This window comes from Cupriavidus sp. IDO, from assembly GCF_000812465.1.
In the GTDB taxonomy this organism is placed as follows: Bacteria; Pseudomonadota; Gammaproteobacteria; order Burkholderiales; family Burkholderiaceae; genus Cupriavidus.
Genome location: NZ_JWMA01000029.1, coordinates 1 through 56,614 on the forward strand (window position 1 = coordinate 1; position 56,614 = coordinate 56,614).

The 56,614-nt window shown below is 66.6% G+C and carries 50 protein-coding genes (1 of these 50 cut by a window edge); 21 read left to right on the forward strand and 29 right to left on the reverse strand.

Features of this window, described 5'->3' with window-relative positions; translation table 11 throughout:
- Positions 1–365: 365 nt before the first annotated feature.
- Positions 366–1,064, forward strand: coding sequence for a hypothetical protein (locus RM96_RS09500; RefSeq protein ID WP_238587203.1), 699 nt, complete (start codon positions 366–368; stop codon positions 1,062–1,064).
- Between the two features lie 55 nt (positions 1,065–1,119).
- Here the strand turns inward: RM96_RS09500 and RM96_RS09505 are convergent, their stop codons facing one another.
- Positions 1,120–1,812, reverse strand: coding sequence for a glutathione binding-like protein (locus RM96_RS09505; RefSeq protein ID WP_039010100.1), 693 nt, complete (start codon positions 1,810–1,812; stop codon positions 1,120–1,122).
- 151 nt (positions 1,813–1,963) lie between these two features.
- Positions 1,964–3,226 carry an acyl-CoA dehydrogenase family protein gene (locus tag RM96_RS09510; protein ID WP_039010102.1) on the reverse strand — a complete coding sequence of 421 codons (1,263 nt, stop codon included), beginning with the start codon at positions 3,224–3,226 and terminating at the stop codon, positions 1,964–1,966.
- A gap of 167 nt (positions 3,227–3,393) precedes the next feature.
- On the opposite strand from RM96_RS09510, the gene RM96_RS09515 reads away from it, so the two are divergent.
- The 3 genes from RM96_RS09515 (at position 3,394) to ggt (ending at position 7,871) form a co-directional block, all read left to right on the forward strand.
- A complete protein-coding gene (locus RM96_RS09515; protein ID WP_039010250.1) occupies positions 3,394–4,332 on the forward strand; it encodes a LysR family transcriptional regulator in 939 nt (312 codons plus the stop codon).
- Positions 4,333–4,607: 275 nt separating this feature from the next.
- Positions 4,608–5,786 (forward strand): CAP domain-containing protein, encoded by a 1,179-nt coding sequence (locus RM96_RS09520; RefSeq protein ID WP_039010104.1) that lies wholly within the window; start codon positions 4,608–4,610, stop codon positions 5,784–5,786.
- 174 nt (positions 5,787–5,960) lie between these two features.
- Positions 5,961–7,871 carry a gamma-glutamyltransferase gene (gene ggt / locus RM96_RS09525; protein ID WP_039010106.1) on the forward strand — a complete coding sequence of 637 codons (1,911 nt, stop codon included), beginning with the start codon at positions 5,961–5,963 and terminating at the stop codon, positions 7,869–7,871.
- 96 nt (positions 7,872–7,967) lie between these two features.
- On the opposite strand, the gene RM96_RS09530 is transcribed toward ggt, so the two are convergent.
- From RM96_RS09530 to RM96_RS09550, 5 genes are all read right to left on the reverse strand, one after another.
- Positions 7,968–9,554 (reverse strand): alpha/beta hydrolase family protein, encoded by a 1,587-nt coding sequence (locus RM96_RS09530; RefSeq protein ID WP_039010108.1) that lies wholly within the window; start codon positions 9,552–9,554, stop codon positions 7,968–7,970.
- Between the two features lie 248 nt (positions 9,555–9,802).
- The gene (locus tag RM96_RS09535; protein WP_039010110.1) at positions 9,803–10,879 is read right to left on the reverse strand and encodes a phosphotransferase; all 1,077 of its coding nucleotides are present in this window, start codon (positions 10,877–10,879) and stop codon (positions 9,803–9,805) included.
- Positions 10,880–10,938: 59 nt separating this feature from the next.
- Positions 10,939–11,664: a histidine phosphatase family protein gene (locus RM96_RS09540; RefSeq protein WP_039010112.1), complete on the reverse strand. Its 726-nt coding sequence runs from the start codon at positions 11,662–11,664 to the stop codon at positions 10,939–10,941.
- Positions 11,665–11,739: 75 nt separating this feature from the next.
- Positions 11,740–12,519 carry an oxepin-CoA hydrolase, alternative type gene (locus RM96_RS09545; RefSeq protein WP_039010114.1) on the reverse strand — a complete coding sequence of 260 codons (780 nt, stop codon included), beginning with the start codon at positions 12,517–12,519 and terminating at the stop codon, positions 11,740–11,742.
- Positions 12,520–12,542: 23 nt separating this feature from the next.
- A complete protein-coding gene (locus RM96_RS09550; RefSeq protein WP_039010116.1) occupies positions 12,543–14,066 on the reverse strand; it encodes a 3-hydroxyacyl-CoA dehydrogenase in 1,524 nt (507 codons plus the stop codon).
- Between the two features lie 186 nt (positions 14,067–14,252).
- Between RM96_RS09550 and RM96_RS09555 the strand changes: the two genes are divergently transcribed.
- A complete protein-coding gene (locus RM96_RS09555; RefSeq protein ID WP_039010118.1) occupies positions 14,253–14,894 on the forward strand; it encodes a glutathione S-transferase in 642 nt (213 codons plus the stop codon).
- Between the two features lie 75 nt (positions 14,895–14,969).
- Here RM96_RS09555 and RM96_RS09560 read toward each other — a convergent pair whose 3' ends face one another.
- Both RM96_RS09560 and RM96_RS09565 read right to left on the reverse strand, forming a co-directional pair.
- Positions 14,970–16,142 (reverse strand): pyridoxal phosphate-dependent aminotransferase, encoded by a 1,173-nt coding sequence (locus RM96_RS09560; protein ID WP_039010251.1) that lies wholly within the window; start codon positions 16,140–16,142, stop codon positions 14,970–14,972.
- A 64-nt stretch (positions 16,143–16,206) separates the two neighbouring features.
- On the reverse strand, positions 16,207–16,752 hold the full coding sequence (locus RM96_RS09565) for a putative toxin-antitoxin system toxin component, PIN family (protein ID WP_039010120.1): 546 nt from the start codon (positions 16,750–16,752) through the stop codon (positions 16,207–16,209).
- A gap of 40 nt (positions 16,753–16,792) precedes the next feature.
- Here RM96_RS09565 and yaaA point away from each other — a divergent pair, with 40 nt between their 5' ends.
- Both yaaA and RM96_RS09575 read left to right on the forward strand, forming a co-directional pair.
- A complete protein-coding gene (gene yaaA / locus RM96_RS09570; protein WP_039010252.1) occupies positions 16,793–17,578 on the forward strand; it encodes a peroxide stress protein YaaA in 786 nt (261 codons plus the stop codon).
- A gap of 28 nt (positions 17,579–17,606) precedes the next feature.
- Positions 17,607–18,749, forward strand: a complete 1,143-nt coding sequence (locus tag RM96_RS09575) for a M14 family metallopeptidase (protein ID WP_039010121.1) — start codon at positions 17,607–17,609, stop codon at positions 18,747–18,749.
- A gap of 56 nt (positions 18,750–18,805) precedes the next feature.
- Here RM96_RS09575 and RM96_RS09580 read toward each other — a convergent pair whose 3' ends face one another.
- The 3 genes from RM96_RS09580 to RM96_RS09590 all read right to left on the reverse strand — a co-directional run bounded on the left by RM96_RS09580 (position 18,806) and on the right by RM96_RS09590 (position 21,743).
- Complete coding sequence (locus RM96_RS09580; RefSeq protein ID WP_443112250.1) at positions 18,806–19,603, reverse strand: BspC domain-containing protein; 798 nt, start codon at positions 19,601–19,603, stop codon at positions 18,806–18,808.
- Positions 19,604–19,853: 250 nt separating this feature from the next.
- A complete protein-coding gene (locus tag RM96_RS09585; protein WP_039010254.1) occupies positions 19,854–20,744 on the reverse strand; it encodes an N-formylglutamate amidohydrolase in 891 nt (296 codons plus the stop codon).
- 12 nt (positions 20,745–20,756) lie between these two features.
- Entirely contained in the window at positions 20,757–21,743 is a 987-nt protein-coding gene (locus RM96_RS09590; protein WP_039010124.1) for a tripartite tricarboxylate transporter substrate binding protein BugE, read from the reverse strand.
- A 123-nt stretch (positions 21,744–21,866) separates the two neighbouring features.
- Here RM96_RS09590 and RM96_RS09595 point away from each other — a divergent pair, with 123 nt between their 5' ends.
- Positions 21,867–22,784 (forward strand): LysR substrate-binding domain-containing protein, encoded by a 918-nt coding sequence (locus tag RM96_RS09595; RefSeq protein ID WP_039010126.1) that lies wholly within the window; start codon positions 21,867–21,869, stop codon positions 22,782–22,784.
- Positions 22,785–22,847: 63 nt separating this feature from the next.
- Here RM96_RS09595 and RM96_RS09600 read toward each other — a convergent pair whose 3' ends face one another.
- The 3 genes from RM96_RS09600 to RM96_RS09610 are packed head-to-tail and all read right to left on the reverse strand — an operon-like array spanning position 22,848 to position 25,555.
- On the reverse strand, positions 22,848–24,023 hold the full coding sequence (locus tag RM96_RS09600) for a vWA domain-containing protein (RefSeq protein WP_039010127.1): 1,176 nt from the start codon (positions 24,021–24,023) through the stop codon (positions 22,848–22,850).
- Between the two features lie 28 nt (positions 24,024–24,051).
- Positions 24,052–24,648, reverse strand: coding sequence for a GNAT family N-acetyltransferase (locus tag RM96_RS09605; RefSeq protein ID WP_039010129.1), 597 nt, complete (start codon positions 24,646–24,648; stop codon positions 24,052–24,054).
- A gap of 16 nt (positions 24,649–24,664) precedes the next feature.
- The gene (locus tag RM96_RS09610) at positions 24,665–25,555 is read right to left on the reverse strand and encodes an AAA family ATPase (protein ID WP_039010131.1); all 891 of its coding nucleotides are present in this window, start codon (positions 25,553–25,555) and stop codon (positions 24,665–24,667) included.
- A gap of 532 nt (positions 25,556–26,087) precedes the next feature.
- Between RM96_RS09610 and RM96_RS09615 the strand changes: the two genes are divergently transcribed.
- Both RM96_RS09615 and RM96_RS09620 read left to right on the forward strand, forming a co-directional pair.
- Complete coding sequence (locus RM96_RS09615) at positions 26,088–26,435, forward strand: c-type cytochrome (RefSeq protein WP_039010132.1); 348 nt, start codon at positions 26,088–26,090, stop codon at positions 26,433–26,435.
- 13 nt (positions 26,436–26,448) lie between these two features.
- The gene (locus RM96_RS09620; RefSeq protein ID WP_039010134.1) at positions 26,449–26,847 is read left to right on the forward strand and encodes a c-type cytochrome; all 399 of its coding nucleotides are present in this window, start codon (positions 26,449–26,451) and stop codon (positions 26,845–26,847) included.
- An 88-nt stretch (positions 26,848–26,935) separates the two neighbouring features.
- Here the strand turns inward: RM96_RS09620 and aroG are convergent, their stop codons facing one another.
- Positions 26,936–28,015: a 3-deoxy-7-phosphoheptulonate synthase AroG gene (aroG, locus tag RM96_RS09625; RefSeq protein WP_039010136.1), complete on the reverse strand. Its 1,080-nt coding sequence runs from the start codon at positions 28,013–28,015 to the stop codon at positions 26,936–26,938.
- Positions 28,016–28,498: 483 nt separating this feature from the next.
- On the opposite strand from aroG, the gene RM96_RS09630 reads away from it, so the two are divergent.
- A complete protein-coding gene (locus tag RM96_RS09630) occupies positions 28,499–29,554 on the forward strand; it encodes a class I SAM-dependent methyltransferase (RefSeq protein WP_039010138.1) in 1,056 nt (351 codons plus the stop codon).
- A gap of 75 nt (positions 29,555–29,629) precedes the next feature.
- Here the strand turns inward: RM96_RS09630 and tldD are convergent, their stop codons facing one another.
- From tldD to RM96_RS09645, 3 genes are all read right to left on the reverse strand, one after another.
- Positions 29,630–31,090 carry a metalloprotease TldD gene (tldD, locus tag RM96_RS09635; RefSeq protein ID WP_039010139.1) on the reverse strand — a complete coding sequence of 487 codons (1,461 nt, stop codon included), beginning with the start codon at positions 31,088–31,090 and terminating at the stop codon, positions 29,630–29,632.
- A 98-nt stretch (positions 31,091–31,188) separates the two neighbouring features.
- Positions 31,189–32,010, reverse strand: a complete 822-nt coding sequence (locus tag RM96_RS09640) for a carbon-nitrogen hydrolase family protein (protein ID WP_039010141.1) — start codon at positions 32,008–32,010, stop codon at positions 31,189–31,191.
- Between the two features lie 64 nt (positions 32,011–32,074).
- Positions 32,075–36,322 carry a YhdP family protein gene (locus RM96_RS09645; protein WP_082016497.1) on the reverse strand — a complete coding sequence of 1,416 codons (4,248 nt, stop codon included), beginning with the start codon at positions 36,320–36,322 and terminating at the stop codon, positions 32,075–32,077.
- Between the two features lie 121 nt (positions 36,323–36,443).
- Here RM96_RS09645 and glnE point away from each other — a divergent pair, with 121 nt between their 5' ends.
- Together glnE and rrtA are read left to right on the forward strand one after the other, a co-directional pair.
- A complete protein-coding gene (glnE, locus tag RM96_RS09650) occupies positions 36,444–39,443 on the forward strand; it encodes a bifunctional [glutamate--ammonia ligase]-adenylyl-L-tyrosine phosphorylase/[glutamate--ammonia-ligase] adenylyltransferase (protein ID WP_039010143.1) in 3,000 nt (999 codons plus the stop codon).
- Complete coding sequence (gene rrtA, locus RM96_RS09655) at positions 39,433–40,068, forward strand: rhombosortase (protein WP_039010145.1); 636 nt, start codon at positions 39,433–39,435, stop codon at positions 40,066–40,068. Before glnE ends, rrtA begins: the two co-directional genes overlap by 11 nt.
- Before the next feature lie 45 nt (positions 40,069–40,113).
- Here rrtA and mprA read toward each other — a convergent pair whose 3' ends face one another.
- From mprA to RM96_RS09675, 4 genes are all read right to left on the reverse strand, one after another.
- Positions 40,114–41,781: an MprA protease, GlyGly-CTERM protein-sorting domain-containing form gene (gene mprA, locus RM96_RS09660; protein ID WP_039010147.1), complete on the reverse strand. Its 1,668-nt coding sequence runs from the start codon at positions 41,779–41,781 to the stop codon at positions 40,114–40,116.
- A 187-nt stretch (positions 41,782–41,968) separates the two neighbouring features.
- Positions 41,969–42,415, reverse strand: a complete 447-nt coding sequence (locus RM96_RS09665; protein ID WP_039010148.1) for a hypothetical protein — start codon at positions 42,413–42,415, stop codon at positions 41,969–41,971.
- Positions 42,416–42,473: 58 nt separating this feature from the next.
- A complete protein-coding gene (gene recN, locus RM96_RS09670; RefSeq protein WP_039010150.1) occupies positions 42,474–44,201 on the reverse strand; it encodes a DNA repair protein RecN in 1,728 nt (575 codons plus the stop codon).
- A gap of 38 nt (positions 44,202–44,239) precedes the next feature.
- Entirely contained in the window at positions 44,240–45,157 is a 918-nt protein-coding gene (locus tag RM96_RS09675; RefSeq protein WP_039010152.1) for an NAD kinase, read from the reverse strand.
- 113 nt (positions 45,158–45,270) lie between these two features.
- Between RM96_RS09675 and hrcA the strand changes: the two genes are divergently transcribed.
- From hrcA to RM96_RS09690, 3 genes are all read left to right on the forward strand, one after another.
- Complete coding sequence (gene hrcA / locus RM96_RS09680; protein ID WP_039010154.1) at positions 45,271–46,305, forward strand: heat-inducible transcriptional repressor HrcA; 1,035 nt, start codon at positions 45,271–45,273, stop codon at positions 46,303–46,305.
- 115 nt (positions 46,306–46,420) lie between these two features.
- Entirely contained in the window at positions 46,421–47,536 is a 1,116-nt protein-coding gene (gene hemH / locus RM96_RS09685) for a ferrochelatase (RefSeq protein WP_039010156.1), read from the forward strand.
- Positions 47,533–47,928, forward strand: coding sequence for an RNA-binding S4 domain-containing protein (locus RM96_RS09690; RefSeq protein ID WP_039010158.1), 396 nt, complete (start codon positions 47,533–47,535; stop codon positions 47,926–47,928). Before hemH ends, RM96_RS09690 begins: the two co-directional genes overlap by 4 nt.
- A 60-nt stretch (positions 47,929–47,988) precedes the next feature.
- Here RM96_RS09690 and RM96_RS39305 read toward each other — a convergent pair whose 3' ends face one another.
- A complete protein-coding gene (locus RM96_RS39305) occupies positions 47,989–48,147 on the reverse strand; it encodes a hypothetical protein (protein WP_039010159.1) in 159 nt (52 codons plus the stop codon).
- Between the two features lie 274 nt (positions 48,148–48,421).
- Here RM96_RS39305 and grpE point away from each other — a divergent pair, with 274 nt between their 5' ends.
- A complete protein-coding gene (grpE, locus tag RM96_RS09700) occupies positions 48,422–48,976 on the forward strand; it encodes a nucleotide exchange factor GrpE (RefSeq protein WP_039010160.1) in 555 nt (184 codons plus the stop codon).
- 92 nt (positions 48,977–49,068) lie between these two features.
- Complete coding sequence (locus RM96_RS09705; protein WP_039010161.1) at positions 49,069–49,500, forward strand: thioredoxin family protein; 432 nt, start codon at positions 49,069–49,071, stop codon at positions 49,498–49,500.
- Between the two features lie 18 nt (positions 49,501–49,518).
- Here RM96_RS09705 and RM96_RS09710 read toward each other — a convergent pair whose 3' ends face one another.
- Together RM96_RS09710 and RM96_RS09715 are read right to left on the reverse strand one after the other, a co-directional pair.
- Positions 49,519–50,826 (reverse strand): phospholipase A, encoded by a 1,308-nt coding sequence (locus RM96_RS09710; protein ID WP_039010162.1) that lies wholly within the window; start codon positions 50,824–50,826, stop codon positions 49,519–49,521.
- Between the two features lie 140 nt (positions 50,827–50,966).
- Positions 50,967–51,398 carry a DUF1841 family protein gene (locus RM96_RS09715; RefSeq protein ID WP_039010256.1) on the reverse strand — a complete coding sequence of 144 codons (432 nt, stop codon included), beginning with the start codon at positions 51,396–51,398 and terminating at the stop codon, positions 50,967–50,969.
- Positions 51,399–51,502: 104 nt separating this feature from the next.
- Between RM96_RS09715 and RM96_RS09720 the strand changes: the two genes are divergently transcribed.
- Together RM96_RS09720 and RM96_RS09725 are read left to right on the forward strand one after the other, a co-directional pair.
- Positions 51,503–52,429, forward strand: coding sequence for a DMT family transporter (locus RM96_RS09720; RefSeq protein WP_039010163.1), 927 nt, complete (start codon positions 51,503–51,505; stop codon positions 52,427–52,429).
- A gap of 87 nt (positions 52,430–52,516) precedes the next feature.
- On the forward strand, positions 52,517–53,104 hold the full coding sequence (locus RM96_RS09725; RefSeq protein ID WP_039010164.1) for a malonic semialdehyde reductase: 588 nt from the start codon (positions 52,517–52,519) through the stop codon (positions 53,102–53,104).
- A gap of 275 nt (positions 53,105–53,379) precedes the next feature.
- Here RM96_RS09725 and nth read toward each other — a convergent pair whose 3' ends face one another.
- A complete protein-coding gene (gene nth, locus RM96_RS09730; protein ID WP_039010165.1) occupies positions 53,380–54,024 on the reverse strand; it encodes an endonuclease III in 645 nt (214 codons plus the stop codon).
- Complete coding sequence (gene rsxB, locus RM96_RS09735; protein ID WP_039010166.1) at positions 54,021–54,833, reverse strand: electron transport complex subunit RsxB; 813 nt, start codon at positions 54,831–54,833, stop codon at positions 54,021–54,023. Before rsxB ends, nth begins: the two co-directional genes overlap by 4 nt.
- A gap of 259 nt (positions 54,834–55,092) precedes the next feature.
- Between rsxB and RM96_RS09740 the strand changes: the two genes are divergently transcribed.
- Positions 55,093–55,728, forward strand: a complete 636-nt coding sequence (locus tag RM96_RS09740; protein WP_039010167.1) for a TetR family transcriptional regulator — start codon at positions 55,093–55,095, stop codon at positions 55,726–55,728.
- Positions 55,729–55,805: 77 nt separating this feature from the next.
- Here the strand turns inward: RM96_RS09740 and RM96_RS09745 are convergent, their stop codons facing one another.
- Positions 55,806–56,614, reverse strand: the 3' portion of a protein-coding gene (locus RM96_RS09745) for a polyhydroxyalkanoate depolymerase (protein WP_039010168.1). The gene runs 433 nt beyond the window's last position; 809 of the gene's 1,242 nt are visible here — the last part of the coding sequence; its start codon lies off the right edge, out of view — the gene reads right to left on this strand; it ends in the stop codon at positions 55,806–55,808.

A 56,614-nucleotide genomic window follows, 5' to 3' on the forward strand; every position in this document is an offset into this window, starting at 1 on the left:
TCCAGGGGCTTCCTCCGCGGCCCTTCATAGTATCTCAGTGAAGCAGAACGTCAGCTTTGTTCCCGTTTGAGCAGGAATGAGCAAGTCTGACGGAACGGTTTGACCTTGCGGCAACGACAACTTATATTGCCACGCACTATTGGTGTCTGATCCGCGTGTTGGAGGGATGCGCCAGCCACAAGGCGCGGCACCATGGCATGAACCGGGCGGCCTGCCGGCCGTACCGAAACGGGGCAACCGCGCATCGACGGCGTGCGCGTGCGAAATGCACGCGCACGCCGTCGATGCGCTTTCCGGGACCATCGCGTCCCTATCGCTCCGTCAGGGGGATTGCCATGCAGATCTTTACGCTGTTCGACGCGCAGATGCGCGACTTCGGCACCGGCCGCCGGCCGCGTTCGGATTTCCACATCGGTTTCCGGTCGCGTGTCCTGGCGGCCAGTGCCGGTCTTGGTCACACATGCGATTACATTTTCCTGCGCACCGGCGAAACACAGAACGAATTTGTCACAAAGTGCCACGAATGGTGGGCATGCCTGCGTGGCGGCATCAGGATTGCCGAGGCGGGGCAAGAGCCGGTGCTGATGAGCGGCGGCGACATCTTTGTGCCGGCCGCCGGTGTGCCGATGCAGTTGAATATCATGCTGGACACGATTCTGGTACGCGTCATGCCGGCTCCCGATGACGCTCAGTCCGCGGGGACGCCAGCCGCGCCGATTCAGGCGGAATTTGCGTGGCTTTCGGTGGGGGAGGACGACTGGGGGCGGCGCCTGCGTGCGCGTGGCCTGCGATGGGCGCTCTGCTATCGCGGCGCATTGAGCCTGCACTGGAGGCCGGCGGCTCCGGATGCCAGGGGCCAGTGCGCACCTCTGCAACCGGGCACCTTGTACGCGCCGGATCCGCAGGATGCCTGCGAGATCGACGTGCTGCAGCCGGGAAGCGGGCTGCTGTGCTGCATGCAAGGGGATCGCGCCGGCAATCTGCAGGCGCTTTGCGCGCCCGCCGGCCTCAATGAAGAACGCCGGGAACCATCCCGGCGCGAAGCGCTTTCGCTGCCGGGTTGAGCGGCAGCGCAGCCATGCGCGACACGCCGCCCGGGCGTGTCGCCGTCATCTTGCCTCAGTGACGCTTGTACTGCGTGGCGCCGAACAGGACCTCGCGTTCCTTGTCGCCTTGCAGCGGCTTGCGCTCCTTGGCCAGCACCTCGACGCCGCGCTTGACCGCCGGGCGTTCAGCGATTTCGTTGAACCAGCGCTTCAGCTGCGGATAGTCGTCCAGGTCCACGCCCTGGTTCTGCCAGCTGCGCAGCCAGGGGAAGGTGGCGATGTCGGCAATGGTGTACTGGTCGCCGGCGAGATACGCGTGCTTCGACAGCTGCGTATCGATCACGCCATAGAGGCGCTTCGCCTCGTTGGTATAGCGGTTGACCGCATACTCGATCTTCTCCGGGGCGTAGATGCGGAAGTGATGCGCCTGGCCGAGCATGGGACCCACGCCGCCCATCTGGAACATCAGCCACTGCAGCGCGTCGTACTTGCCGCGCACGTCCTCGGGCAGGAATTTGCCGGTCTTGCCGGCGAGGTAGAGCAGGATCGCGCCGGATTCGAACAGCGAGATCGGCTTGCCGTCAGGGCCGTCGGGGTCAACGATGGCGGGGATCTTGTTGTTGGGGCTGATCTTGAGGAAGTCTTCGCCGAACTGGTCGCCGGCGCCGATGTTGATCGGGTGGACCTTGTACTCCAGGCCGCACTCCTCGAGCATGATATGGACCTTGTGGCCGTTGGGCGTGGCCCAGGTGTAGACGTCGATCATCGCAATTAGTCTCCTGGCTGTGATTACTGCCACATCCGCAACGGATGCGGCGAACCGGGGGATTTAAGCACAGAAGAAAAAAACGCGCAGACAGGCTGCGCGTTTTCCACACTGCCGGCAGGGCCGGCCGTCTTGCGAGTGAGCCGGGGCTTCAGAAGCCGCGCGCCACCGGCATCCTGATGTCGTCCGGGTTCACATTCATGTGCTTGGCCAGCTCCAGCTTGGCGATGGCGTTGCGGTGCACCTCGTCCGGACCGTCGGCCAGGCGCAGCGTGCGCTGGTGCGCCCACCAGTTGGCCAGCGGGAAGTCGCTCGACACCCCGGCCGCGCCGTGGACCTGGATGGCCCAGTCGATCACCTTCAGCGCCACGTTCGGGGCGATCACCTTGATCATCGCGATCTCGGCCTTGGCCACCTTGTTGCCCACGGTGTCCATCATGTAGGCGGCCTTGAGCGTGAGCAGGCGGGCCATTTCGATTTCGCAGCGGGCTTCGGCGATGCGCTCCTGCGTCACGCCGTGGCTGGAGATCTGCTTGCCGAAGGCCACGCGCGACAGCGCGCGCTTGCACATCAGTTCCAGCGCGCGCTCGGCCACGCCGATACTGCGCATGCAGTGGTGGATGCGGCCCGGGCCGAGGCGGCCCTGGGCGATCTCGAAGCCGCGGCCTTCGCCTAGCAAGATGTTCGAGGCCGGCACGCGCACGTTCTTCAGCTCGATTTCCATGTGGCCGTGCGGCGCGTCGTCGTAGCCGAACACCGGCAGGAAGCGCTTGATGGTGATGCCCGGGGTATCGGCCGGCACCACGACCATCGACTGCTGCTCATGACGGCCGGCATCGGGATTGGTCTTGCCCATCACGATGTAGACCTTGCAGCGCGGGTCGCCGGCGCCCGACGACCACCACTTGGTGCCGTTGATCACGTACTGGTTGCCATCGCGCTCGATGCGGCATTCGATATTGGTGGCGTCCGACGACGCCACGGCCGGCTCGGTCATCAGGAAGGCCGAGCGGATTTCACCGGCCAGCAGCGGCTCCAGCCACTGATCCTTCAGTTCTTCCGACGCGTAGCGCTCCAGCGTTTCCATGTTGCCGGTGTCGGGTGCCGAGCAGTTGAACACCTCGGGCGACCAGGGCACCCGGCCCATGATTTCGCACAACGTCGCGTATTCCAGGTTCGACAGCCCCTGCGGTGCGCGCGGCGAGCGCGGCAGGAACAGGTTCCACAGGCCGGCTTCGCGCGCCAGCGGCTTGAGTTCCTCGATCACCGTCGAAGGAATCCATGCGTTGCCCGCGCGGCGGTTCGCGTCGATTTCTTCCGCGAAGCGCTTCTCGTTCGGATAGATGTGCTTGTCGAAGAAGGCCAGCAGCTTGGCCTGCATTTCCTTGACCTTCGGGGTGTGCTCGAATTGCATGTGGTCTCCTCGCTACTCCAGAAATTGGCACGGCCTTGTCAGGCGCGCCGGTATGCACGCGGCATTTGCCGATGGAATGCACTCTATCTGAAAGTCAGTAATTAGAAAAATGAATTTACTGGATTGGGTAGTATCAATATCCTGCATTCCATGCCAGAATGCCTGCCATGCAGCTCTCCCGCATCGACCTCAATCTCTTCGTGGTGTTCGACGCCATCTACAGCGAAGGCAGCATCACCGCGGCCGCGCGCCAGCTCAACCTGACGCAGCCCGCCGTGAGCCATGCGCTGGGACGGCTGCGGACCTTGTTCGACGACCCATTGTTCGAGCGGCGCGGGCAGGGCATGGCGCCCACGCCGCTGGCGCGCTCGCTGGCATCCGAGGTGCGCGCCGCGCTGCAGTCCTTTGCCCGCACGCTGCAGGATACGCCGCACTTCGATCCCGCCGCGACCGTGCGCCGCTTCACCATCGGCATGCGCGATGCGCTGGAGTCCACGTTGCTGCCGCCGCTGATGGCGCGTGTGACGGCGATGGCGCCGCAGGTGGAAATCGCCGCCATCCGCTTCGACCGGCGCGAGATGGAGTCCGAGCTGCTGGCCGGCACGCTCGATGCCGCCATCGACATCCTGCTGCCGGTGTCGCCGGCCATCCACCACGCGCCGTTCATGGCCGATCCGATGGTGGTGCTGGCCCGGCGCGACCATCCGCTGGTGAAGAAGGAACTGACGCTCGATCGCTATCTCGCGGCCGAGCACGTACACGTGTCGTCGCGCCGCCGCGGAGCGGGGCTGGAAGACCAGGCCCTGCATCGCATGGGCCTGACGCGCCGGGTGCGGCTGCGCTGCCAGCACTATGCGGCCGCCTGCCGCGTGGTGAGCTGCACCGACCTGCTGGCAACGCTGCCGCTGCGCTACGCACGCATCGCCAACGAGCCGTACGCCAACCGGCTGCTGTCGCTGCCGTTCAAGGTGCCGACGCTGGAGCTTCACCTGTACTGGCATGCGGGCGGCGAGAACGACGGCGCCAACCGCTGGCTGCGCGAGCAGCTGATGGCGGTGATGAGCTCGCTCGGCGGCGGCATGTCGGACGTGGCGCCGGCTGCCTGATCCGGCGCTTCGGACGCGTCGGGTCATCCCTTTCAACGCGTTGATGTGATGCACTGCCGAGCCAGTGCGGCACATTTCGCGCTTCCGTGCAGCGCGCACGGGTCACACGTAAGCAATTGTTCGCAGGCTGGACGCTCATCCGGCACGCTCATAACATCGTCCGGTCCCATCTGCCCCCGGCATCACAGCGCGAGCCAGCGCTTGCCTGCCGTCCCGTCCGCCTCGGCGGATCCCTGCGGGCAGTTCCCCCATCCCTATTACGACGATTCAGACCGATGACCGGGAAACGCTTGCTTGCAAAAAACCACGCCCACTCGCCGCGATCCACGCGGCCGGCCTCGCAGTACCTGACGGCTGCCTGCGCTGCCGCCACCTTGCTCGTGCTATCCGCCTGTGGCGGCGGCGGTGATGGCGGCAGTGGGGGTACGTCCGGCTCAGGATCGGGCGCGCAGCCGGCAGCGCAAGGCAGCGCGTCCGGCCAGTCCGCCTCCGGCCCGAGCGGCACGACAACCGCTGGCGCCTGCTATACCGTCAGCGGCGCAGCGCCGGCGTCGGCCTCGGGTTCGACCGTCACCTTGCTGCCGGCGCGCGGCAGCAGCGTGAGCAACTATCGCGTCCTCGACGAGCCGCGCAGCGCGGGGCTCTGCTACGCCAACTACCGGCGCGAGCAGGTCGGCCTGCCGCCGCTGGTTGCGCGCGATGCGCTCGGCAACACGGCCCAGAGCCACACCAGCTACATGCTGGCCAACAACGTGCTCACGCACGACGAGACCGCGGGCAACCCGGGCTATATCGGCGCGACCGCCGACGGCCGCATCCAGGCGGCCTATCCGACCAACGCCACCGCCGAAGTCGTGGCGGGTGCCAACAAGTGGACTTCGGTGGCGAACGCCCAGCTGTCGATGTCGCCCAAGGACGCGCTGGTCTCCGACCTGATCGATGCACCATTCCACCGTTCGGCGCTGCTGGGCAGCTACGGTTCGGCCGGCAGCGGCTTCGCCGAAAGCGTGGGCCCGAACAACGGCGGCACTTCGGCCAGCTACTACCAGACCATCGATCTCGCGGATGCATCGAAGGGCGGCAGCGACAGCCAGATGGTGGCGTATCCGTTCAACGGCCAGGCGGACGTGCCGGCGAGCTGGGTGAATTCGGAAAGCCCCAATCCGGCTCCCGGCTATGCCGGCAGCACCATGGGCTACCCGGTTTCGCTGCAGGCCATCAACACCTCGCTGCAGTTCAATGCGGACAGCTTCACCATCACCGACGCGCAGGGCAACAACGTCAACTGCCTGAAGGTTGACAGCCGTTCATCGGGCCTGTCCAGCGCCGCGCGCGGGCTGGCTATCTGCACGCCGACCACACCGCTGGCGAGCCAGCAGCGCTATACGGTCGCAGTCACCGGCACGCTTGGCAGCCAGCCAGTCAGCCTGAACTGGTCCTTCACCACGCGCTGAGCTCCGCGCGCCGGCGCTCATGGCGAAACGGGGCAGAAGTGGGGCGAGGGTCGAGTGATTGCTGCCTTTTTCGCTGCAGTGCACAGAGGGTGCCGCGCCGAATCAGACGGCCGCCGACATCGGAATCGGCGCTTAGCCACTACAATGCCGACATCCTTCCCTCGGAGAGATCGGATGGCTGACCTGGTTCCTACTACGATGGTCTGGCGAGGCACGCTGGCCCTGACCCTGGCGGCGCTGCTTGGCGCTTGCGCGACACGAAGCGACGTACCTGCTGCAACCGCAGCAACCGCACCAACCGGTGCACCCGCTGCACCAGTGGCATCATCCGCACCGGCGGCGCCTTCAGCGGCTCTGCCCGCCCCGCCTGAAGTTGCCTCGGGCTATCGCGCAGGCATGTCGACGGTCTACTCCGCGCGTCACATGGCTGCTGCCGCCAACCCGCTGGCAACCGAAGCCGGCCGCGATATCCTGCGCAAGGGCGGATCGGCGATCGATGCAGCCATTGCCATGCAGGCCGTCCTGACCCTGGTTGAGCCACAGGCGACCGGCATCGGCGGCGGTGGCTTCATCATGTACTGGGACGGCAAGCGCGTGCAGGCCTATGATGGCCGCGAGACCGCGCCGGCCGGCGCCAGGGAGAACCTGTTCTTGCGGCCCGACGGCAAGCCGATGGAATTCAACGAGGGCCGCATCGGCGGCCGCTCCGTCGGCGCGCCCGGCGTGCTGCGCGCGATGGAGCTGGCACACCGGCAGCACGGCAAGCTGCCGTGGGCCCGGCTGTTCGATCGTGCCATTTCGCTGGCGGAGAACGGCTTCCCGATCTCGGAGCGGCTCCATACGCAAGTGGCGGCCGACCAGTTCATCACAGCATCGCCCGAGATGCAGGCGTACTTCCTGGACCCGCAAGGCAAGCCCAAACCGGTTGGCACGATGCTGAAAAACCCGGAGCTGGCGCAGACGCTGCGCGATATCGCCCGCCATGGCGCGAGCGTGTTCTATACCGGACCGATTGCGAAGGACATCGCCACGAAAGTGAATGGCAGCGCCAATCCGGGCACGCTGTCGACGGCTGATCTGCGCGGCTACGTGGCCAAGGAACGCAAGCCGGTCTGCACCGACTACAAGCTCTGGAAGGTCTGCGGCATGCCGCCGCCGTCGTCAGGCGGCATTGCGATCGCGCAGATCCTTGGCACGCTGCAGGCGCTGGAAACGCATAACCCAAAGTTTGCGCTGGCGGCGCTGAAACCAAGGGCGGTCAATACGCCGGCGGTGCTGGAGGCCAATCCCGCTGCCGTTCATGCCATCTCCGAAGCGCAACGCCTGGCCTATGCCGACCGCGGGCTATATGTGGCAGACCGCGATTTCGTGCCGGTCGATGTGGCGGCCCTGACGAAGCCGGACTACCTGGCCGAGCGCGCCAGGCTGATCGGTGACAACAGTGCCGGCAAGGCGCAGCCGGGCGTGCCGGACGGGCCGACGGTCGCGTTCGCGCCGGATCGTTCTCCGCCGCGCATCTCGACCTCGCAGATCGTGGCGGTCGATGACCGGGGCGGCGCAGTGTCGATGACGACTTCGGTCGAGGCATATTTCGGCTCGCACGTGATGGTGCGCGGCTTCATGCTCAACAACCAGCTCACCGACTTCTCGTTCGTGCCGAGCGAGAACGGCAAGCCGGTGGCAAACCGCGTGGAGCCGGGCAAGCGCCCGCGCTCGTCGATGGCGCCGACGCTGGTGTTCGACAGGAAGACTGGCCAGTTCCTGGCAGCGGTCGGCTCACCCGGTGGCTCCCAGATCATCGAGTACGTTTCGAAGACGCTGGTCGGCCTGCTCGACTGGAACATGGATGTGCAGGCGGCGGTCGGCATGGCCAACTTCGGCAGCCGCAACGGCCCGACAGAGCTGGAGAAGGGCCTGGTGACGCCGGCGCTGGCAGCAGCCCTGAAGCAGCGTGGGCATGAAGTGGCCGAGATCGAAATGACCAGTGGCACGCAGGCCATCATGCGCAAGCAGCGCGCCGACGGCAAGGTGGTCTGGGCGGGCGGCGCGGACCCGAGGCGGGAAGGGGTGGCGCTGGGAGATTGAGGCCGGCTTGCCCCCTCTGTGATTGCGGAAACGGGCGCCACGGCGCCCGTTTCTTGTTTACCGGCTGATTGCAGGCGCGAGGGCCGGGGCTGCTGCTCAGAACTGCCCGAAGAAAGCCCTGGCAGCAGCCATGCAGAACGGCGCAACAAGCGTGCCGTGGTAGGCCTCGAGGACAGCCGCAGCGCCGCCGTCGGTGGCACCCCCTGCCACAGCCTGCGCGGCCAGGTTTGCCTTTGCGCTGGCAAAACCCTGCTTGATCGCGGCGTACGGGTCGGCGGGACCGGCGATGGGGGCGTCGACATCGAGCACGCTGGTCATCCCGGCCGGCACGTTCGCGTTCTGCCAGAAAGCTTGCTGCACGGTCGCGTTGAAGAAGGACACGGTGGGATCGGCGCGCCCGCCGCAGAGCTGTACCGGCGCGCGTGGCAGCCAGTTGCGCAGATCATTGCGCCTGAAGTCCTGGCGCAACGGGTGAGCAGGGCTGGCGGCCGGCGCCATCGCCGCCGTCGGGCTCGGGAACGCGCCATCGGGATTCGCCAGCGAATCTTCCAGCAATCCCAGCCGGTAGTCATTGCGCACGAGATTCGCATTGCCGAAGCCCAACGCGAACAGGGGAGTCAGTTCCGGCGGTGTCAGCGGCGGGGAAAGGGGAGGTGTCAGGGAAGCAAACTGCGGCGCGGGCGGGACGTTGCTGAACAGCTGCGTGGCGGGCAGCTTGCCCCGCGCAATCAGGGTTTCGACCGGGGTGACGCTCGGCAGCAGGTTCCCGATGCCAGGCGCGTAGGCGGCCTCGTAGATTTCGCCGGGGCGGTGGTAGAGATTGCGGTACGAATGCTGGTAGCTCGTGGTGACCAGTACCGCGAATACCGTGGCGCCGATGCCCACCTCCCCGGCTACCAGCGCATCGCCCATGGCCGCCAGGGCATAGGGCCCCGACCCCGGCGCGGATGCCGTTACCGGAACCCCCATCGCCTGCAGCCGACGGTGCGTCGCCATGGCGACATGCCCGCCCTGCGAGTACCCGGTAATGAAGAGCTTGCCGCTCTCCGAGGCTGGCCTGCCCGATCCGGGCTTGCGCATGGCGAAACGCGCGGCCCGCAGAGCATCGACCATATCGGCCGATTGCTGCCTGGCATTCAGGTACGGATGGTAGTCGAGTCCTGAGCCTGCATATCCCGCATAGTTGCTCGCGACGACGATATAGCCCTGGGCCGTGTACATGGCTGCAACGCTGATGCCCTCGGACGCGCCGTCGCCATTGGCAGGATCGGCCTGCATCAGGTCGGCGATATTGAATTTGCGGTAGGTACTGGTCCCGTGCGCGTACATCAGGGTCGGGCGCGGGCCGCTGCAGGCCTGGCCGCCCGGAATCATCAGGGCGGCGCTGGCTGTCGTCGGCTCGCCCGCGCCGCCGACCGTGCGGTACCGCAGGGTTACGATCTCGAGGTCGCACCTGGGCGCCCCGGTGACCTGCAGCAATTGCCGGCCCTCGTCGCTGGCATTGAGCTGCGCCAGCAGGGCGGCGGCACTCAGGCGCAATGTTGTCTTCTGCTCCAGCAGGGCGCCGTCGCGGGCATCGCAGTCGCCGTCACGGCACGACATCGCGGATTGCGCACCGGCACTCGCACTCAGCACCGCACAGGCCATGGCCGCGAGGCCGCCCTTCAACAGGATTGCTCGCATCTCAGGTCTCCTCGACTCGGCTCGTTATTGGTCTTGGAACTGCGGGTAATGAGCGGAGTGTAGGTAAACCGGCTGGCGCGGCATAGGGCGGAATGCGCGCTTTGCCCGTGACGCGTCTCAGCGCTGAAGCGTTTTCAATTTGGTGCAGATCAGAGTTTAGGCGCAGGGCTCCTGGCAGCGAAACAGCTACGCTTCCAGGAATCCATGCAACTCAAATCACCCGCGGTACGGCCAGGACGCTTTCCCGTTCAGCCCTTGGCCTTCTGTGCATATTGCCATCCCATCTCCGCCATCGGACGCGCGCGCTTGCCTGCGTCCAGCGCCTGCGCCGACGACGCGGTGCCATCCACCACACGCTTCATGATGCCCTGCAGGATGCCGGCGATGCGGAACATGCTGAAGGCCAGGTAGAAGTTCCAATCGCCGGTGATCGGGCGGCCGGTGCGCTGCTCGTACATGCGGCGGTAGGTGGCTTCGTCAGGAATGCCCAGCGCGGCATGGTCCAGCCCGGCGATGCCGCGGAACTGGCCCGGGGCGATATGCCAGCTCATGCAGTGGTAGCCGAAGTCCGCCATCGGATGGCCGAGGGTGGAGAGCTCCCAGTCCAGCACGGCCAGCACCTTCGGCTCGGTCGGATGGAACATGAGGTTGTCGAGACGGTAGTCGCCGTGGACGATGCAGGTGAGATCCGCATCCTCGTGGGGAATATGTTGCGGCAGCCATTCCATCAGCGCGTCCATGGCCGGGATCGATTCGGTCTCGGACAGCTTGTACTGCTTGCTCCAGCGCTCGATCTGGCGCTGGAAGTAGTTGCCGGGCTTGCCGTAGTCGCCGAGGCCGATCGCCTGGTAGTCCACGCTGTGCAGGGCCGCAATGACGCGGTTCATCTCGTCATAGATGGCGCTGCGTTCGGCCGGGCTCATGTCGGGCAGGGACTGGTCCCACAACACGCGGCCGGCGACGAACTCCATGATGTAGAAGGCGCGGCCGATCACCGATTCGTCCTCGCACAGCGCGTACATCTTTGCCACCGGCACGTCGGTGCCGGCCAGCGCGGCCATCACGCGGTACTCGCGCTCGATGGCGTGGGCTGATGGCAGCAGCTTGGTCTTGGGACCGGGCTTGGCGCGCATCACGTAGGTCTGCCCAGGCGTGATGAGCTTGAAGGTCGGGTTCGACTGGCCGCCCTTGAACTGTTCTACGGTCAGCGGGCCGGCAAAGCCTTCCACGTGCTGGCGCATCCAGGCTTCCAGCGCCGCAGTGTCGAAGCGCTGCTGGTCCGCGACCGGGCGTGTGCCCTCGAAGTGCGAAACGTTGCTGCTCATGCTGTCTCCGTTGGTTTTCTGATCGGTATGAGGGGGATTTCCGTGTACGGTGCCGGCGCTCAGTTGGCTGGCCGGCGCCCGCGCAGATACTGGTGCAGCAGGACTTCCATCGTCGTATGGCGCGACCCGCTGTGAACCGGCGTGGGCGGCGAATAGTTGGTCATCCGCACCACCCAGTCGAGCGGGCCGTCGCCCATGTCGAGCACGTTGATGCAGCCCGCGGTCTGCAGCAGCGAGCCGAAGAAGACGCGTCGGCCGCAGGTGATGGCCTGCGACAGGATCGCGCGGTTGGTGCCCCCGTGCAGCACCAGCAGGACGGTGTCCCAGTCGGGATCGTTGCGCAGGCGCTCCAGCGCCGGCAGCACGCGATCGAGGAAGTGACCGATGCTTTCGCCATTGAGGAAGCGCTTTTCCTCGGCCACTTCGCCTTCGAAGGCGCCGACGAAGGCGTCGCGCAGGTCTTCGTCGGCAATATCCGCCAAGTCGCCGCCGCGAATCTCCTGCAGCTCGGGCCAGACTTCGGGCGTGACGTCGTGCATCTCCGGCAGCTCGGCCAGCACGCGCTGTGCGGTCTCGACCGTGCGCGGCAGGCCGCTGACGATGACGCGGTCAAAGCGGATGTGCTCGGCGGCAAGGGCCCGCCCGGCGGCGGTGGCCTGCATGCGGCCGGTCTCGTTGAGCGGGACCATCTCCGGCAGGGCGGGACGGCCGCCTTCGTCGAAGTACGAAACGGCGCCGTGGCGCATCAGGTAGATGCGGCGACGCGACGACGGCGGCAATTCCATGCTTGTCTCCTTGCGGTTCGGCAGGGCCCGTCTGCGCGGGCTGCCTGCAGCGGCGCGCTGGGGCGCCGGCGGTGTTCAGCGGTAGCGCGGCTTGCGCTTTTCGAGGAAAGCGCTGATGCCTTCCCCGCCGTCCTTGTGATGCAGTGCGGCCACGAAGCTGTCGCGTTCGGCGGCCAGGTGTTCGGTCAGCGATGCAGTGCCTGCGCCATTGATCAGGCCCTTGATGCGGCCCACCGCATGCGGCGACTGCCCGGCCAGCCCTTCGGCCAGCTGCAGGGCCTCGGACAGCGCCTGTCCGGGCGGTACCACGCGGTTCACCAGGCCGAACTGCGCCAGGCGCGCGGCATCCACGGGCTTGCCCTCCATCATCAGTTCGCTGGCCAGCTGGCGTGGCAGCGCGCGCGCGAGCTCGTAGGAGCCGCCGCCATCGGGCGTGAGGCCCACCTTGACGTAGGCCATCACGAACTTGGCGTCGCTCGCGGCCACGACGAAATCGCAAGCCAGCACAACCGAGAACCCCGCGCCGGCCGCGGCGCCTTCCACGGCCGCGATGATCGGCTTGGGAAAGGCGTGCAGCGATTCGATCCAGTGGTTCAGGGTCTCGATACTCTCCGCCTGCACCGCGGGCGGCTTCGCGCGGTTGCCGAGCAGGCGGTTCAGGTTGCCGCCGGCACAGAACATGCCGTCAGCCCCGGTGATGATGACCGCGCGCAGCTCGTCATCGGTCGCGGCGGCATCGAGCGCCTCCAGCGAGGCCGCGTAAATGTCCGGATGGAGCGCGTTGCGCGCCTCGGGGTTCGAGATGGTCAGCACCAGCGTCGAATCGACACGGGCGGAAAGCAGCTGTGCGGTCATGGGGCGGCCTCGGGTGCGGGTGCTCAGTTCTCTTCGGTCAGCAGCGACAGGCCGAGTCCGGCACGGCGCCACAGCCACGGGCTCGGACGGTAGCGCATGTCGCCGGTCAGGGCTTCCATGTTGCGCAGGGTCTCCAGCACCAGTTGCGGGCCGACCGCGTCGCCGAGCGCCAGCGGGCCCTTGGGGTACCCCAGGCCCAGGTTCACGGCGAGGTCGATGTCCGACGGCGTCGCAATGCGCTGCTGGGCGATATCGCTGGCGATATTGATGATGCAGCAGAGCACGCGCTGGGCCACGAAGCCGGCCGAGTCGCGGATCACCGTAACGGGCACGCCATCGCTGGCGAACAGGCCGTGTGCGGCGTCGCGGGCCGCGGCGCTGGTGGCCGGCGTGGTCATCAGCGTGCGGCGCTTGGTGGCCTCAAACGGCAGCAGCGTGTCGATCGCAACCGTGCGCGCCGGATCCAGGCCCTGCTGCAGAGCGGTTGTGGTAGCGTCGAGGCCCAGCGGGGTGACGATGATCAGCGCATCGGCGGACGGCTGGTTGCCGGCTTCAGGCGTCACACCCATGGCGCCCAGCAGCCTGGTCACCATCGCGTGGCCACGCTCGCTCGCGTGGCTCACCCACACGCTGGACGGGCGCGCAGCCGGCACTGCGGTAGCGGCAGGCACCTGCTTCTGGCCATCGGCATAGCGATAGAAACCGGCGCCGGCCTTGCGGCCGATCAGGCCACCAACCGAGCGGACCGCCGTGATCGGCGACGGGCGGTAGCGCGGCTCCTGGTAGAACTGGTTGTAGATCGACTCCATCACCGGATGCGACACATCCAGCCCGGTCAGGTCCATCAGCTCGAACGGGCCCATGCGGAAGCCAGCCTGCTCGCGCATGATGTTGTCGATATCGGCAAACTCGGCCACGCCTTCCTGCGCAACCTTGAGGCCTTCGATGTTCATGCCGCGGCCGGCATGGTTGACGATGAAGCCGGGCATGTCCTTGCAGCGCACCGGCGTATGGCCCATGCGGCGCGACAGCGCCATCAGCGCATCGCCCACGGCCGGGTTGCCCGACAGGCCGTCGATCACTTCCACGACCTTCATCAGCGGGACCGGATTGAAGAAGTGATAGCCGGCGATTCGGCCCGGCTGCTTTGCGCCCACTGCGATCGCGGTGATCGACAGCGAGGACGTGTTCGACGCGATGATAGCGTCCTCGCGCAGTACGGCTTCGAGTTTGGCGATGAGGTCGCGTTTGACTTCCAGCTTCTCGACGATGGCTTCCAGCACCATATCGCAGCCGGCCAGGTCTTCCAGCGCGCCGCAGGGCTTTACGCGGGCCAGCGTGGCCTCGGCATCGGCCGCGCTGATCTTGCCCTTGTCGGCGAGTTTGGCCAGCGTGTCCTGCAGGTACTGGCGTGCAGCAGCCACGGCCTGCGGGTTGGCGTCGTACAGGTTGACGGTCAGGCCGGCCTGCGCGGCGATCTGCGCGATGCCACGGCCCATGGCGCCGGTGCCGACGATGCCGAGGGTGTCGATAGTGAAAGTGCTCATCATGCGTCCAAAAAGTTGTGGTTAAATTAGCACGATCGTACGTTTTTTGCACCTTCCGTAACAGTGCAGAAAAGCAGGCCGCGTGCGCTGATCGGCCAGACCGGCGGCCCGGAGAGCCCCGGATGGTTCACAATCGTCCCAAGCCAGCGCTTGCGGGCGATCATTCCAACATCGGAGAGAGACGACATGCTGAAACTATGCGGTTTTGCCGCCAGCAACTACTACAACAAGGTAAAACTGGCGCTTCTGGAAAAGAATGTGCCGTTCGAGGAGGTGCTGGCCTGGATCGGACAGACCGATGTCTCGGCCTCGCCGGCGGGCAAGGTGCCTTACATCATCACCGATTCCGGCCCCTTGTGCGAATCGGAACCCATCGCCGAATACATCGAGGCGACCTACCCCCAGACCCCGCTGCTGCCCGCCGACTCGTACCAGGCCGCCAAAGTCCGCGAGCTCGTCACTTTCATGGAGCTGTACCTGGAGCTGACCGCCCGCGAGCTGTATCCGGAAGCCTTCTTCGGCGGCAAGGTCAGCGACAACGTGAAGGAGCGCCAGCACAAGCTGCTGTCACGCTACATTCCGGCATTTGCCAAGCTCACGAAATTCTCGCCGTATATCGGTGGCGATACGTTCACGTTGGCCGACTGCGCGGCCGCCGTCCACCTGCCGCTGGTGTCGTCGTGCACCAAGATCATCTACGGCACCGATATGCTGGCCGACCTGCCGGTCAGGGACTACCTGAAGAAGCTGTCCGAGCGCGAGGCGGTGCAGAAGGTGAATGCTGACCGGAAGGCGAATACGGAGTTGATGCTGAGCCGGAACAAGTAAGGCGCGCAACACGCCAGAAAAGCAAAACGCCCGCGGAAATCGCGGGCGTTTTGCTTCGGAGCCGATGGATACCGGCTACAGCTTGGCGAGCCGTTTCAGCGCCAGCGCCAGCGTCTCTTCCTTCTTGGCGAAGCAGAAGCGCACCAGGCCGGATTCACGCGGCTGCGAGTAGAAGGCCGAGACCGGGATCGCGGCCACGCCGATTTCGCGCGTCAGCCACATGGCGAAGTCGGCTTCGCTCAGGTCGGAAATGGCCGTGTAGTCGACGCACTGGAAGTAGGTGCCGTCCGAGGGCAGCAGCTTAAAGCGCGAGTTGGCCAGCCCGGCGCGGAAGTAGTCGCGCTTGGCCTGGTAGAAGGATGCCAGCTCGAGGTAGGGCGCCGGGTCGGCCATGTAGTCGGCCAGGCCGTGCTGCATCGGCGTGTTCACGGTGAACACATTGAACTGGTGGACTTTGCGGAATTCCGCCATCAACGCGACGGGCGCAGCCACGTAGCCGACCTTCCAGCCGGTGACATGATATGTCTTGCCGAAGCTCGAAATCACGAAGCTGCGGCGCGCCAGCTCGGGGTGGCGCGACACCGAGGCATGTTGCTGGCCGTCGTAGACCATATGCTCGTAGACCTCGTCCGACAGCAGCAGGATGTCGGTGCCCGCGAGCAACTGGGCCAGCTTGTCCATGTCGCCTGCGCGCCAGATGGTGCCGGTCGGGTTGTGCGGGGTGTTGAGGAGGATCATCCGCGTGCGCGGCGTAATGGCGGCAGCCAGGCGGTCGAACGGCACGCGGAAGTCGGGCGCGTCGAGCGTGACCGGCACCGCCTTCGCGCCGGCCAGTTCGATGGAGGGCAGGTAGCTGTCGTAGCAGGGCTCCAGCACGATGACTTCGTCGCCGGGGTGCACCGTGCAAAGGATCGTGGTCAGGATGCCCTGCGTGGCGCCTGCCGTGACCGTGATCTCGGTTTCCCAGTCATAAGCGTGGCCGTACAGATTCGCGATCTTGGCGGCGATGGCCTGGCGCAGGCGCGGAATGCCGGCCATCGGCGGATACTGGTTGTGGCCCGTACGCATGGCGTGGGCGACCGCATCGACGATCTTCGGGTCGCAATCGAAATCGGGAAAGCCCTGGCCCAGGTTGACGGCGTTCTTTTCGGCCGCGAGGGCGGACATCACGGTGAAGATCGTGGTGCCGACGCTGGGCAGGCGCGACGGTGGCGGGGTCAGCGGGGCGAGGGTGGATTCTGCGGACATGGCTGCGGCGAAGGATGGTGCGGTGGGACGGAACATTCTGGATTGGGAAGCGGCTCGCGCAATTCTAAAGGGATTCCGGCGAGGCGGCCGCGGGCGCTCCCTGCGCGGCGAGCCAGGCGCCGAACGCGGGCGGCTTGAGGACTTCCACGCCGCTGGAGCGGCGCAAGCGGCTCCTGAGCTTGAGCACGGCCTTGTCCTTGGAGACCAGGCAGGCCGCGTGCGCGAAGTGGGCCAGTTCGATGAACTTCTGGTCGTCGGTGTCTTTGCAGCGGGGCAGGTTGATGGCGCCGGCCTCGGCTTCGGTCGGCGCGGGCTCGAGGCTGGTGAGCCGGTCCACGGTGGCGAGAGCGGCGTCGATGTCGACGGCAAAGCGCGCGAACTGCGGGTAGGCCAGCACCCGGCGCAGCTCTTCGCGGCAGTCGGCGCGGATCACCGGTGTGACGGCGCCGGCTTCCAGCGCGGCGCGGATCGGCTCGACGTGCGGGTCGCGGAAGACCAGCAGGTCGACCCAGATATTCGAGTCCAGCACCACGCGAGGCGCGTTGCCGTTGGAGGATGTGACGCCGACGGGGTCGGGCGCCGGGCCGCAGCCGGTGGGTTCGTTAGGCATTCGCTACAATCTTGGCTTTGTTTTCTGCCGCGATTTTGCCATGCTCATCGTTCTGTCTCCCGCCAAGTCGCTCGACTACGAAACACCCGCGCGTATCAAGACCCATACGCTGCCTCGCTTTATCGACCGCTCGGCGGCGCTGATCGAACGCCTGCGCAAGCTGGCGCCGCAGGATATCGGCGCCCTGATGGACATTTCCGACAAGCTGGCCGTGCTCAACGTTACCCGCTACGCGGAGTGGTCGCCGGAATTCACCGCCGCCAACAGCAAGCAGGCCGTGCTGGCCTTCAACGGCGACGTCTACGATGGCTTCGATGCGAAAACGCTGACTGCCGACGACCTGGGCTTTGCGCAGAAGCATGTGCGCATCCTGTCCGGCCTGTACGGCGTGCTGCGTCCGCTCGATCGGATGCAGCCGTACCGGCTGGAAATGGGCACGCGGCTGGACAATGCGGCCGGCAAGGACCTGTACGCCTTCTGGGGCGACGATGTCACGCAGATGATCAACGGCGACATGGCCGGACTCAAGCATGAAGGCGCGCCCACCCTGGTCAATCTCGCCTCGGAGGAGTATTTCAAGGTGGTGCGGCCCAAGGTGCTGCAGGCACGGGTGATCACGCCGGTGTTCGAGGACTGGAAGGGCGGCCGCTACAAGATCATTTCGTTCCATGCCAAGCGCGCGCGTGGCACCATGGCACGCTATGCCGTCACGCATCGCGTGACCGAGGCCGCGGCGCTCAAGCGCTTTGCCGGGGACGGCTATGCCTTCGAGGCGGCCGCCTCGGACGACACCCGCTGGGTGTTCCGCCGCCGCCTGGAAGACTGAACCGACTACGCCAAAGAGACTGAACGCCATGACCTCAGCCCTGCATATCTCGACCAGCTTCGATTCGGGCGCGATCGACGTCGAAGCGCTCGATCACGCCGACGATATCCGCCTGCGCATCCGCGCCGACTCCCACGCCGATTTCCGCCAGTGGTTCCATTTCCGCCTGCAGGGCGCGGCGGGGCAGGCGTGCCGGCTGCAGTTCCTCAATGCCGGTGAATGCACCTATCCTGACGGCTGGCGCGACTACCGCGCGGTGGCCTCGTACGACCGGGCGCACTGGTTCCGCGTGCCGACGCGCTACGACGGCGGCGTGATGACGGTGGAATTCACGCCCGAGCACGACAGCGTCTGGTTCGCGTACTTCGAGCCGTACCCGGAAGAGCGCCACCTGTCGCTGCTGGCCACCTGCCAGCGCTCGCCGCTGGCGAAGCTGTCGCACCTGGGCAGCACGGTCGACGGCCGCGACCTGACCATGGTCACGCTGGGAAAGCCGGCGCCGGGCAAGAAGACCATCTGGATGATTGCCCGCCAGCATCCCGGCGAAAGCATGGCCGAGTGGTTCTGCGAAGGCGTGCTGCAGCGGCTGACCGGCACCGGCATATGGGCGCATGATCCGGTCGCGCGCAAGCTGCTCGAGCGGGCCGTGTTCCATATTGTCCCGAACATGAATCCGGACGGTTCCGCGCGCGGCAACCTGCGCACCAACGCCGCCGGTGCCAACCTGAACCGCGAATGGATGACGCCGAGCCGGGATACCAGCCCCGAGGTCTGGCACGTGCGCCGGGCCATCGAGGCAAGCGGCTGCGACCTGTTCTTCGACATCCACGGCGACGAGGCGCTGCCGTACAACTTCGTTGCCGGCAGCGAGATGCTGCCGGGCTTTACCGAAGCGCAGCGCGTGGAGCAGGGCCGTTTCATCGAGGCCTTCAAGCGCGCCTCGCCCGATTTCCAGGACGTGCACGGCTACGCCGCCAGCAAGTACAACGCCGACGCGCTCAAGCTGGCCTCCAAGTACATCGGCCACACCTTCGGCTGCCTCGCGCTGACGCTGGAAATGCCGTTCAAGGACAATGCCGACCTGCCCGACGCCGCTGTCGGCTGGAACGGCGCACGCAGCGCCTTGCTGGGCACGGCCATGCTGCAGGCGATCCTGGACTACCTGGGCTGAATGCACGACGAAAGGCCCGCCGGCATGGCGGGCCTTTCACGCTATCGGCGCGGCGCTTATTGCGTCTTCTTCGTCGTCGAGGTCTTGCTGGTCGACTTGGCGGACGAAGATGTCTGCTTGCTGCTCGCCTTGGCAGTCGATTTGGACGACGACTTGGACGAGCCGCTGCTCTTGCTTGCCTTGCTGCCCTTGTGGCTCTTGCCGGACGACGCGTGCGACGAGGCGTGCACCGCCGGCGCCGCGGCAGCTTCCGAGATGGTGGCGCCGCTGCTGTCCAGCAACTCGTACGCGAGCATCATGCCGTCGTCATAGCCGCAGCGGACCTTGACCGGTTGCCACTGGTCGTCGCCACGCCGCTTGTGGGCGGTGGCCGGGAAGGTCACGACCGAGCTGACCGGCACGGATTGCTTGCCTTGCGAGAAGCGGCCGCTCCAGGATTCCACCGTGGCCTGGTCGGGGCCGAGCGCACCGGTCGGGATCTTCAGCGCATCGTAGCTCGAGGAGCGGGGCACTACCCAGCTCGCGTGGGCCGCGCAGTCCGCCACATCGGCCGTGGCGTTCTCGGTCTTCATCAGTTGCTCGCGCATCTTGACGCGATACTCGGCCAGGCTCACCCGGCCGCGATCGGGCAGGGTGACGGTCTTGGTGGGCGGCGTGGTGGAGGCGGCGGGTGTAGTCGGTGCGGCGGCGGGGCGGGCGGGCGCGGGCGCAGGCGTTGCGGCGGCCGGGCTGGCCGTGGCATCGGTGCCTTCGGCCGGCAGGTTGGCGCAGCCCGCCAGCGCGATCGCACCGGCCACTGCGGCAGTCAGCATGCTGAGGCGGCTGCCGATCAGTTCGGAAATTCGTCGGATCACGGGTTTGTCTTGCCGTTGCAGGCAAGCTGGGTTCGCAAAGGATTGCCATGATAGAGGAAACCTATGCGGCAAAGTTCCTAAACTTTGTTACCCATTCTTCTAAGGCATCCGTTCGCCGATGATCCACGGAGAAACGTCGTGGATGGCGGCGGAACGCTCCCGTTTGCTAGCAGGAAAACTCCGGGTCGCGCAACTGAGGCGAACCCGGAGGTTATGGCGTGGCGCTACCCGAAGCGATGCAGTTCCCGAATCAGGACAGCGCGCGTGACTGCATCGAACGCGTGAAGCGCAGCAGCTCGTCGAGCAGTGCATTCAGGTTGTGCCTGAGCCTGGCGAAGCCCTCGGTGTGGGTCAGTCCCGCCTCGTCCATATACAGCTTGCGGTTGATCTCGAGCTGCAGGCTGTGGCGCCCGGTCTGCGGCTGTCCGACCACGCGCACGATCTCCACGCCCTTGTAGGGGTGGTTGCGCCAGACGTCGTAGCCCATGTCCTTGAGCACGCCCTCCACACGGTCGGTGAAGCGCTTGTCGCAGGTGGTGCCGTCACGGTCGCCGACTACGAAGTCAGGGTGCTGCAGCCCCGGAAACTCGGTGGCGTATTGCGCGGCCTGGCTCGGCATCGAATGGCAGTTGATGTGCCACGCGCTGCCATGCGCGGCGACGGCGCGGTCGGCCAGCTTCTGCAGCTGCGCGTAGTAGGGCAGGTAGCAGCGGTTGATGCGGTCCTGCACCTCGGCCACGCTCAGCTTGCGGTCGTAGATGGCTTCGCCGGTGTCGAGCACGCGCCAGACCAGGCCTTTTCCGAGGCGGGTCTTGGACGTTTCCTGCTTCGCGCCCGGCCAGGGGGCGTCGAGCAGGACTTCGTCGATTTCCTCCAGCGCGCGGTTGGCGTCCAGGTAGCTGCGTGGAAAGCCCGCGCACAGCAGCGGAATGCCGCGCGCCGGCGCGCCGGCGTAGAGCTCGTCGACAAAGGTGTCCTCGGCTTGCCGTAGAAGGGCCAGCGGCAGCGTCGGGTCGGGGCGGAAGTCCGTCGGGTACGTCGTCGCGCTGTGCGGCGAATCGAGGAACAGCGCGCTGGGCGCGCCTTCCGGCTGGTACAGGAAGTACGGACTATCCGCGGTCTTTCGGTCTGTTTCAGTCATGATGCTGCGCAATCAGTCGAGGGAAATCCTGGCGGCGGCGGCAATGCGCTTGTTCTTGGCCACTTCGCTCTTGATCTGCGCGGCAAATTGCGCAGGCGTATTGCCTACCGGCGTGGCGCCCAGCTTCTCGAGCCTGGCCTTCACTTCCGGCAGCGCCAGCACCTTGAGCGCGGCGGCGTTGAGCTTGTTCTGGATGTCGGCCGGCAGGTTGGCCGGCGCGATCAGGCCAAACCAGGCGGCGTCGTTGACTTCCGGCAGGCCTAGCTCGGCAAAGGTCGGCACGTTGGGCAGCGCCGCCACGCGCCTGGGCGAGGCCACGGCCAGGGCGCGCAGCTTGCCGCCTTCGATGAACGGGAGCGACGACGGCAGGTTGTCGAACAGCACCTGCACCTGGCCGGCCAGCGCATCGTTCAGCGCCGGGCCCACGCCCTTGTACGGCACATGGAGAAGCTCGGTCTTGCTGCTCATCTTGAACAGTTCTCCCATCATGTGCGAGACGCTGCCGTTACCCGCCGAGCCATAGGCCAGCTTGTTCGGCTGTGACTTCGCCAGTGCGATGAACGACTTCATGTCGGTGGCCTTCACCGCCGGGTTGATGCTCATCACATTCGGCACCGATGCCAGGTTGGTGATGGTGGTGAAGTCCTTGGTTGCATCGTAGGACAGGCGCGGGTAGACCGCTGGATTGATGCCATGGGTGGACGCCGTGGCAATGCCGAGCGTGTAGCCGTCCGGCGCGGCCTTGGCCAGGTAGGCCGTGCCGATGCTGCCGCCGGCGCCGCCGCGGTTGTCCACCACGACGGCCTGGCCCAGCTGCTGGCCGAGCTTGTCGGCCACGATGCGGGCGACGATGTCCGTGGTGCCGCCCGCGGGGAAGGGCACTACCAGCGAGATGGGCTTGTTCGGGTAGTGGGTCTGCGCGGCGGCGGGCAGGGCAAAGGCAGCGGCGGCGGCAGCCGAAACGGCGGCGAGAACGTGGAGTAGGTGGCGGCGTTGCATGCGATTTTCCGGGAAAGGGAGGGAAAAAGTGGTTTTCACGATTCTGCTCGCCCGAGCAAGCCGGCCGCAAACGAAATAAAATCCCGAGGTCATTCCATTTGGTCGTGAACCAAGAGGTGCTTTATGCGACGTCTATGCCCGTCGCTCACCGAGTTGCAGGCGTTCGAGGCCGCCGCCCGCCACAACAGTTTTACCGTCGCTGCCCGTGAACTGCATGTCACCCAGGGGGCCGTCAGCAAGCAGGTGCGCAGCCTGGAGGCTTTCCTGGGCGTGGACCTGTTCGAGCGGGTGCGCCAGCGCTTGCTGCTGACAGCCGCCGGCGAGCGCTACCTGGAGCGCATCCGTCCCAGCCTGAACGAGATCGAAGCTGCCACCGTCGAGCTGATCGCCCGGCAGGGCCGCGGCGGCATCCTGCACATCGCCAGCATGCCGACACTCGGCGCCAAGTGGCTGATCCCGCGGCTGCCGCAGTTCTTTGCCAGGTATCCGGATGTGACGCTGGAGTTCGTCCCGCACGCGCAGGGCTACGATTTTTCCGAGCCCGACCTCGATGCCGCGATTCGCTTCGGCGATGGTGTCTGGCCGGGCAGCCTGGCCGACTACATGACCGGGCGCGAAGTCCTGCCGGTCTGCCGCCCCGGGCTGCTGGACGACGAGCCGGACGGCGTCGCGCGCGCGCCCGCCACGCTGCTGCGCTACCCCTTGCTGCACCACACGACCGTGCCCGAGGCCTGGCCCGACTGGTTCTCGGAGCTGGGCGTGTCCACCCGCAAAGCGTGGAGCGGGGCGCGCTTCGACCAGTTCTCGCTGCTGACGCAGGCGGCGTTGTCGGGGCTCGGCATCGCGCTGATCCCGCGTTGCCTGATCGAAGCAGAACTCGCCAGCGGCGCGCTGATGGTGGCGCATCCGGCCAGGGTGCCCAGCAAGAAAGGCTACTACCTGTGCTACCCGGAGCAGAAGCAGCATCTGCCTGCGCTGCGCATCTTCCGCGAGTGGGTCATGGAAGGCGCGGACGTGCCGGCGGAGGGCGGGGCGGGCTAAGAACCCGTTTCATTGTGAAACGGGTTCCAAGGCGTGCCCCGCAACTGAACAGAGATAGCGCGCTTACTTCGACAGCACCTTCATCGCCTGTTCCAGGCCGGCGAGCGTCACCGGGTACATCCGACCCTTCATCAGCTGGTTGATGACGGTGATCGACTGCCGGTACTGCCACAGGCCTTCGGGCTCCGGGTTGAGCCAGACGAAGTGCGGGAACTGCTCGGTCATGCGGTTCAGCCACACGGCGCCGGCTTCGGCGTTGTTGTACTCCACCGAGCCGCCTGGCTGCAGGATCTCGTACGGGCTCATGGTGGCGTCGCCGACAAAGATGATCTTGTAGTCCGGCGTGTACTTGTGCAGCAGGTCCCACGTGGCCAGCTTCTCGGCGTGGCGGCGGCGGTTGTTCTTCCACACATGGTCGTACAGGCAGTTGTGGAAGTAGTAGTACTCCAGGTGCTTGAACTCGGTCTTGGTCGCCGAGAACAGCTCTTCCACGCGCTTGATGTGGTCGTCCATCGAGCCGCCCACGTCCATCAGCATCAGCACCTTGACCTTATTGTGGCGCTCGGGCCGCAGCTTGATGTCGAGCAGGCCGGCGTTGGCCGCGGTGGAGTGGATGGTGTCGTCCAGGTCCAGTTCGGTGTCGGCGCCTTCGCGGGCGAAGCGGCGCAGGCGGCGCAGCGCGACCTTGATGTTGCGCGTGCCGAGTTCGACCTGGTCGTCGTAGTCCTTGTAGGCGCGCGTCTCCCACACCTTGATGGCGGTGCGGTTGCCCTTGGACGGCCCGCCGATGCGGATGCCCTCGGGGTTGTAGCCGCCGTGGCCGAACGGCGAGGTGCCGCCCGTGCCGATCCACTTGTTGCCACCTTCGTGCTTCTCCTTCTGTTCCTCCAGGAGTTGCTTCAGGCGTTCCATCAGTTTGTCCAGGCCACCCATGGCCTCGATCTTGGCTTTCTCCTCGGGAGACAGCTCGCGTTCGAGGGTTTTCTGCAGCCAGTCGAGCGGAATGTCGGACTTCCAGTCGACCAGGCTTTCCACGCCCTTGAAGTAGGCGGCGAAGGTCTGGTCGAACTTGTCGAAGTGCTTCTCGTCCTTGACCAGCGTCATCCGCGACAGGTAGTAGAACTCGTCGATGGACGGGGAGATGACCTGCGCCTTGAGCGCTTCCAGCATGGTCAGGTATTCCTTGACCGAGACCGGCAGCTTGGCGTGGCGCAGCGAGAAGAAGAAATCGATCAGCATGATGCCTCGCTTTCAGTCGGCGGCCGCTTCAGCGCGGACGGTCGAGCTGGAATTGCAGGTGTTGGCGCACCGCCGGCCATTCGCTGGCGATGATCGAAAACACCACGGTGTCGCGCAAGGAGCCGTCCGGCAGGCGCTGGTGGTTGCGCAGCACGCCGTCCTGCTTTGCCCCGAGCCGGGCAATGGCGGCGCGGCTCTGCTGGTTCATCCAGTGCGTGCGGAATTCCACGGCGATGCATTGCAGGGCTTCGAACGCGTGGCGCAGCAGCATCAGCTTGCACTCGGTGTTGATCGGGGTGCGGTGCGCACTGCGTGCGTACCACGTCGCGCCGATCTCGAGCCGGCGGTTGGCGGCGTCGATGTGCATGAAGTTGGTCATGCCGGCCAGCTTGCCGCTCGCGTTGTCGCGCACGGCGAATGGCTGCCACATGTCCTGCTCCTGCCATGCCAGCCGGTGCTCGATCTCGGCCTCGATGGCCTCGGGTGCGGGCACGCTGGTGTACCAGAGCTTCCACAGCTCGCCGTCGGCCACGGCCTCGCGCAGGCCGGGGGCGTGCGCGGCGGACAGCGGCTCGAGCGTGGCGTGCTTGCCGGTCAGCGTGACCGGCCGGACGAACGATGTCATGAACGACTGCCTGCCGTCAGCGGTTGGCGCGGTTCATGAACACCAGGCGCTCGAACAGGTGCACGTCCTGCTCGTTCTTCAGCAGCGCGCCATGCAGCGGCGGAATCGCGGCCTTCTTGTCCGGGCTCTTCAGCGCCTCGGGCGGCATGTCCTCGGCCATCAGCAGCTTGAGCCAGTCGATCAGCTCCGACGTCGACGGCTTCTTCTTCAGGCCCGGCAGGTTGCGCATCTCGTAGAACGATTCGAGCGCGGCCGCCACCAGTTCGCGCTTGATGCCAGGGTAGTGGACGTCGACGATCTGCTGCATCGTCTCGGCATCGGGGAACTTGATGTAGTGGAAGAAGCAGCGGCGCAGGAAGGCGTCGGGCAGCTCCTTCTCGTTGTTCGAGGTGATGATCACCAGCGGGCGGTGCTTCGCCTTGACCAGTTCGCGCGTCTCGTAGACGTAGAACTCCATGCGGTCGAGTTCGCGCAGCAGGTCGTTGGGGAATTCGATGTCGGCCTTGTCGATCTCGTCGATCAGCAGCACGACCTGTTCGTCCGCTTCGAAGGCCTGCCACAGTACGCCCTTGACGATGTAGTTGCGGATGTCGTGGACGCGGTCGTCGCCCAGCTGCGAGTCGCGCAGGCGCGACACGGCATCGTATTCGTACAGGCCCTGCTGCGCCTTGGTGGTCGACTTGATATGCCATTGCAGCAGCGGCATGCCCAGCGCGGCGGCCACTTCCTCGGCCAGCATGGTCTTGCCGGTGCCGGGCTCGCCCTTGATCAGCAGCGGACGCTGCAGCGTGCGGGCGGCATTGACGGCCAGCTTCAGGTCGTCGGTGGCGACATATTGATCACTGCCCTCGAAGCGGGCCTGCTGGGCGGTGGACGCGATGGGCGAAGCGTTAGCGGTGTTGGTCATGAGACAACCTGAGGTGGCGGGCGGTGGGCCGGTTTGATGTTCGGTGTGGTTTTTATGCCATGAAGGTCACGGCTGTAGAACGCGGCGGAAAACAGGGAAAGAGCGCCGGAAGAGGCATCGCCGCGGGTCTCCAGAGCCGCCTGGCAAATGCCATCCGGGACCGGCGAAAGCCGGTCGGAATGGGCCAGTATAAAAGAGCTTTGGCGTTCGCGTATGCCCCGGGCGCGCTGCTGGACTGCCGGGTGAAGCCTGCGGTACAATGCGGCGGTTTGACGCGCCCCCACGTCCAGTTCCCCAGTATCCGGCAGTCCGCGTTCTGTCTCTCTGCGGCCCTTCCGGGTCGCGGCGATTGCGAGAGATGGTTCCAGAATGGTGTTCCACAGCCCGGCATGCAGACCGGGTGCGACATGTCTGGCCGGCTGCGCCTCGGCGATCCCCGCGGGAATGCCAGGGCTTGCGCAGAGGCATTCTGAAACCGTCTCCGCCCGACAGGGCAGGTCACGCACGGTTTAACTTCCAATCAGCTAAGACAATGAAAAAGCTCCTCACGATGGTGGTGCTGGGCGCGGCCGCAACGGCAGCGCAGGCCCAGGAAGTAAAGGGCAATGGAGACGCCGCCAAGGACAAGGTCGCAATGTGCATCGGCTGCCATGGCATTCCCGGCTACCGTGCATCGTTCCCGGAAATCTATGAAGTTCCGATGCTGGGCGGCCAGAGCGCCAAGTACATTGAGAACGCGCTGAAGAGTTATCAGAAGGGCGAGCGCAAGCACCCGACCATGCGTGGCATTGCCGCCACCCTGACCGACCAGGACATCGCCGACGTGGCTGCGTACTACTCGCAGCAGAAGGCCGGCTCGGCAACCAATTCCCTGAAGTAAGAGGCTCCATATCATGAAGACGCTTAAGACGCTTTCGTTCGCGATCGGCGCACTCGTGCTGGGTGCCTCCGCCATGTCGGCCTCGGCCGCGGATCTCGCTGCCGGCAAGGCGCTGGTCGAGAAGGGCAACTGCGTGGCCTGCCACGGCGCCGGCCTGAACGCACCGATTTCGCCGGACTACCCGAAGCTGGCAGGCCAGCACGCTGACTACCTGTACCACGCGCTGGCCTCGTACCAGACGTCGGGCAACACGCTGGTGGGCCGCTCCAACGCCATCATGGCAGGGCAGGTCAATTCCAATCCGGCCGTGACCGGTAAGGACGGCAAGCCGCGTCCCTTCACCCGCAAGGAGCTGAAGGACATCGCCGCCTATATCGAATCGCTGCCGGGCGACCTGGTGCTCAAGAAGTAAGGCACCCCCGTTTCGGGCAGGAAAAAAGCCGGCCAAGTGGCCGGCTTTTTCTTTGGGCTCGATGCGGGGATGCCCCCGCACGCGGCGCTCAGTTGCCGCTGCCGCTCACCAGCCGGCGGGCCTTGACGGCCTCGGCCAGCGTTTCAAGCACCTTCACCGAATCTTCCCAGCCGATGCACGCATCGGTGACGGACTGGCCGTAGGTCAGGTTCTCCACCGGCGTGCCCTGGACGTGGTCCTGGCGGCCGGCAATGAGGTGCGATTCCACCATCACGCCCACGATGCGCTCGTCGCCGGCGGCCATCTGGCGGCCGATGTCTTCGCACACGGGGATCTGGTTCTCGTGCTTCTTGCTGCTGTTGGCGTGCGAGGCATCGATCATCAGCCGTGCCGCCAGGCCGGATTTCGCGATGGCCTCGCAGGCTTCCTGCACGCTGGCGGCGTCATAGTTCGGCGCCTTGCCGCCGCGCAGGATGATGTGGCAGTCCTCGTTGCCGGAGGTGGACACGATGGCGGAATGGCCGCCCTTGGTGACCGACAGGAAATGGTGGGGCTGCGACGCTGCCTTGATCGCATCGACGGCGATCTTCACGTTGCCGTCGGTGCCGTTCTTGAAGCCGACCGGGCACGACAGTCCCGACGCCAGCTCGCGGTGCACCTGCGACTCGGTCGTGCGCGCGCCGATCGCGCCCCAGCTCACCAGGTCGGCGATGTACTGCGGGCTGATCATGTCGAGGTACTCGGTGCCGGTGGGCACGCCCATTTCGCTGATGTTCAGCAGCAGCTCGCGCGCGGTGCGCAGGCCATCGTTGATCTTGAAGCTGCCATCCATGTACGGGTCGTTGATCAGGCCCTTCCAGCCCACCGTGGTGCGCGGCTTCTCGAAGTAGACGCGCATGACGACTTCCAGCTCGTTGGCAAAGCGGTCGCGCTGGACCTTGAGCAGCTTGGCGTATTCGAGGGCGGCGCGGGTGTCGTGGATCGAGCACGGTCCGATGATGACGATCAGGCGGTCATCCATGCCGTGCAGGATGCGGTGCATGGCCTGGCGCGCGCCGTAGATCACGTCCGAAGCCTTTTCGGAGCAGGCGAATTCGCGGATCAGGTGCGCCGGCGGCAGCAGTTCCTTGAGTTCGCGAATGCGCAGGTCGTCGGTGTTCTTCAGCATGATGGCTCCGGGTCTTTTGTGAGGTCGTGAGAGTCGGGGATCGGGTACGGAAACAATCGGATATAAAAAAACCGCCAGGCTTGCTGGCGGTTTTTTTTGTATTCGGGGCGCTTACAGCCGTCCCTCTCTATCCGCCAGCGGTGTGAGATCGCTAAAAAAGTAAAAGTAAAACTTAGCGGACATGGCGGAGAAAGGCGTTGGCTGAGGTCAGCTTTGATCGATTTCGTTTCGAGGCGCGGGATTTATGCTGCGCTGCTTGACATAAAGGCAGAAAATTGCGCGCCCATTGCAAAAAATTCGGGGTGTGTCCATTGCTGGCCGCACGGCGAAGCATCTTTATAGCGCCTTTCGTGGGCGTTGGCAAGTGCCGCGAGGGAGCTGGCGCCTCGCCGTCCCGGTGTGCGTGTACGCAGTTTTATTGCGCCCGGGGCAGTTCGCGCCGCCTATATTGGAATTGGCGGGGAGCGCCACGGAGGTGGAATCATGGCAGTCGACGAAGGGAGGCTGAACGCCTTCGTGGAGAAGTTCGTCCACGATATCGGCGCTGTGATGCACGCTGCCACCGTGGTCGTGGGCGATGAGCTCGGCCTGTACAAGGCACTGGCCGAGAAGCCGATGACAGCCGAGGTGCTGGCCCAGAAGACGCACACCGACGTGCGCTACCTGCGCGAATGGCTGTCGGCCCAGGCGGCCAGCGGTTACGTGGACTATGACGCCGCCAGCGAACGGTTCAGCCTCAACGAGGAGCAGGCTTTCGCGCTGGCGCAGGAGGGCAGCCCCGCCTTTATTCCGGGCGCGTTCCAGATCGCCGTGGCGCAGTTCAGGGCGATTCCGAAGATGATCGACATCTTCCGCAATGGCCGCGGACTCGGCTGGCATGAACACGATCCTGCATTATTCCACGGCACCGAGCGGTTCTTCAGGCCAGCTTACGCCGCGCATCTGGTGACGGAGTGGATTCCGGCGCTCGACGGCATGGAGGCGCGACTGAGAGCCGGCGCCAGCGTGGCGGACGTGGGCTGCGGCCATGGCGCGTCGACCATCATCATGGCGCAGGCGTATCCGGCTTCGCGCTTTACCGGCTTTGACTACCACGAGCCGTCGATCCGCTATGCGACCGAGGCAGCCCGGCGTGCCGGCGTGTCGGGCCACGTGCGCTTCGAAGTGGCGGCCGCCAAGGATTTCGGCGGCAAGGACTACGACCTGGTGGCGGTCTTCGATTGCCTGCATGACATGGGCGATCCCGCCGGTGCCGCGGCGCATGTGCGAGAGACGCTGCGTGCCGATGGTGCGTGGATGATTGTCGAGCCGTTCGCCAACGACAAGCTGGAAGACAACCTCAATCCGGTGGGAAGGGTGTTCTATTCGGCCTCGACCTTTATCTGCACGCCGGCCTCGCGCTCGCAGGAAGTCGGGCTTTGCCTGGGGGCGCAGGCCGGGGAAACGCGCATGCGCGCAGTGGTGGAGCGGGGCGGCTTTTCGCAGTTCCGGCGCGTGGCGCAGACACCGTTCAACCTGATCTACGAAGCCAGGCCGTAATGCCCCGCAAGGGCGGTGGCGCAAACGAAAACGGGACCCGCCGAGGGTCCCGTTCCGTTGCCGCGTGCAGTGCGGTCAAGCCGTGCCGCCCACCGTCATGTTCTCGATGCGCAGCGTCGGCTGGCCCACGCCCACCGGCACGCTCTGGCCTTCCTTGCCGCATACGCCCACCCCCGAATCCAGGCGCATGTCGTTGCCGATCATGGTGACGTCCTTGAGCGATTCCGGGCCGTTGCCGACCAGCGTGGCGCCCTTGACCGGGTAGGTGATCTTGCCGTCCTCGATCATGTACGCCTCGCTCGCGGAGAACACGAACTTGCCGTTGGTGATGTCGACCTGGCCGCCGCCGAAGTTGACCGCATACAGGCCGCGCTTGACGCTGGCGATGATCTCCTGCGGATCGCGGTCGCCATTGAGCATGTAGGTGTTGGTCATGCGCGGCATCGGCAGGGCGGCGTAGCTTTCGCGGCGCGCGTTGCCGGTGACCGGCAGCTTCATCAGGCGCGCGTTGAGCGTGTCCTGCATGTAGCCGCGCAGGATGCCGTCCTCGATCAGCGTGGTGCACTGGGTCGGGTTGCCTTCGTCATCCAGGTTGAGCGAGCCGCGGCGGTTGGCCAACGTGCCGTCGTCCACCACGGTCACGCCCCTGGCGGCCACGCGCTCGCCCATGCGGCCGGCGAAGGCCGACGAGCCCTTGCGGTTGAAGTCGCCCTCCAGGCCGTGGCCGACGGCTTCGTGCAGCAGCACGCCGGGCCAGCCCGGGCCGAGCACCACGGTCATGGCGCCGGCCGGAGCGGGGCGGGCATCGAGGTTGACCAGTGCCGACGAGACCGCCTCGTCCACGTACTTCTGCAGCAGTTCGTCGGTGAAATAGCCGTAGGCATAGCGGCCGCCGCCACCTGACGAACCGATCTCGCGGCGTCCGCCCTGCTCGGCAATCACCGTGACCGACACGCGCACCAGCGGACGCACGTCGGCGGCGATCACGCCGTCGCTGCGCGCCACCAGCACCACGTCGTATTCGCCGGCCAGGCCTGCCATCACCTGGACCACGCGCGGGTCCTTGGCGCGGGCCATGCGCTCGATGCGCTCGAGCAGGGCAACCTTGTCGGCCGCGTCCATCGAGTCGAGCGGATCGTTCGGCGTGTAGAGATTGCGTCCGGTCTGCGAGGCCAGTTCGCCGGCTACCTTGATGCGGCCGTTGCCGGCGCGCCCGATCGTGCGCGTGGCCGCGGCGGCCTGCGACAGCGCCGCCAGGCTGATGTCGTCCGAGTAGGCGAATGCAGTCTTGTCGCCCGACACCGCGCGCACACCTACGCCCTGGTCGATGCTGAAGCTGCCCGACTTGACGATGCCTTCTTCCAGGCTCCAGGCCTCGTTGCGGGTGTACTGGAAATACAGGTCCGCGTAGTCGACCTTGTGCGTGAAGATGTCGGCCAGCACGCGCTGCAGCTTGACTTCGTCAAGGCCATACGGCGCCAGCAGCAGTTGCTGCGCGGTGGCCAGGTTGCGGATTCCGAGATCGCCGACGTTCATGAAATGTCCTTTCTTCTTTGGCCCGTGCCGGCTCGCAGCCGGCGCGGAAAATTCGGTTCGACGAGCGTCGTGCGCGACGCCCTCAGTTGCCGTACATGCTACAGCACCCTGTGCCGCAGTGCCGGCAGGTTTTGCCGGACTTCGGCCAGCCGCGCCGGGTCGATGACACCGCTGACCACGCCTTCGCCTTCAGGCAGCATGGCGAGCACTTCGCCCCAGGGGTCGACCAGCATCGAATGGCCCCAGGTGCGGCGGCCGTTCTCGTGCTTGCCCCCCTGTGCCGCGGCCAGCACATAGCACTGGTTCTCGATGGCGCGGGCGCGCAGCAGGATTTCCCAGTGCGCCTGGCCTGTGGTGTAGGTGAAGGCGGCCGGCATCAGAATCAAGCTCGCGCCGTCATCGCCTGCCAGTCCGCGATACAGCTCCGGGAAGCGCAGGTCGTAGCACACCGACATCGCCACGCGGCCGCACGGTGCTTCAAAACTCACCGGCGTACGGCCGGCCACGATAGTGCGGGATTCGTTGTAGCTCTCGGTGCCGCGCGTGAAGCCGAACAGGTGGATCTTGTCGTAGCGCGCGACGCGTTCGCCGCGCGGATCGAAGGCGAGCGAGGTGTTGTAGACGCGCGCCGGATCGTCGCACCACATCGGCAGTGTGCCGCCGACCAGCCAGATGCCGTGGCGGCGCGCCGCGTCGGCCAGGAACTGCTGCACCGGGCCATCGCCGTCGCGCTCGCGCACGGCGACCTTGTCGGCTTCGCTGTTGCCCATCATGCAGAAGTACTCCGGCAGCAGCACCAGCTCGGCGCCGCCGCGGGCAGCTTCGGCGATCAGCACGTCGGCGCGCGCCAGGTTGGCATCAAGTGACGTGCCGGTCACGGTCTGTACGGCGGCAACGCGGAACGGGGCAGGGGCTGTCATGGGATCGGATCCTCTCTTGTCGCGCGAAATGGCGGTCCAGGCAGTCCGGGCGGTCGCGGTGGCCTCAGCGCAGGAAGGCGGGCTCGGAGCGGTCCCGCACCGGCTGGCGTTGCGTCTTATTGTCCTCCACTTTGCTGATTTGCGGATTCGCCCAGCTGCCGCTGATGCGGTAGTGCTGCGTGAACACCTTGGAGAACTCGTCGGCAAACAGCAGCTGTGCAGCCAGCGTGCCAATGCCGAGCACCGGATTGATGAAGGCAGCCGCGACCGAGGTGGAGGTGGCGTTGATGCGCGGCACCACCTGCACTTCCATGTCCTGCGTCTCGCGCAGCAGGTTGGCGGAGCCGGTCATGCTGGCGATGATCTGCGGGCTCTTCAGCTCGAAATCCTGGATCGTGCCGACGCCGTTTTCGATGGTGCCCGATCCCGACACGCGGTCGAACAGCAGCCCGCGGCCAGACAGGCTGCGGAAGTCGAGCGTGGCAAAGCGCAGCAGCCCCTGCAGGCTGAGCACGCCCAGCAGCCGCGCCGCGCCCGGATCGACGCTCAGGATCTGGCCGTTTTCCAGATCCAGCGAGAGGCGGCCGGACAGCGTGGGGTAGTCGATCGACAGCGGCGAACCGCGCCATGCCACCCGGCCTTCCAGCTTGCCCTTGCCGTCGCGCAGCGTATGCGGCAGGCCCAGGCGGTCCAGCGTTTCGCCGGCGTCGCGGATATCGATGGCAAAGCTCAGCAGCGTGCGGCGCTCGGCGTTCGCGCTGTCCCGCAGGCGGCGCGGCACGCGCCAGCTGCCGTTGCCGGTCAGCGTGGCGCCGGGTTGCTCGATCGACAGCCGGTCGAGGGTCCAGACCGGTTCGTTGCCGCTGCGGCTGGTGTGGGCCTTGACCTCGAGCTTGCCGAAGTCATGGCCGCGCAGCATGAACTGGTCGGCAACCAGGTCGATCGAAGGCAGCTCGTCGATGCTGCTGGCGAGGGCGTCGACGACGTTGTGTTCTTCGGTGCTGTCGGGCACGTTCAGGCGGCTCAGGCGCAGGCGCAGCGAGCCGGACGGCGAGCTGCCGTCATTGCGCCACTGCGTGGTGCCGGCGACCTGGCGCGATTCGAGGCTGACGTTCCAGCCGCCGGCTTCGCGAGAAGCGTCGAGGGCGACGTCGTCAAGCTGGCGGCCCATCGCGTGCAGCGTGCGCGTGCGGGCGGTGATGCGGTCGGGCACGAAGGGCGACGCCGGCGTGCGTTCGCCGCCGGCCGACGCGCCGAGGTCTCCCAGGGCGGTATGCCAGGCATCGAAATCGAAGTGATCGAGCGTGACTGCGGCGCTGACGCCGCTGGAGGGCAGCGGCGCGGCCGCCTGCTGTATGCCGATGCCGCCGGCCACAACCTCGGCGCTGCCGCCGTTGCGGTCGGGGCGCAGCAGATAGCGCGCGTTCAGCACGTTGCCAAGCTGCAGCAGCATTTCCTCGGTGCCGGCGCGGCCCGGGCCGCTGGCCGGCCGCAGTTCGAAGCGCAGCGGCAGGTCTTGCGCCGCCGGCTTGGCCAGTGGCGCGGGCAGCCCGAGCGCCATGCCGTTGAGGTCGGAACTGATCTGTACCTGGAGCAGGCGGTCGTGCGAGCCGATCACCGCGCTGTAACCGGTGCTGCCTTCCAGCCGCCCGGCCAGCGGCGCCATGGACGAACCGGCGAGCGCGTCGCGGATGCCGGCGGCCGAGGCATTGCCGCCGGCCGTTACGCGCACCGTGCCGTCGGCCTGGCTGCCGCCGCCGATCCGCACCTCGCCGCCGAGGAAGCGGGCCCGCACATTGTCGAGCTGGAAGCCATGTTCATTGAAGGCCACTACGCCGCTGGCGCCGCCCAGCGTCGGCAGTTGCGGGGTCAGCACGACGTCGTTGCCGGGGAAGTGGAATTGCCCGTCGACCTTGGCCGCGCTGGCGTTCGTCAGGGGCAGGTCAAGCTTCAGCCTGAGATTGCCATTGCCCTGCGCGCGCGAAGTTTCGGTGATGCGGCCGGTCCATTCGCGCACCGGCGAGGCGGCGATGTAGCGCAGGAAGCCCTGCACCGAACCGCTAGCGCCGCCATCGATCAGCAGGTGGCCGTGGTCGCTCAGGTCGTCGATGCGGCCACTGACCTCCTGCAGCGTGACGCCGGCAATGCCCTGCACCGTGGCGTGGCGGGCCAGGAACGACATGCCGCCGCGCTCGAACAGCACCTGGCCTGCAATGTCGGTGAAGTCGGGCCAGAGGCTGCCGCCGCCGGGTGCCGCTTCATGCGGGGCGATCTGGTAGCTGACGCGCTGGATCGGCACTTCAACACGGAAGTCGCCGGCTTTCTCGTGCGGCGCGTGGAACGGGAAATGCGTCAGGTCGCCCTTGAGCAGGAACTTGACGTTAGCCGCCTCGCCGCCTGTCAGCGCGCCGGCCAGGTAATGCCGGGTGCCGGCGGGCAGGCCCAGCGGCAGGTAACGCGGCACGCGCGCGACCTGGGCGCGGCTCAGTTCGCCAGTGAGGTCGGCGATGCCGGCGCTGCTGTCGCCGCCGGCGTGCCAGGTGCCACTGATCGTGCCCGCGGTATCGGCATTCGCAAAGCGGATGCCGTCCAGGTTCACTGTCAGCCTGCCGTTCTCGTGCGTCCAGCGCACGTCGCCGCCGATCTGGTCGAACGGCAGGCGGGGCTCCTCGAACATGCCGGGCAGCACTAGCGCCGAGCCCTGGCCGTCAAAGCGCGCCGTACCTTGCTGGTCATCGAAACTGAAGCTGCCGGACAGGCGGGAGAAACCGGGGGTGCCCAATCGCGCCTTGCCTTCCGGGCCGACGGCGGGCACCGCGGGCTGGCCGTTGACGGAAACCTCGCGCAAAGTGCCCTGCACCGTGTAGTGGGCCTTGCCGGTGCGGCGATCCAGCACGCCAACGCGGTCACGGCTCCAGTTGACGTTCAGGTTGTCGATATGGCCGGCCGGCTGCAGCGCGCGCAGCTGGCGCAGGATGGCCGTATCCACGGGCATCGACGTAGCCAGCGCGCGTACGGTGTTCAGGTCGAAGGTCGGGGCCTTGATCGAAAACCTGCGAAGCTGGTCCTTGTTGTCCAGCGCCCAGCCGATCGTGACCTTGCGCATGCCTTCGCGCCAAGTGGTGTCGGAGGCAGCAGGCGGGCCTTCTGCCTGCTGGGGCTGCCACAGCAGGGTGTCGATGGTCAGCAGGTTGCTGCCGTCCCGGTCGGTGCGATGCAGGAGGAAGGCCTGCGCATTGGCCAGGCGCAGCGGCTCGGCCGCGCCGGTGAGCTGGAGGTCGACCCGGCTTGCCCGCAGCCGGCTCTGGCTGCGCGTGATGTGACCGGTGCGGAACTCGATGGTGCCATCGGTGCTGAAGGTGCCGCTTTCGACCCGGTCGAAGATGGCGAGGTAGCGCTGCACGACGGGCAGCTGCAATTGTCCGAGATCCCAGCTGGCCTGCCCGGTCCAGTAGCGCCAGTTGCCGGCGCTGTGCAGGTAGTCATGGCGGAACGTGGCCTGCAGCACCAGCGGCTGCGGGGCCAGCGCCCCGGCCTGTGCCTCCAGCCTGGCGACGTGCTTCGAGCCGTCGCGGCGGGCGCTGAAATGGATTTCGGCGACGTCGAGCTGGGGCAGGCGGGCTTTCTCGTCGAGCCAGCGCAGCTTGCCGCCGGACAGGTCCAGGTTGCCCTGGGCCATCAGCCAGGCAAGGAAGCGGTCGTCGTCGGTCTGGCCGCCGGCGGCATCGACCACCATGCCGGCCACCAGCAGCTTGCCTTCGGGCGTGCGGCGCACCAGCAGGTCGGTGCGTGCGACGGCCAGGCTCACGAACTGGAGATCCATGCTGAACAGCGAGCGCCACGCCAGCTTGCCGTCGACCGAGCCGGCGGAGAACAACACGCGCCGCTGGTCGTCCGTCACGTTGATGTCACGCGCACGGAAAGCGGGGTGCCAGCCGTCCCAGTAGGTATCGAGCGCGCCAATGGTGAGGTGCGAGGACACCGCGATCGAGCCCCGGTCCTGGAGCCACTGGCGAGCCGCCGAGGCCTGTGGCCATAGCACGAAGCGGATCATCAGCACGGCCACCAGTGCCACGGCGCCCAGCACCAGTGCCAGGCGCAGCAGGGCACGGCCCAGCCCGGGCCAAAGCGGGTGGCTCAAGCCCGCGCGCACGGCGCGCATGCACGCGCGCGCGCATGCGCCAGCGCGCGCGGCGGGCGACAGGACGGGCGCTTCGAGCGTGGGGGAAGCGAGGCTGGTGGCGGCTTCGTGGCCACCCGCGCCGCCATGGGGGGGAGAACCGTCAGCGGGGGTGGGGGCGCGGCTGGACATGCGCAGATTATCCGACAATACTAGCCGCTCTCCAATCCGGTGCGGGGTCAAAGAAATACAACGTGCAACAGGACTTACGCACGGACCGCACCTACCTGTTCTCGCATTTCAAGTTACTGGAATGACTGCCTCAGATCCGACGAGTTCCGCCGCGGGCACGATCGCCGCAATCCAACATGGCGCCGGCACCACACCCGTGGCTCCGGACGGCAAGGCAGAGGTGGCGGCTGGCGGCGCTGCGAACCAGGCGCTGGGCGGCATGGCTAGCGGCGCCTTCGCCACAACCGTAGCCGAGGCTCTGGCCCCGTCGGATTGCGGTGGCCACGTATTGTACTCGGCAGCGTATTCGCACTATGCACGGCGCATGCTGCAGGCCCGGCCGGAGCTTCCCGGCATCGTGGCGGACGCGCTTGGCCAACCGCTTTCGCGCGCCTGGATGGAAGCCAGGCTGAAGGTCCTGCACGAGCCCTCGGCCGATGCCGAAGAGGCGGTCAAGCGCGCGCTGCGCCGGCTGCGTGCCGAGGTGATGTGCGTGGTGATCGAGCGCGACCTGCGCGGCGACGCGACGCTGGCCGAAGTCACCGGCGCCATGACCGATCTTGCCGAACTGTCGATCCAGTATGGCCTGGCGATGCTGGGCGACGACATGGCCGCTACCTATGGCCGGCCGGTTGGCGCGCAGGACGGCGAGTTGCAGGAGCTGGTGGTGGTCGGCATGGGCAAGCTCGGCGGGCGGGAGCTCAATGTCTCGTCCGACATCGACCTGATCTTCCTCTATGACGACGACGGCGATACCCAGGGCGGGCAGCGCAGCCTGTCCAACCAGGAGTACTTCATCCGCCTTGGCCGGCGCCTGATCAACCTGCTGGCGGACGTGACCGGGGACGGTTACGTCTTCCGCGTCGACATGCGCCTGCGCCCCAACGGCGATGCCGGGCCGCTGGTGTGCAGCCTGGGCATGCTGGAAGAGTACCTGGTGGTGCAGGGCCGCGAGTGGGAACGCTATGCCTGGATCAAGGCGCGCGTGGTGTCGGCGCTCGACACCCCGCACGCCCAGCGCACGGCATCGTTGCTGTCGCGGCTGACCACGCCGTTCATCTTCCGGCGCTACCTCGACTACGGCGTGATCGCCGCCATCCGCTCGCTGCACGCGCAGATCCGCAGCGAAGCCGCCAAGCGCAGCGGCGGGCTGGCGGGGCACGGCGTCAACCAGCGCTCGTTCAATATCAAGCTCGGCCGCGGCGGCATCCGCGAGATCGAATTCATGGCGCAGGTCTTCCAGCTGATCCGCGGCGGGCAGGACCCGGCGCTGCGCGTGCGCCCCACGCTGGAAGTGCTGGCCGTCGCGGTGGAGCGCGGGCTGCTGCCGGCCGGGCAGGCCGCCCAGCTGGCGGACGCGTATCGCTTCCTGCGCCAGCTCGAACACCGGCTGCAGTATCGCGACGACGCGCAGACGCATCACCTGCCGACTTCCGCCGAAGAACAGCTGGCCGTGGCCCGGATGATGGGCTGCGCCGACTGGCCGGCGCTCACCGCAAAGCTGGCGGCGCTGCAGGACCCGGTGGCCCAGCAGTTCGAAGCCACCTTTTCCGACCCCGACGCTGCGCCATGCGAGGCCTTGTGGCCGGGCCTGGTGCTGGAAGAGCAGCAGGCCGCCCGCACCCAGCGCGAAGGCCCGGACCAGAGCGATCCCGAAGACGCCGACGACTCCACGCCTTGCCAGCGATTGCAGGCCGCCGGTTTCACCGACTGTGCCGGGCTCTATGACCGCCTGCGCGCGATCGCCACGTCGCTGCGCTATCGCGCCTTGTCCGAATCCAGCCGCGTGCGCTTCGACCAGCTGGTCAACCGCGCGCTCGATCTCGCGGCCAGGCAGGACGATGCGGACAGCACCATCACGCGCTTCGTGGATTTTCTCGATGCGATCATCCGGCGCGCTTCCTACCTGTCGCTGCTATCCGAGTATCCGCAGGCGATGGACCGCGTGGCCCAGACCCTGCACGCCTCGCGCTGGGCCGCGGATTACCTGACGCGCCACCCGCAACTGCTCGACGAACTGCTCGACAGCGACGCCCTGGTCGACGCACCGGACTGGCAGGCCTTCCGCAAGCGCCTGTCCGAAAAACTGCTGGCGGTCGATGGCCAGATCGAGCAGCAGATGGATGTGCTGCGCCGCGAGCACCATGCCGAGACCTTCCGCGTGCTGCTGCAGGATCTGCAGGGCTTGCTGACGGTGGAGCAGGTGGCCGACCGGCTGTCGGACCTGGCCGATGCGATGCTGGAAGTCACGCTGGAAACGGTCTGGCGCCAGCTGGCCACGCGCCACCGCGAGCAGCCACGCTTTGCCGTGATTGCCTATGGCCGGCTCGGCGGCAAGGAGCTTGGCTATGCGTCGGACCTCGACATCATCTTTCTGTATGACGATGAGCACGAGCGTGCGCCGGAAGTCTATGCCGCCTATGCGCGCCGGCTCATCACCTGGCTGACCAGCCATACCGCCGCGGGCATGTTGTTCGACGTCGACACCCGCCTGCGTCCCAACGGCGCCGCCGGCTTGCTGGTGACGAGCTTCGACGCGTTCCGCCGCTACCAGCTGCGCGAGGGCGACAACACGGCGTGGGTCTGGGAGCACCAGGCCCTCACGCGAGCGCGCTTCTGCGCGGGCGATGCGGAGATCGGCGTGCGTTTCGAGGCGCTGCGCGACGAGATTCTGAGGCAGGCGCGCGACCCCGTCACCCTGCGCGACGACATCGCGCAGATGCGTCTCAAGGTGGCCGAAGGTCATCCCAACCAGACCGAGCTGTTCGACCTCAAGCACGACCGCGGCGGCATGGTCGATATCGAGTTCACCGTGCAGTACCTGGTGCTCTTGCACAGCCGTGCGCATCCGCAACTGACGCGCAATGCCGGCAATATCGCGCTGCTGCGCGAAGCGGGTGAGCTGGGCCTGATCGATGCGGGGCTGGCAATCGCGGTCGGCGATGCCTACCGGCTGTTTCGTGCCCGCCAGCACAAGCTGCGGCTGGACGGCAAGGACCAGGCGCGGCTGCCGCACGCTTCGGTGGCGGAGCAGACCGCGCACGTGCGCGGTCTGTGGCGGGCCGTGTTCGGTGACGCCTGAGCGCCGTCGCACCGGTGCGACCTGGCCGGGCGTGCTGGCCGCGATTGCGGCGGTATGGGCGCTGTCGGCCCTCTTCACCTTTGTGCCGTGGCTGCATGCGCACGGCCTTTTCCTGCGCGACGCCGTGCGCACGGACCACGAGTGGTGGCGCTTGCTGAGCGCGATGTGGGCCCACCTCGGCTGGCGCCACTGGCTGGCCGATGCCTGCGCCGCGGCCGGCCTGTTGCTGCTGGCCGGGCGCGAAGCGCGCGCACGCGACATGCTGCTGGTGCTTCTGATCTGCGGCGTCGCGGCGCAGATTGCCCTGCTGCGCGTCTCCGCCGTGGGCTGGTATGGCGGACTTTCCGGCGCATTGCACGGGCTGGCACTATGGGGGGCGCTGACGCTGCTGCGTGGCGCAGGACTGTCGCGCGTGATCGGCGTACTGCTGAGCCTGGGCGTGCTGGTCAAGGTCTGGCTGGAGCAGTCGTGGCTGGCGCCAATCGTGTTCGAGCCGTCGTGGGGATTCGGGGTGGTTCGCGCCGCGCACGCAACTGGGGCGGTCGCGGGGCTGGTCTGCTGGGTGCTCCAGGAATGGTGGCGCGGCCGAGCCGGCGGCGGCCCGGATGCGGCCGATGCGCCTTGATGTCGCCGTCTGGCCGTGAGACGCGCTGCCGGCGGCCCTGGTCCACTAGCGCCTGCGGCGCAGCGTGAACGTCACCAGGCCACTGACTGCCAGCAGAAGCGCCGACCAGAGGGCCACCGCGCCTCCGCCACCGCCGCCACCTCCGCTTGATGTCGTTGCGGGCGCCGGCGCCGTCAGCGCGGGCGAAGCGGCTGCGGTCAGTGCCCCGTCGGCATCGAGCAGGCCGGCGCCGCAGACGCCGGGATTGATGGTGCAATAAGTGCCGGGCGGATGGGGGCGGGCCGAGCTCTTCAGGCCCGTGGTGACCTGCGCCGGAGTCAGCGAGGGCGTGACGGCCAGCATCAGCGCCACAACGCCCGACACCATCGGCGCCGCAAAGCTGGTGCCCTGCGATGACGTGACCACGTACGCGCCCTGGGACGTCGTGCCGTCGTTGCTCAGCGTGCGGATGAACGACGGTGCGACCGTACACTTTCCGTTCAGTACCTTCGAATTGCCGCAGCCGCCACCCGGGGCGCTGATGGTGACCTGCGGCCCGACATTGGCGTAGCTGGCGTTCTCGCCGTCATTGGCGTTGGCGGTGACCGAAATCACGCCGGTGCAGTCAGCCGGCGCTTCGACCGCGCCCCGGTTGTTGCCGGCGGCGGCAACCACGACCACGCCGCGCGCAGTCAGGTCGTTGATGGCCTGCTGCTCGATACTCGAGCAGGTGCCGCCCCCAAGGCTGATGTTGACGATGCGCGCCGGAGTAGGATTGGGCGGCGCGTCCGGCACCGCTATGCCGCCGGCCCAGCGCATGCCGTCCACGGTATCGGACAACAGTGCTCCGCAGCGTCCCGAAACGCGCACCGGCTGGATGCGGGCATTCCAGTCGACGCCGGCGATATCGCGGCCGTTGTTCGTGATGGCGCCCAGTACACTCGCTACGCGAGTGCCGTGCCAGCTGTTGGACGTGGCAGTCGTGGTGGGCGTGGTACTGCCCGGGCAAGTGAAACCGGCGGGGACGTTGTCGCCTGCGTCGGTGGGATCGCTGTCACGCCCGTCACCATCGTTGGAGATGGTGGTATTGCTGATGAAGTCATAGCCCGGCACCAGCCTTGCGGCCAGGTCCGGGTGCGGCAGGTAGCCGGTGTCGAGCACGGCGATCACGATCCCGCTGCTGCCCTGCGTCCGGTCCCAGGCGCGCGGTAGGTTGGCGCCGCCGGCCACGGTGGCCGGTCCCATCATGTAGGGCTGGTTGATGCTGAAATCCGGATCGTTGGGTACGGTGTCATGCAGGTGCAGCCAGCGGTCCGGCACGGCGTCGGCCACGCGCGGGTCCTGGCGCAGCTTTGCCGCCACGGCTTCCGGATCGGTGCCGGAACCATAAGGCACGCTCATCAGCTGCATGTTGCCGGCCATGGAACGCCTGACCGACAGGCCAATGCCGGTGTTCTCGCGCACGCGCCGGATGCGGTCATCCTGATCGTCGGCGGCGGCGCTGGCCATGCTGGCGGCAGGCATGGCGGCTCCCGAAGCTGCTGAGCCGTTGGCATCACGCCAGCGCACGATGACATTGCCGGTATAGGCCGGGGCAGGGCGCGCCTCTGGTGCGGCCGCGGCGGGCGGCGCCATGGCCATCGATGAGGCCGCGGCGGTGGCAAGCACGACGGCACGCCATGCGCGGCGACAGACCAGGAAATTGCGGAAGACGGACTGCGCAGAGTGCGGCATGCATTCCTCCTGATGGCGCCCGGACCTGTGCCGGGTGGCGTCGCAGCCCGTTTCGGGCGCTGCTATGTAGCGAATACGATCCGGCCCGAATGTGCAAGGGGTACCGAAGGTTTAGACCCTGGGTACCGCCGGGAGCACCTCGCCGGTTAAACGGCGATCCTGCTGCCCGGCAATCCGGCTTCCGACCTCAGTTCGGCGGCATGTCCCGGGAGGTGGGAATGGTCCGGTTGGGCTTGATCACGCGGTCCGGCTCGGCCGTTTCAATGCGAGGCGCGGCGCGCAGCGTGGCGACGGCCTGGTCCAGCGTGGCATCGGCCGACGGCGTGATGGCCGTGACCAGCCAGACGCCACCGGACATCGGACGCTTCACCACGAAGCGGATCGGACCTTCGATGCCTGCCAGCAGGCGGCCCGCGTCTTCCGACATATTCACCGCGGGCGGCGTGAAGCGGACCATGATGTCGCCCAGTGCGCGATCGGCGCTGATGCTGCCCGTGGGCGGGGCCGATGCCCCGGCCTGGGCCTGGCAGCCCGTCAGGGCAATCAGCGCCAGCCCGGCGGCAGCGCTGATTGCCACAACGGATCGGAGTGCGGGCCTGCGCCGGCTTCCGGATGGCGGCAAATGGCGGGTCATGGGTAAGGCTCCTTTGAATTCGTGGAAAGCTTGCCGGGGGGCGTCCAGCGCCGTGTCCTCAGCTGGCGACGCGGCGTGCGCGGCGGCCTTCCTTGCCGCCTGCGGCGCGCGCGCCCTGCGCCAGCATCTCTTCGGCATGTTGCAGGGTGGTGGCAGTGACGGTTGCGCCGCCGAGCATGCGCGCGGTCTCCACCACGCGGCCGGCGGCGTCGAGCGCGCGGATGCGCGAGCGCGTGACGGATGCCGCGGCGTCGCCGGTGGTTTCCTTGCTGACCAGCAGGTGGCTGCCAGCCTGCGCCGCGACCTGCGGCAGGTGGGTCACGCACAGCACCTGGCGCGCGCGGCCCAGTTCCTGCAGACGACGGCCCACCACCTCAGCGACTGCGCCGCCGATGCCGGTGTCGACTTCGTCGAAGATCAGTGTCGGCGTGGGCGAGGCTTCGCTGGTGATGACCGAGATAGCCAGGCTGATCCGCGCCAGTTCGCCACCGGAAGCGACCCGCGCCAGCGGCCGGGCGGTGACGCCGGCATGGCCGGCGACGAGGAATTCGATCTGCTCCAGTCCGAAGCTCTGGCCCTCGTCCAGCTGGTTGAGTGCCACCACGAAGCTGCCGCCTGCCATCGACAGGCCCTGCATCGCCTCGGTAACGGCGGCGGAGAGCAGGTCGGCTGCTTCCTTGCGGGCGTGGCTCAGGTGCTGGGCCAGGGTCAGGTAGGCGGCGCGGGCGGCGGCTTCGCGGGCCATCACCTTGTTCAGGTCCTGCGCGGCCTGCAGGTCGTCAAGCTGCTGGCGGAGGGCGATCAGCTCATCGGCCAGCTGCTCGGGCGGCAGGCGGTACTTGCGCGCGGTGGCATGCAGCGCCTGCATGCGTTCCTCGACGGTCTGCAGGCGCTCGGGATCGAGTTCGAGCCGGTCGACATAGCGCGTCAGCGAGTGCGCGGCTTCTTCGGCCTGCAACTGCGCCGGTTCCAGCGCGGCCAGCACGTCGCGCAGCGCCGGATCGACATCGACCAGCTGCTGCAGCCGGTGCACGATCGTGTTGAGCGCCGACAGCACCGAGCCATCGGCTTCGGACAGGGCGTCGAGCGCGGCGCGGCTGCCGTCGATCAGTCCGGCCGCGTGCGACAGGCGGTTGTATTCGGACTGGATCTCGTCCCACTCGCCGGGCTGCGGGTTCAGCTTGTCGAGCTCGCCCACCTGCCATTCGAGCCGCTCGCGTTCGAGCTGCATCTCGCGCGACTGGTGCTCGACCGCCTCGCGCTGGCGCACGCAGGCGCGCCAGGCACGCCAGGCCTCGGCCACCGCGCCGGCCTGCTGGGTCAGCCCGGCGTGGGCGTCGAACAGCAGGCGCTGGGCGTCGGGTCGCAGCAGCAGCTGGTGGGCATGCTGGCCGTGGATGTCGACCAGCTGGTCGCCCACTTCGCGCAGTTGCGCGAGCGTGGCGGCGGCGCCGTTGATAAAGGCCTTGCTGCGGCCGCCGGCATCGACGGTCCGGCGCAGCAGCACGGTGCGGCCGCCGTCGTCGTCCTCGCCGCTCAGCTCGCGTTCGGCCAGCCATGCGTCCAGGGCGGGGTGGGTGGAGAAGGTGGCGCTGACGCTGGCGCGCGCCGCGCCTTCGCGGACCACGCCGGCATCGGCCCGCTCGCCGAGCACGAGCGCCAGGGCATCGATCAGGATCGACTTGCCGGCGCCGGTTTCGCCGGTGAAGACAGTAAAGCCGGAGGAGAAGTCCAGGTCGAGCGTGTCGACAATGACGAAATCGCGGATGGACAGGCTGCGCAGCATCGTGGCGGGCGGGTGGAGTCAGTCAGTTGCGGGGCGCTTCAGAGGCGATTGTCTTCGGTCGGGTACTCGTGCCAGTGCAGCTTCTTGCGCAGCGTGGCGTAGTAGTTGTAGCCGACCGGGTGCAGCAGTTTGATAGTCTTGGCCGAACGGCGCACGACGATGCGGTCGCCCGGCAGCAGCGAGGTCAGCGACTGCATGTCGAAGTTGACGCTGGCGTCGCGCGCGGTGGCCACCTCGATGGTGACCTCAGCGTCGTGCGGCAGGACAATCGGACGGTTCGACAGCGCGTGCGGGGCGATCGGGACCAGCACCAGGCCGGACAGCGTCGGATGCAGGATCGGCCCGCCGGCGGACAGCGCGTAGGCGGTCGAACCCGTCGCGGTCGAGACGATCAGGCCGTCGGAGCGCTGGTTGTACATGAAGTTGCCGTCCACCGACACCGCCAGCTCCACCATCCCGGAAATGCCGGAGCGGTTGACCACCACATCGTTCAGGGCCAGCGCGGAGAAGATCACGCCATCGTCGCGGATCACGCGCGATTCGAGCAGTAGCCGGGTCTCGGCCTCGTGCGCGCCGGCCAGCATGTCCGGCAGCACCGATTGCACTTCTTCCAGCGGGATGTCGGTCATGAAGCCCAGCCGGCCGTGGTTCACGCCGATCAGCGGCACGTCATAGCCGGCCAGCTGGCGCGCGATGCCGAGCAGGGTGCCGTCGCCGCCGAGGACCACGGCCACGTCGGCCTGCTTGCCGATTTCCTCCGGCGACAGCGCCGGGTAGTCGGTCAGCCCGGTGGCCAGCGCGGTTTCGCGCTCGAACACGACATCCTGTCCGTTCCTCAGGATGGTCGAGGCGATCTCCTCCAGCGGGCCTTCGATGCCGGCGGTCGAGTGCCTGCCCACCAGGGCAACGGTCTGGTAAGGGGTGCGCGAGGCGCTGGGCTTTGGGGGGGCGGACATGCCGGGATTAGACCATACGGTTATGACCGTTGTCAGCAAACGGCCGCCGGCGTTTCCGGCCCAGCCATGGCCGGCCGCCCGAAGCGGTAAAACTTGCGTAAAATCGGGGCATCATGGATGAACGTTCCAAAACGCTGCTCAAGACTCTGATCGAGCGCTACATCGCCGAAGGGCAGCCGGTGGGCTCGCGGACCCTGTCCAAGTACTCCGGGCTCGACCTGTCGCCGGCGACCATTCGCAATGTGATGTCCGATCTGGAGGAAATGGGCTTTATCTCCAGCCCGCATACCTCGGCCGGCCGGATTCCGACGCCGCGCGGGTATCGCCTGTTCGTCGACAGCATGCTGACGGCCAAGCCGCTCGATCGTGGCGCCAGCCTGGCCGAACTGACCGGCCAGATCCAGGGGCAGCTCGCCGGGCAGCAACTGGGGCCACAGCGCATGATCACGGCGGCGGCGCACACGCTGTCGAACCTGTCGCACTTTGCCGGCGTGGTGATGACGCCGAGGCGCACGCAGTCGTTCCGCCAGATCGAGTTCATGCGGCTGTCGGACAAGCGCATCCTGCTGATCATCGTCAGCCCGGAAGGCGATGTGCAGAACCGCATCATCCAGACCGAACTGCCGTACACGCCCGCCCAGCTGATCGAGGCAGCGAATTTCTTCAATTCGCACTATGCCGGCATGAGCTTCGACACCGTGCGCGGCCACCTGCGGGTGGAACTGCAGGATCTGCGCCGCGACATGTCCCAGCTGATGCAGGCCACCGTCGAGGCCGGCAGCAGCGCCATGGCCGAGGAGGACGATCACGTCTTTATCAGCGGCGAACGCAAGCTGCTGGAGGTGGAAGACCTGGCCTCCAGCATGGACAAGCTGCGCAAGCTGTTCGATGTCTTCGAGCACAAGACCAGCCTGCTGCAGCTGCTCGATGTCTCCAGCCACGCGCAGGGCGTGCAGATCTTCATCGGCGGCGAAAGCCAGCTGGTGCCGCTGGAAGACATGGCGGTCATCACCGCGCCCTACGAAGTCGACGGCCAGATCGTTGGCACCCTGGGCGTGATCGGCCCGACCCGCATGGCCTACGAGCGGGTCATTCCGATCGTCGACATCACGGCGCGGCTGCTGTCCAGCGCGCTCAGCCAGAACTAGAACCAGTGGTGCGGCTGGCGGGTCAGACAAGCGCTTACTGCATTTCCCTGAAGCCCGGCGATACCCGGCGCGCCGGACCGCTTGCGGTCGGCCGCCCCGCCACACCGGAAGCGACATGACGTTTTCTCCCGAACCGGCCTACCAGCACGGCCAGGCGCCGCGCACGGCGATCCTGCTGGTCAACCTCGGTACGCCAGACGCGCCCACGCCCAAGGCAGTAGGGCGCTACCTGAAGGAATTCCTGTCGGATCCCCGCGTGGTGGAGATCCCGCGCGCGGCCTGGCTGCCGCTGCTGCACGGCGTGATCCTGCCGCTGCGCTCGCGCGCGTCGGCCCTCAAGTACGAGTCGATCTGGCTGCGCGAGGCACATATGACGGGTTCGCCGCTGCTTGTGTACAGCGAGCGGCAGGCCCACGCCCTGCAGCGGCTGCTGAGCCAGCAGGGGCACGAGGTGACCGTGGCGTGCGCGATGCGGTACGGCAACCCGTCGATCGCCTCGGTGCTGGAGGCGCTGCGCCGGCAGGGCACCGAGCATATCCTGGTGCTGCCGATGTACCCCCAGTTCTCGGGCACCACTACCGCGACGGCATTCGACGAGGTCTTCCGCGTGCTCGGCCAGTGGCGCAACCAGCCGGAACTGCGCCTGGTCAAGCATTTCCACGATCATCCGGCCTATATCTCGGCGCTGCACCAGCAGGTTGGCGCTTACTGGGCGCAGCACGGCATGCCGGACTTCGCGCGCGGCGACAAGCTGATCCTGTCTTTCCACGGCGTGCCGCGGCGCACGTTCGAGCTTGGTGATCCGTATCATTGCGAATGCCTGAAGACTGGCCGCATGCTCGGTGAAGCGCTCGGTTTGCAGTCGGGGCAGTATCAGGTGACGTTTCAGTCTCGTTTTGGCAAGGCCGAATGGCTTCAGCCCTATACGGCGCCGACCTTGGCGGAACTGGGCAAGGTAGGAACCGGCCGCGTCGACGTGTTCTGTCCGGGCTTTCCCGCCGACTGCATCGAAACGCTGGAAGAAATCGCAATGGAAGGGCAGACCGAGTTCAAAGTCGCGGGCGGCAAGGAATTTCACTTCATTCCGTGCATGAACGACTCGGCGCCCTGGATTGCGGGGCTGGCCGAGATCGGCCTGCAGCACGTCCAGGGCTGGCCGCTCAGTGCGCCGCATCCGCACGAACTGGAGGCGAGGCGCTCGCGCGCCCAGGCCCGGGGAGCCGCCGCATGAACGTCAGTTTTGAGCCGGATGCCCGCCTGCGGATCGACAAATGGCTGTGGTGCGCGCGCTTCTTCAAGACCCGCTCGCTGGCAGCCGAGGCAGTCGACCGTGGCAAGGTCACGGTAAACGGGCAGGCCTGCAAGAACTCGCGCGAGGTGCGGCCGGGCGATACGGTCGCGATCGAGGCGCACCAGCAGCGCTGGGAGGTGGTCGTGAAGGGCATCGCACCGGCGCGGGGCTCGGCGTCGGTCGCACAGACGCTCTATGCCGAGACCGCGGAAAGCCAGACGCGGCGCCAGGCCGAAAGCGAGCGGCGCCGCTACCAGCCCGAGCCGGCTTCGCAGTTGCAGGGACGGCCAACCAAGCGCGACCGGCGTCGCATTGACGATTTCAAGGGCTGAAAATGACGACGCGGCTGCCCCGGCCATGCCGGAGCAGCCGCGCTGGGGTGTCGGCGGTACTTATTGGCTGACGATGGGGACGATGTAGTGCTTGAACACGGCCTTGCCGCTGCCATACTCGGTATCGCGCGGAGTGAACGCGCCGGACAGGCAGATGAACACCGTCATGACCGACAAGGCGGCAAGCAGGCAGAGCGTCAGGACAGGCAGCTTATGCATGGCTAACCCTTCGGAAGATGCACAGAAGTGAACCATCTCCAAGCCCCCGGTATTTTTGTCATTTTTCTTAAGAAGAATGTTAGTGAGTGCGGTGCAACAAAGCAATAAGCGGTCCATTGCATATAGCGAGTGTTTGTAACCTTGTGTTTCCACGTCTCCAGATGGCCACTCTTGAAATCGGGCCGGTTGCCTCCAAGTGCCCCTTACTCACGCCGATTTACCACCCGCGGCCCAATTCCAGGCTGGCCGCGACAATGAATTGATACGGATCGACATGGAAGAACAGAAGCAGACGCCATCCACTACGACGCCTACGCCGGCCGGCGAAGAGGCGACCAACGCAGCGGCCCAGCCGGCCGAAAATGCTGCCGTGGAGGACGTGGCCGCCCAGCTGGCGGCGCTGGAAGCCAAGGCACGCGAGAACTATGAGTTGTATGTGCGTGCCGTCGCCGAAGGCGAAAACATCCGTCGCCGCGCGCAGGAAGATGTCACCAAGGCCCACAAGTTCGCCATCGAAAACTTTGCCGACAACCTGCTGCCGGTGATGGACAGCCTGCAGGCAGCGCTGGCCGACGGCTCGGGCGATATCGCCAAGCTGCGCGAAGGCGTGGAACTCACCGCCCGCCAGCTTGCAGCCGCCTTCGAGCGCGGCAAGATCGTCGAACTGAACCCGGTGGGCGAGAAGTTCGACCCGCACCGCCACCAGGCCATCTCGATGGTGCCATCGGAGCAGGAACCCAACACCGTGGTGAACGTGCTCCAGCGCGGTTACACCATTGCCGACCGCGTGCTGCGCCCGGCGCTGGTGACGGTGTCGGCGCCCAAGTAAGCCGCAATCGCAATCCGGCCTGGCCGGATCTGTCACGATGAGACGCCCGGCGCCTGACGGCCCGGGCGTCTTTTGCTTTCCGGAGTCAAGCCATGTCCAGCGAACCAGCTGCCGGCGCCGCAAACGACGGCCCGGCTCCGCACCTTGATTACCGGGCTTTTGAGGCGTTCGGCATGCGGCAGGTGGATCCGGCTTCGATCGACGCCGCCATTGCCGAGGCCGGGGACGCGCTCGTCTGCGTATTCTTCTGGGGCCTGGACTGCTTCAACTGCGAGATGGCGAAGAAGGCGATGCTCGGTAATCCCGAGCCGATCCGCGCGCTGGAACTACACTGGCTGCACGCCAATGTCTACGAGCACCCGGAGCTGGGCCGGCGCTTCGGCCTGCACGGCATCCCGGTGTTCATGTTCTTCCATCGCGGCAAGAAGCTCGGGCGCGCGACCGGCTGGCATGGCCACGGCCAGTTCGCCGCCGCCGTGGCGAACGCACGGCTGAAGGCCAGCGGCAAGCCGCTGGCGGGCTGAGGGCGAACGGCTCTCGGGTCAGCGCGACAGCGCGTACCCGATGCGGAACTGCCAGGGCATCTTCTGGTTGTAGTCGAGCAGGCTCTCGCCGTAGCCGATGAAGTAGCCGGCCATCAGGTACCCGGCCGTTCCGGGCAGCAGGCGCGCCAGCGGGTAGGTCAGCTGCGCGTCGACGCTGCCGTACCACTTCCATGTTCCCTTGCGCACGGTGGCCGACAGTTCCCAGGAGTCCGGCCTGCCATAGGCGATGCCCAGGTCCATGTAGCCGCGGTAGTGGGCGATGTCGGGGTTGTCGCTCTTCTCGAGATAGGCGTACAGCTTGGGTGCCACGCGCCAGTGCCAGTCGTTCTGGTCGCCGAAATAGAACGTCGGCTTGAAGAAGACGGTGTTGATGCTGCGAGACTCGGCGCCGCTGCGGCCGTTGGATTCATGCTCCAGCCCGGTCGCCAGCGACAGCCGGCTGATGGTCCGGTTATGCACGCCGGTGTCCGACAGGTAATAGTAGACGCTGGGGCGGTAGTTGGTATCGCGGAACGGCTTGGACTGCTCGGACAGGTCCCAGAGCGAGAACTGGGTATAGGCGAAGTACAGGTTGTCGATCAGCCGTTTCGAGGCCGGATTCTCGCCTTCGAAGATCCGGTACTTGAAGCTCAGCTGGAACTTCGCATTGGCGCCGTCATGCGGGCCGGCGATAAAGTACATCGGGTCATGGAAGGACAGGCGGGCGCTGTCGCGCAGGTCGGACGGCGAGGGCGCGGGCTGGCCTGCGGCAGCCACCGGCACCAGCGGCACCGGGGCATTGTCGCCTTTCGTAGCCGCTTGGGCAGCCTCAGCCTGCGGCGCTGCCGCGACGGTTGCCGGTTGGGCTTGCTGCGCCGGTGGCGGTGTCGCCGGCTGCCGGTTCAGCGTGACCAGCACGGGCGCGGCGTCAATACCGCTTGCATCAAGCCGGATCTGGCCGCGCAGGGCCGGCGGCAGCGTCGCCGTGTACTGGATGGTGCGATTCTCGCCCTTGCGCAGATAGACAATCGACGGGCCTGCGCCAACACGCTGCAGCACGAGCTTCAGCGGCGCCTGCAGATCGCCGGAGGCAGTCACTTCCAGCGTTTCCGGCACCTGGTAGCGGCGCGTGCCGACATCGGCGCTGATCAGCAGCGTCAATGTCAGCGGCTGCGTGCCATCGATGACCCGGGGCGGCTGCAGCAGCGATACCGCAGCCTGGCCGGACAGGGGCCAGGCGAGGACGAGCGAGAGGCAGAGCAGCGCCAGGGACTTGCCAGTCGGCGGTGCTGACGTCCGCCGGCGAGAAAGCGTGGTCTGGGACATGTATCGGCGTCGTGCCGCGTCGGGCCTGGCTGGTGACGCGGGCGGGGGCAAATGAGAATGCGCACAAGCCTACCATGTCACTTCTGGCGGGTTGTGACGATTTGTACGCAGTTGCCGTGCTGCTTGCCGGGATCAGTCCACTAGCGCCCGGCGCGCCGCTTGACGCAATCGATATAGTGCGCGCCGTCCGGCGGCAGGCCGGAACGCTGGGCCTGCCACAGCATCTCGCCCAGGCACTCCATGACCTGATGCTGGGCCTCGTGCGGGGAGTCCAGCCGCTGCGCCAGCATTTCGTAAGCCTGCCGGATGCCGGGCGGCTGGTTGATCGACACCTGCTCGGAGATCGACAGGTGCATGGCCAGGTGCAGGAACGGGTTGGTCTCGCCGCCTTCGGGCGTAAAGTCCTGGGCCAGCGCGCCTTCGGTGTCGGTGAGCAGCGCGTGGTATTCGGGATGCTCGCCGATCCAGTCGACAGCGATGACTTCCAGCGGAGTCAGGACACTGCCCGAAAGCTGTTTCTGCCAGGCGTCGCAAAAGAAACGCCGGACTTCTTCTCGTGAGGGATTGAACATGGTGGCGACATTGTAAACGACCGTGCGCGGCCCCGCTGGCGGGTTGGCGTGGCAGGCACAGCGGCCAGTAGAATGCGGGATCCTCGTTTTCCCATTGCCTGCCAATGACCGTTTCCGCCTCGACCCTTTCCGATCACGCGCGCGACAAGTTCGTCGGTGTGCTGCTGATCGCACTTTCCGCGAGTGCGTTTGGGGCGATGGCCATTTTTGCCCGATTCGCTTACGAGGCTGGCGCGGATGTCTACGGCCTGCTGACGGTGCGCTTTGCACTGGCGGCCATTGCGCTGGCGTTCGTGATGCGGGCGCGCGGCATCCGGCTGCCGCCCTGGCGGCGCGTGCTGGCGCTGGCGGCAATGGGTGGTATCGGCTATGTCGGGCAGTCGTACTGCTTCTTTACGGCGCTCAACCATGCCCAGGCCAGCCTGGTTGCACTGCTGCTCTACCTGTACCCCCTGTTTGTCACCATTCTGGCGGCAATTTTCCTGAAAGAGCGGCTGACCACGGCGGCTGTGGTGGCGCTGGTCCTGTGCTCGCTTGGCGCAGGGCTGACCGTGGGCGGCGGCGAGGGCAGCCCGCTCGGCATTGCGCTTGGACTGGCCGCGGCGGCGATTTATTCGGTCTACATCATCGTCGGCGCGCGGGTCACCGCCGGCGTCAATGCCATTGCCACCACGACAGTGATCTGCACCGCGGCCGCTCTGGTCTACGGGTCGATCAGCCTGCTGCGGTGGTCGGCCGGCATGCCGCCGCAGTTCCCGGCCACGGCGGGCGGCTGGCTGGCGATGCTGGGCATTGCGCTGCTATCGACGGTGCTGGCGATCCTGACGTTCTTTGCCGGCTTGCAGCGCCTCGGTGCGGCGCAGGCTTCGATGTTGTCGACGCTGGAGCCAGTCGTCACGGTAGTACTGGCTGCAGTCTTGCTGGGCGAGCATATCGGCGCGGCTCAGGCGGTCGGAGGCGGCCTGATTCTGGCCGGCGTGCTGTGGCTGACGCGGCGAGCCGGCGCGCAGGGCAACATGCAACAGAATTGAATCCCTTGCTCAAACCGGCTGTGGCAACAGCCGGAGACCCTTCTGTACAATTCGCGTTTTCTTACACTTTTGTACAGGAACGAGCGCATGACCCAGATCGATCAGGCAGCCCTGGCCCAGTTGTTCACCGAGGCCCGCACGCACAACGTGTGGCAAGACCGTCACGTGGACGACGCCGTGCTTCACCAGATCTATGAGGCAATGAAGTTCGGCCCGACCGCGGCGAACAGCAGCCCGGCCCGGATCGTGTTCGTCAAGAGCGCCGCCGAGAAGGCCCGCCTGGTCGAGTGCGTGTCCGCCGGCAACACCGACAAGACTCGTTCCGCCCCGGTCACCGCAATCATCGCCTTCGACACCGCATTCCATGACCAGCTACCGAAGCTGTTCCCGCACGCCGACGCGCGTTCCTGGTATGCAGGCAACGATGAGAAGATCGCCCGCGACGCGCTGATGAACAGCTCGCTGCAAGGCGGCTATTTCATCCTGGCGGCCCGCGCCATGGGCCTCGATTGCGGTCCGATGGGCGGTTTCGACGCAGCCAAGGTCAACGCCGCGTTCTTCCCCGACGGCAAATGGTCGGTCAACTTCCTGTGCAACCTGGGTTACGGCGAAGCCGACAAGCTGTTCCCGCGCGGCCCGCGCCTGTCGTTCGACGAGGCCTGCCGTATCGTCTGAGTGCGGATCATTGCTGCACAAGATGAAAGACCCGCTTTGGCGGGTCTTTTCTTTGGGACTTCGGTGATTTGTGGGGGGGACCGTTGCTGATGTTACTGAGGGTAGTGGCTGCGGCCTGGCGTTGTCGGAGGTCGACGGCCCCGTTTCGCCCCTGAAGGGGCGACCTACTTTCGGGCGCGACCGAAAGTAGGTCGCCGGCTACGCCGGCGAAACAGCAGAGCATCCAAGAACCCCGAACCGCGATCTGGTGAAGAACCTTTTCTTTTCGGTCAAACTCATCCGCGCGGCGCTTCAGTCTTCTCGCGGTATTCGCACAGCGGCTCGATCACGCAGTGCCAGCATTCCGGCTTGCGCGCCTTGCAGACATAGCGGCCATGCAGGATCAGCCAGTGGTGGGCGTCATGGAGGAATTCCGGCGGCACTACCTTAAGCAGCTTCTGCTCGACGATCTGCACGGTCTTGCCGGGTGCCAGACCGGTACGGTTCGAGACGCGGAAGATGTGCGTATCGACGGCGATGGTCGGCTCGCCGAACGCGGTGTTGAGCACCACGTTGGCCGTCTTGCGCCCCACGCCGGGCAAGGCTTCCAGCGCGGCGCGATCAGGCGGCACCTTGCCGCCATGCTGTTCGACCAGGATGCGGCAGGTCTCGATCACATGTTTGGCCTTGGTCTTGTAGAGGCCGATGGTCTTGATGTATTCGCTCAGTCCGGCCTCGCCCAGCTCCAGCATCTGCCGCGGCGTGTGGGCGACGGGGAACAGCCTGCGTGTCGCCTTGTTGACGCCGACGTCGGTGGCCTGCGCCGACAGCAGGACCGCGATCAGCAGTTCAAACGGGGAGCTGTATTCGAGTTCGGTTGTCGGGGCCGGATTGACTTCACGCAGGGTTTCGAACAGGGCACGGCACTTGGCGGCATTCATTGTTCTTCGGGAGGAGTGTTGGTCTTGTCGTCTTTCGGTGCAGCCTTATCCGTGAGGCCGGCTTTGGCGCGGCGCGCCTCGGCGGCGTCGATCTGCGCCTGCACCGAGGGCGGGACATTTTCCGTGTTTTGCGGCCTGGCGGCCTGCTGCTTCTGGCGGGCGCGTTCGATCGCGGCCTGGATGATGGCCCGCTTGCGTTCCTGGGCCGCCCGTTCGGCGTCCGACTGCGCGGCCTCGGCCTGCAGGGCTTGCAGCTTGGCCGCAGCCTTGGCGGCCAGGCGCGCGTCATTTTCCTCGCGCTCGCGAACCAGCCTCGCCTTGCGGGACAGGTAGCGCGCATGGGCGGCATCGGCCTGCTCCTGCGACCACGCGGCCCAGCCGGTGCGCTCGCCCGTGACCGGAATCATGGCAATGCAGTCGACCGGGCAGGGCGCCACGCACAGGTCGCAACCGGTACACAGCTCGGGGATCACGGTATGCATCTGCTTGGCCGCGCCGGCGATGGCGTCGACCGGACAGGCCTGGATGCAGAGCGTGCAGCCGATACAGAGGCTTTCGTCAATGCGGGCCACCGCGCGCGGCTGCTCGATGCCTCGCTCCGGATCCAGCGGCAGCGGTTCGACGCCGAGCGCAGCGGAAAGGCGGCGGATTCCCTCGGCGCCGCCGGGCGGGCACCGGTTGCAGGCGGCCTCGCCACTGGCCATGGCTTCCGCATAAGGGCGGCAGCCGTTAAATCCGCACTTGGTGCACTGGGTTTGCGGCAGCAATGCTTCGAGGCGGTCTGCGAGGGTCAGGGCGGCGGGAATCACGACAACGGAAAGGAAATGGCAGGAACTGGTGAGGGACTTGGCAGCATGCGGGCAACAAAAGCCTGGCTGGCCTCTGCGGGCCGTGGCGCCGCAAGGATTATCCCCGATTTCGCTGCCTGACAGAAACGGCGATCATGCGGCGGGCTTGTTTCCGGGTGGAACGTACGCGCGCGCACGTTTTGCCGGCAGCAGGCCTGGCACGACCGACCGGCAGCCGGGTTGGCTGTGCCATAATCCGCGCAACCGATGATCGGGCACCATGTCAAACGAGACCAAAACCAAGCGGGACCCTGAAGGTACGCGCCGACGTATCCTGGCCGCAGCGACCGAGGAATTTGCCAAAGGGGGGCTGGCCGGCGCCCGTGTCGACCAGATCGCGCGCCGGGCCGAGACCAACGAGCGCATGCTGTACTACTACTACGGCAGCAAGGAAGGCCTGTTCCTGGCCGTGCTCGAAAAGCAGTACGCCGAATTCCGCGCCGCCGAGGAGCAACTGCACATCGTCGACGAAGATCCCGTGGCCGGCGTGCGCACGCTGGCGCGCTTCGTCTGGGACTGGTACTACCAGCATCCCGAGTTCATTCGCCTGGTCAACAGCGAAAACCTGCACGAGGCCCGTCACCTGAAGAAGTCGGCCCACTTGCACCAGCTGATCAATCCGGTGGTCAACGTGCTGGCGGATGTGATTCGGCGCGGGCAGCAGCAGGGCATGTTCCGGGACAATGTCGACGTCCCGCAGTTCTACCTGACGATCTCCGCGCTGGGCTACTACGTGCTGTCGAACCGGTACACCATCAGCGCCGTGATCGGCCGTGACGTGGCGTCGGAAGACGAGCACGAGCGCTTTGCCGACCTGCATACGGACATGCTGCTGTCCTACCTCGCGCGCCGCTGACCGGTCCGCCGCAGTACAAGGAAAAAGCCCGCGTCATTTCGACCGCGGGCTTTTTTGTCGTACGTACGCCGGAGCGCTTAACGATACTTGCGGATGAACTCCCGCAGCTGCGGGTAGATGTCCTCGCGCCAGCGGCGGCCGGAGAAAATCCCGTAGTGTCCGCACTTCGTTGCAGTCAGATGCTCCTTGCGGGTCTTGGGGATACCCTCGCACAGGTCATGCGCCGCAGAGGTCTGGCCAGCGCCCGAGATATCGTCGAGCTCGCCCTCGATGGTCAGCAGCGCGGTGCTCTTGATGTCCTGCGGGCGCACCGGATTGCCGTCGATGGACCAGGTGCCGTTTGCCAGGCGGAATTCCTGGAACACCTCGCGAATGGTGTCGAGGTAGTACTCGGCTGCCATGTCGAGGACGGCGTTGTATTCGTCGTAGAAGCGCACGTGCGCCTCGGCATCATCGGCATCGCCTTCGACCAGGCTCAGGTAGTAGTCGTAGTGCGACGACAGGTGGCGGTCCGGGTTCATTGCCACGAAGCCCGCATGCTGCAGGAAGCCGGGGTAGACGCGGCGGCCGTGGCCGGGATAGTTGGCCGGCACCGTGTAGATGACGTTGTTCTCGAACCACTCGTATGACTTGTTGGTGGCGAGCGAGTTGACGGCGGTCGGGCTCTTGCGGGCATCGATGGGGCCGCCCATCATGGTCATCGTGCGCGGCGTCTTCTCGCCGGCGGAAGCCATCAGCGAGATCGCGGCCAGCACGGGCACGGTGGGCTGGCAGACCGAGATCACGTGCAGGTTTTCGGCGCCGATATGGCGGATGAATTCCTGGATGTAGTAGATGTAGTCGGACAGGTGGAAGGCACCGTCTTCCGCCGGCACCATGCGCGCGT

Coding starts and splice junctions, on each gene's coding strand:
- RM96_RS09565 (WP_039010120.1), bottom strand. CDS start 16,752: ATGCCTAACGAACCCACCGGCTGCGGCCCGGCGCCCGACCCCGTCGGC.
- RM96_RS09690 (WP_039010158.1), top strand. CDS start 47,533: ATGAACGTCAGTTTTGAGCCGGATGCCCGCCTGCGGATCGACAAATGG.
- tldD (WP_039010139.1), bottom strand. CDS start 31,090: ATGAACGTCGGCGATCTCGGAATCCGCAACCTGGCCACCGCGCAGCAA.
- RM96_RS09590 (WP_039010124.1), bottom strand. CDS start 21,743: ATGCAACGCCGCCACCTACTCCACGTTCTCGCCGCCGTTTCGGCTGCC.
- RM96_RS09705 (WP_039010161.1), top strand. CDS start 49,069: ATGTCCAGCGAACCAGCTGCCGGCGCCGCAAACGACGGCCCGGCTCCG.
- grpE (WP_039010160.1), top strand. CDS start 48,422: ATGGAAGAACAGAAGCAGACGCCATCCACTACGACGCCTACGCCGGCC.
- aroG (WP_039010136.1), bottom strand. CDS start 28,015: ATGCTGAAGAACACCGACGACCTGCGCATTCGCGAACTCAAGGAACTG.
- RM96_RS09500 (WP_238587203.1), top strand. CDS start 366: ATGCGCGACTTCGGCACCGGCCGCCGGCCGCGTTCGGATTTCCACATC.
- RM96_RS09600 (WP_039010127.1), bottom strand. CDS start 24,023: ATGCTGATCGATTTCTTCTTCTCGCTGCGCCACGCCAAGCTGCCGGTC.
- nth (WP_039010165.1), bottom strand. CDS start 54,024: ATGAATGCCGCCAAGTGCCGTGCCCTGTTCGAAACCCTGCGTGAAGTC.
- glnE (WP_039010143.1), top strand. CDS start 36,444: ATGACTGCCTCAGATCCGACGAGTTCCGCCGCGGGCACGATCGCCGCA.
- RM96_RS09545 (WP_039010114.1), bottom strand. CDS start 12,519: ATGACCGCACAGCTGCTTTCCGCCCGTGTCGATTCGACGCTGGTGCTG.
- RM96_RS09595 (WP_039010126.1), top strand. CDS start 21,867: ATGCGACGTCTATGCCCGTCGCTCACCGAGTTGCAGGCGTTCGAGGCC.
- RM96_RS09665 (WP_039010148.1), bottom strand. CDS start 42,415: ATGACCCGCCATTTGCCGCCATCCGGAAGCCGGCGCAGGCCCGCACTC.
- RM96_RS09505 (WP_039010100.1), bottom strand. CDS start 1,812: ATGATCGACGTCTACACCTGGGCCACGCCCAACGGCCACAAGGTCCAT.
- RM96_RS09710 (WP_039010162.1), bottom strand. CDS start 50,826: ATGTCCCAGACCACGCTTTCTCGCCGGCGGACGTCAGCACCGCCGACT.
- RM96_RS09640 (WP_039010141.1), bottom strand. CDS start 32,010: ATGACAGCCCCTGCCCCGTTCCGCGTTGCCGCCGTACAGACCGTGACC.
- RM96_RS09575 (WP_039010121.1), top strand. CDS start 17,607: ATGACCTCAGCCCTGCATATCTCGACCAGCTTCGATTCGGGCGCGATC.
- RM96_RS09550 (WP_039010116.1), bottom strand. CDS start 14,066: ATGAGCACTTTCACTATCGACACCCTCGGCATCGTCGGCACCGGCGCC.
- RM96_RS09620 (WP_039010134.1), top strand. CDS start 26,449: ATGAAGACGCTTAAGACGCTTTCGTTCGCGATCGGCGCACTCGTGCTG.
- hrcA (WP_039010154.1), top strand. CDS start 45,271: ATGGATGAACGTTCCAAAACGCTGCTCAAGACTCTGATCGAGCGCTAC.
- RM96_RS09725 (WP_039010164.1), top strand. CDS start 52,517: ATGACCCAGATCGATCAGGCAGCCCTGGCCCAGTTGTTCACCGAGGCC.
- RM96_RS09645 (WP_082016497.1), bottom strand. CDS start 36,322: ATGTCCAGCCGCGCCCCCACCCCCGCTGACGGTTCTCCCCCCCATGGC.
- RM96_RS09715 (WP_039010256.1), bottom strand. CDS start 51,398: ATGTTCAATCCCTCACGAGAAGAAGTCCGGCGTTTCTTTTGCGACGCC.
- RM96_RS09540 (WP_039010112.1), bottom strand. CDS start 11,664: ATGGAATTGCCGCCGTCGTCGCGTCGCCGCATCTACCTGATGCGCCAC.
- RM96_RS09535 (WP_039010110.1), bottom strand. CDS start 10,879: ATGAGCAGCAACGTTTCGCACTTCGAGGGCACACGCCCGGTCGCGGAC.
- RM96_RS09675 (WP_039010152.1), bottom strand. CDS start 45,157: ATGTCCGCCCCCCCAAAGCCCAGCGCCTCGCGCACCCCTTACCAGACC.
- RM96_RS09720 (WP_039010163.1), top strand. CDS start 51,503: ATGACCGTTTCCGCCTCGACCCTTTCCGATCACGCGCGCGACAAGTTC.
- RM96_RS09605 (WP_039010129.1), bottom strand. CDS start 24,648: ATGACATCGTTCGTCCGGCCGGTCACGCTGACCGGCAAGCACGCCACG.
- RM96_RS09560 (WP_039010251.1), bottom strand. CDS start 16,142: ATGTCCGCAGAATCCACCCTCGCCCCGCTGACCCCGCCACCGTCGCGC.
- RM96_RS09630 (WP_039010138.1), top strand. CDS start 28,499: ATGGCAGTCGACGAAGGGAGGCTGAACGCCTTCGTGGAGAAGTTCGTC.
- RM96_RS09740 (WP_039010167.1), top strand. CDS start 55,093: ATGTCAAACGAGACCAAAACCAAGCGGGACCCTGAAGGTACGCGCCGA.
- ggt (WP_039010106.1), top strand. CDS start 5,961: ATGGCTGACCTGGTTCCTACTACGATGGTCTGGCGAGGCACGCTGGCC.
- yaaA (WP_039010252.1), top strand. CDS start 16,793: ATGCTCATCGTTCTGTCTCCCGCCAAGTCGCTCGACTACGAAACACCC.
- RM96_RS09610 (WP_039010131.1), bottom strand. CDS start 25,555: ATGACCAACACCGCTAACGCTTCGCCCATCGCGTCCACCGCCCAGCAG.
- RM96_RS39305 (WP_039010159.1), bottom strand. CDS start 48,147: ATGCATAAGCTGCCTGTCCTGACGCTCTGCCTGCTTGCCGCCTTGTCG.
- RM96_RS09530 (WP_039010108.1), bottom strand. CDS start 9,554: ATGCGAGCAATCCTGTTGAAGGGCGGCCTCGCGGCCATGGCCTGTGCG.
- mprA (WP_039010147.1), bottom strand. CDS start 41,781: ATGCCGCACTCTGCGCAGTCCGTCTTCCGCAATTTCCTGGTCTGTCGC.
- RM96_RS09555 (WP_039010118.1), top strand. CDS start 14,253: ATGCTGAAACTATGCGGTTTTGCCGCCAGCAACTACTACAACAAGGTA.
- recN (WP_039010150.1), bottom strand. CDS start 44,201: ATGCTGCGCAGCCTGTCCATCCGCGATTTCGTCATTGTCGACACGCTC.
- RM96_RS09585 (WP_039010254.1), bottom strand. CDS start 20,744: ATGACTGAAACAGACCGAAAGACCGCGGATAGTCCGTACTTCCTGTAC.
- RM96_RS09615 (WP_039010132.1), top strand. CDS start 26,088: ATGAAAAAGCTCCTCACGATGGTGGTGCTGGGCGCGGCCGCAACGGCA.
- RM96_RS09510 (WP_039010102.1), bottom strand. CDS start 3,226: ATGCAATTCGAGCACACCCCGAAGGTCAAGGAAATGCAGGCCAAGCTG.
- hemH (WP_039010156.1), top strand. CDS start 46,421: ATGACGTTTTCTCCCGAACCGGCCTACCAGCACGGCCAGGCGCCGCGC.
- RM96_RS09520 (WP_039010104.1), top strand. CDS start 4,608: ATGACCGGGAAACGCTTGCTTGCAAAAAACCACGCCCACTCGCCGCGA.
- RM96_RS09515 (WP_039010250.1), top strand. CDS start 3,394: ATGCAGCTCTCCCGCATCGACCTCAATCTCTTCGTGGTGTTCGACGCC.